The sequence below is a fragment of the Granulicatella sp. zg-ZJ genome, assembly GCF_010892355.1.
In the GTDB taxonomy this organism is placed as follows: Bacteria; Bacillota; Bacilli; order Lactobacillales; family Aerococcaceae; genus WM01.
In genome coordinates this window covers 1-48,925 of record NZ_WNJY01000013.1, presented here as the reverse complement: position 1 = coordinate 48,925, position 48,925 = coordinate 1, and the positions used below count along the sequence as shown (strand labels likewise).

Sequence of the window (48,925 nt, the reverse complement as noted above, 5' to 3'; positions counted from 1 at the left end):
AGCATTGTTTTATCACAAACCGTTTAAAACAAAAGATAATGGATACTTTAACAGAAACCATTTCAGAAACCTACATCGCTAAACAACACAATGTATCTGTACATACGGTCAGACGTATTGTTGATAAGGTCGCCTCTACTTTAAAAGTAAATCACAACACACAATTACCTCATCATCTATGTTTTGATGAATTCAAGTCAGTAAAATCTTCTGATAGTACCATGAGTTTTATCTATTGTGATGCACTGACTCATCAACTGATTGACGTTGTACACGACCGTAAATCCAGCACGCTATTAGACTACTTTGCTAGATACGATATCCAGACAAGAAAAGCTGTTAAAACAATTATCATTAAACGCACTCATTCGATTGATGCTATATAAACAACTCAAACTGAGTTTAGAAAGGAATAACGTATGAAACATTATTTGACAATTTATGTAGAAAATGGCGTTAAATATGCAGAAGCATGGATTAAGCCCTAAAATCATTCGGACGCATACTGGGAATTGTTGCGATTGGTGTCGCAATCTAGCTGGTGTATACGATTATCCGAAAGTTCCTAAAGATGTTTACCGTCGACATGGAAATTGTCGGTGTACGGTTGATTACAAACCTGGTGATGGTAAAAAGCAAAATGTTTGGTCTAAAAAGATTGTTGATATATCGAAAATTGAAGAAAGAAAAGAACTAGGTTTATCAGATACTGATAAGCCTTATTTAAGTATAAAAAGGAGTGGTTGAAAAATGTAGGTAAAGGCAAAGTATCAGAAATGAATTATTGGGAACATGAAGGGGTTAAGTACTTTGTTGATGGTAAGCATGTGGTTTTAGATTATTCACAAAAAGAAAAGGAAGTAGCAGAGTGGTTTTCTAAGTTGTTTGGTACTTCGGTATATTTGGTACCAAGAATAAATTATCCGGATTCTGTACATACACCCGATTATTTGATTAAAGATATGAAATTCGACCTAAAAGTAATCACAGGCGCAGGAAAAGGAACGATTGATCAAAATACTAGAAAAGCAAGAATTCAAGCGGAAAACATTATATATGATATTACAGATTCCTCTTTAAGCATTAGAGAAGTAATCGATCAGCTTAATAATATTTATAAAAGTGGACGTAGAGGACTCGATATTGCCGTTATAAAACGATGTAATAAGTTAATTGATATACTACAAAAAAAGAACTGACTTAGGTTCCGACCACAATGTGGACAAGGGGAACCAAACCAGTTCTTATTTATCCTCATTATATATCATTTCGCACAAAAAATCAAAAGTTTATAGTAATATAGGCATTTTTTTCTTATATACAAAAGGAGGTTTAATCATGAACAAACGGATGAAAAAGAAACATTTATTAGAAAAAGAAATTGTAGAATTGAAACAAAAAATGGAGGAAGTCTTCACCAAAGTGACGGTTCTTGAAGAAGCATATGAACAGTTAAAAATCGAAAATGCAAAAATAAGTAAATGTATCCATAAATTTCAAAAGCCGTTTTGGAGACGAAGCTAATCACTTTTCCAAATAAGTTTAGGTGTTTTTATATTTAAGGAGGTATATATGGCAAAAGATGACTATGATGTTATAGTTTTTAAGATATTAACCTATCTTTATAGAAAGTTAAAAAATCGCTATGAAGATGATACTTATTTATATCCTTTAACTAATGATTTTCCAATTAATGAAGATTATTTTATTTCTATATTGGAAGATTTGGAAGAAAAGAAATTCATTAAGAACTTAAAAATAATTAAGTCTTGGGGTGGTGATGTTGTAGGGTATGATTTATCGCAAGTAAAAATAACTGGTGATGGTATCGAATATCTTAGAGATAATTCTAGAATGAAAAAGTTAATTAATTTAGTAAAAGAAGCAAGAACGATAATGAGTTTATGGAATTAGGTATTCACGACTTGTCGGAAGTGCTTTTTTTATTTGCCCAAAACTGTTGAAGGCATTAAAAGCTACAGGGTGAGCGGTTGAAAGGAGTTTTTATGGCTAAAAGAAAGAAAATTGGCAATCAGAATCCTACTCAATCGGTAATCTTACAAAAAACGAAATCAAAATATCAAGAAGCTGTTGATTTATACGAAAAAACAGGTTTAACATGTTACGAGTGGCAAAAGAACTTATTAAAGCCAATTATGGCAATTGATAAGGAACAGTTATGGGTTCATCAAAAATTTGGGTATTCTATTCCACGGCGAAATGGTAAGTCTGAAATTCTCTACATGTTGGAGATATGGGGACTTCACGAAGGTATCAATATATTGCATACAGCTCATAGAATAAGTACATCTCATTCCTCTTTTGAAAAGGTTAAGAAATATCTTGAAAAAATGGGTTATGTGGATGGAAAACATTTTAATTCTATTCGTGCAAAAGGACAAGAAAGAATTGAATTATATGAAACGGGTGGTATTATTCAATTCCGAACAAGAACATCAAATGGTGGACTTGGTGAAGGTTTTGACTTAATGATTATTGATGAGGCACAAGAATACACAACTGAACAAGAATCAGCACTTAAATATACTGTAACAGATAGTGATAATCCCATGACAGTTATGTGTGGTACACCACCAACACCTGTTTCAACAGGGACGGTTTTTACAACTTATCGACAAAATGTGTTATTTGGTAAAACAAAATATTCTGGTTGGGCAGAGTGGTCTGTTGATGAAGAAAAAGAGATTGACGATGTAGAGGCGTGGTATCATTCTAATCCGTCAATGGGATACCATTTAAACGAGCGGAAAATTGAGGCAGAGCTTGGAGAAGATAAGTTAGACCATAATATTCAACGTTTGGGTTACTGGCCACGATATAATCAAAAATCAGCTATTTCTGAAAAAGATTGGGATTGTTTAAAAGTTGAAAATATTTCTCATTTTACAGGTAAATTATTTGTTGGTATAAAATTTGGCAGCAACGGAGAAAATGTTGCGATGAGTGTTGCTGTTAGAATGAATGAAACTATTTTTGTTGAATGTATTGATTGTCAGTCTGTAAGAAATGGCACGCAATGGATTATTCAGTTTCTAAAATCAGCAGATGTGGACAGTATTGTGATTGACGGTGCAGGAAGTCAACAAATACTTGAAAACGAGTTAAAAGACTATAAAATAAAAAGAACTGTCTTACCAACTGTCAAAGAAATTATTACTGCTAATTCTTTATGGGAACAGGGTATTTACCAACAAAGCATTTGCCATAATGGACAACCGTCCTTAAAAAGTGTCGTAACGAATTGTGAAAAGCGAAATATTGGCACAAATGGAGGATTTGGTTATAAATCACAGTTTGAAGATATGGATATTAGTTTAATGGACAGTGCATTACTTGCACACTGGGCTCGTCATTGAAGATAGTGACGGCTACACGATTAAAACCATTGAACAAAATGTGGACGGCAACGCAGATAGTTTAACAGTTGGTGGTGTAGCACGTTACCGGGAACGTTCATTTGACGGGATTGTCGGTTGGATACGTCCACCATACAATAAAAATGAGTCGGTTAAAACAACAGATATAAACGAAGTAGCCCAACAAGTCTTAAATGGTTTGTGGGGGAATGGTGCAGAACGTACTGAATTATTAAAAAAAGCAGGATACAACGTTGAAGACGTACAAGCAAAAGTAAATAGCTTGCTTGGATACAATACGAACGAGAATGAGCGTTCTATTGACGAATTAGCACAAGATGTGATAGACGGTAAGTTAGGTAATGGCGAACAACGAAAACAAGCACTAGGTGACAAGTACGATGCCGTACAAGCGAAAGTGAATGAGTTGTTGACGAAAAGAGAAGATGTGCCAGCTAGCGAACCGGAAAATAAATCAGATGGTGTTTTAAACTACAAAGGTTCTAGTCTTTCACAAGAAGTTTTAGACAAAATAATCGCACTATGCAAACATTACGACATCTTGCCAAGTTATGCCATTACCGTTCTACATTTTGAGGGGTTGTGGGGTACGTCAAATGTTGGTATCATAGATAACAATTGGGCAGGCATGACAATGCCAGATGGCAAAGAAACGGTTGTACGTGATAGTGGTGTGACTGTCACAAAAGGTAGTGCAAGACGACAAATCGAAGGTGGTTATTATATGCACTATGAAACAGTAGACGACTTTTTAAAAGATTGGTTCCATTTAATGAGAAATGGGTATATGTATTGTGTATCCGGTGTTAAGTCCTTTTCTGAATGTGTTAAAGGTATGTTTAAAGTAGGTGGATCATACTATGATTATGCAGCAACTGGTTATGAAAATTACTTGATTGGTATGACAAGTCGATTAGCAGAGATTGAAAAAGTGAATGGTTCGTTATCTAAATATGACGACATGATTTATAAGAAAGAAGAGGTCAAACACGATAAGATAGAAATTGTGTTTGAAAATATTGAAGTGAATATCAACGGAGTACCGTATATATTGAAGAAAAAATAAATGAACCCCTAAGCTAGAATGTTCTAGTTTAGGGGTGTTTTTTGTTTAGACAAAATCAGACATTCCCCAGCGAATTTGCTACGTATTTTACTACGTTGTTACTAAAGTAGATGTGATTGATTAAATAGTGTATAATTGTAAAATATTGATTTATCAAGCGATTAAAAATGTTATTATTTGAATGTATATTGTCGTTTCTTTATGTTACAATAAGAAAAGTAGTGAAATCTTGAGAAAATAGGTGAGGATATGTTTTTTTTCAAAAAGAAACAAAATAATGAAGAAAAAATATCGTTTGATGAAAAGCAAGGTGTTCCTAATCATGTGGCCATTATTATGGATGGAAATGGTCGTTGGGCACAACAACGTATGTTACCTCGTGTAGCTGGGCATAAAGAAGGTATGCAAACAGTTAAAACGATTGCATTGCATGCGAAAAAATTAGGTGTTAAAGTATTGTCTTTATATGCTTTTTCAACAGAAAATTGGAAAAGACCTCACGATGAGGTATCTTTTTTAATGAAATTACCGATTGATTTTTTTAGTACATTTATTCCACAATTAAATGAAAATAATATTCGAGTAATGACAACGGGATTTATTGAGCAATTACCCGAAAAGACGCAAAAAGCTGTTTTGGATGCTGTGGAGCAGACAAAGCAGAATGACGGTATGATTTTAAATTTTGCATTAAATTATGGGTCCCGTGCGGAAATAATTGCTGCGATAAAAAAAATAAGTATTGAATATCATGATAAAGTAGAAGAAATTAACGAAGAGATTGTGTCAGATTATTTATGGTCCAAACAATTAGGCGAGTATGCAGAGCCGGATTTGTTAATTCGTACCAGTGGCGAAGAGCGCATTAGTAATTTTATGTTATGGCAAATCGCTTATAGTGAATTTTATTTTACAGATGTATTTTGGCCTGATTTTAAAGAACAAGAATTAGAAAAAGCGTTCGCAATATATCAAAAACGGCATCGACGTTTTGGAGGATTGTAGGAGGAAATGTCTTGAAGTTAAGAATTATAACAGCGCTTGTCATTTTGGCGATAGGTCTGCCATTATTATATTTTGGAGGATTAACGTTCCAGCTTTCTATTGTAGGACTAGCTGCTATTTGTTTTATGGAAATTATGCATATGGCAAAAATAAAAATACCTTCTCCGGAAGTGATTATTGGATTGTTGGCAACGATTGGCTTAACCATTCCAATTACTTACTACAATTATTTCCGTATGACACCTTTACTTTGGCTATGTCTATGCTCCTTTGCGTTACTCGTTTTAACCGTTTTTTCTAAAAATGAATTTTCATTTGAAAAAGTAGGTATAGTTTCGCTTGCAGCTTTATATATTGGATTAGGTGCACACCATGTACTTATTCTTAGAGAGTATGGATTTGTTGCGATTTTGTTCATTTTTTCTATTGGCTGGATAACTGATTCAGGTGCGTACTTTGTAGGAAGACGTTTTGGGAAACATCGTTTAGCTCCACATATTAGTCCTAATAAATCGATTGAAGGCTCTGTTGGTGGAACGGCACTTGCTGTTTTATATGCACTCATTTTTGTTGCGATACATCAACCATTTGCGACACTTTCACTAGATTTTCTAGGGACGATTTTATTGGCATTTGGTGTTTCGTTAGCAGGACAAATGGGAGATTTAGTTGAGTCTGCTTTAAAACGATTTTACCATGTTAAAGATTCAGGAAATATACTACCCGGTCATGGTGGTGTGTTAGATAGATTTGATAGCACACTTTTTGGGGTGGTAGCGTGTCACATTATTTTAATTTGCTTAATATAAGATAATAGGAGGTTTTTCATGCAAATTATTGTATTTTTACTTGTTTTTGGGGTGATAGTCACCATTCATGAATTTGGTCATTTTTATTTTGCGAAACGTTCAGGTGTTCTTGTTCGAGAATTTGCGATTGGTATGGGGCCTAAAATTTTTGCCACAAAGAAAAATGGGACAACATATACTATTCGAGCATTGCCTGTTGGGGGATATGTTCGTTTAGCAGGATATGGTGATGATGTTGAACCTTTAAAAGCAGGACAGTTGATTAGTATTGTACTCAATCAAGACAATATAGTGACATGCATTAATACATGCGCTAAAACAAGATTGGATAAAGCAGTACCTTTTGAAGTGCGTCAAGCCGATTTAGAAAAAGAAATGCTTTTAATAGGTCGTCTAGCAGGGCAAGATACAGATAGTACTTTTTCTGTTTCAAAAGAGGCAACGTATATCGAAGAAAACGGAACTGAAATACAAGTAGCACCACTAGAAAAACAGTTTGAACAAGCAAGTATTTTTCGCCGTATTCTTGTTAATTTTGGTGGACCATTAAACAATTTTATATTAGGTATTTTACTATTTATTTTAGTTGGATTTATGAATGGTGGTATTCCTCATTTATTGAATAAAGTAAATGTTATGGAAAACACACCTGCGTATCAAGCCGGTATTCGTACAGGGGACAGTATCACACAGGTAGATCATCAAGAAACGAAAAATGGGGCAGAATTATACCAAAGACTATCTGAAGCGAAAAAAACACAAACACAAGTTGAATTGATAGTGGAAAAAGAAAATCATGAGATGGTGACATACACTGTACCGTTTCAAAATAATGTCATTGGTGTCACATTCCAGCAAGAAAAAGATGCTTCTGTAACGTCAATTTTGGCGTATGGTTTCACAAGAACATGGGAAATTGCTACAGGTATTTGGTCAACTCTAGCTGGATTTTTCAAAACAGGATTTGATATTCAACAATTTGGAGGACCAGTAGCAATTGCTCAAGCAAGTGGGCAAGCCACTCAAGGTGGTATAATGTCTGTTTTAATGTTTATGGCTGCGATTAGTGTGAATTTAGGTGTGATGAACTTACTGCCAATTCCAGCATTAGACGGTGGGAAAATCGTATTGAATATACTAGAATTATTGCGTGGGAAACCAATTAGTAAAGAAAAAGAAACCATGATTACATTGGTATTTGCAGGATTATTGGTATTGCTTATGGTTGCCGTAACGTTCAATGATATACAGCGTTGGTTTTTTAAATAATTGTGAGTGTTATTCTAAGTAGTAGATTTATTGAATCATAAGAGTTCTATCATAAGTTGTGTTAAATAGTTGTTAAACTTTTTAAAATATTTTATGAGATAGTATATTATAAATATTTGGCAACTATACACTAACTTAATTATATAATTTACTTATGATCAAATGTGATGTTTTTATCCTTTAATTGTAGTAAGATTTCTGTTATATTAGACATAGGCAATTTCTCCTTATTATTTGGTGGTACTTTTAATTTAAGAGAAAATTGCCTTTTTGTCTACATGAAATTAGGGTTGTTGGCTTATGCCATTAACCCTAAAAATTATACAACCATAATTACTTTTGGTTAAATTTTTAAGCTGAATATGATATAATGATTTTCGTCTAAATAGAAAAAATCTATTATTTGAATAGTACTATCAATATTGTTATTAAAAAATTTTGGTCGTTTTTTGTTTTCTAGTATTGGAAGATAATAAAAATAAAGGAGAAAATAGTAGTGGAAAATCCAATATTATATATTGTTATTCCTTGTTATAACGAAGAAGCTGTCTTACCTCATACATTTCCGCTTTTTAGTCAGCAATTACACTATTTAATGGATAATGGATATGTTAGTCCTTTAAGTCGTATTTTGTTTGTTGATGATGGAAGTAAAGATAAAACATGGGACTTAATAAGACGGTACTCACAGGAAGAATGGGTAGAAGGGATTTCTCAAAATAGAAATAGGGGACATCAGTCTACCGTTTTGGCAGGTATGATTGAGGCTGCTGACTTTGCCGATATTGTAATTACGATTGACTGTGACGGACAAGATGATATTTGTTGTATGACAGATATGGTTCAAGCATATAAAAATGGAGCCGAAATTGTTTATGGTGTTCGTAAGGATCGATCAACAGATACGTTCTTCAAACGATTTACAGCGGAAAAATTTTATAAACTTTTATCCAAAATGGGTGGTGAAGTTATATATAATCATGCGGATTATCGTTTAATGTCAAAAAAAGCGATACTTGCTCTTTCTGAATTTAAGGAAGTGAATATTTATTTACGAGGATTAGTTCCTTTAATTGGTTTTAATCATGCGGTTGTTGAATACAGCCGTAAAGAAAGAATGGCTGGAGAAAGTCATTATCCTTTAAGCAAGATGCTAGGATTAGCTTTTGACGGTATTACAAGTTTAAGTGTTCGTCCAATTCGTGTTATTACAGTTTTAGGTGTGTTAACGTCTATAATAAGTTTCATCTTTTTGATTTGGAGTATTGTGAGTTATTTTTTTGGTTATACTCTAGTAGGATGGACAAGTATGATATCCATTATGAGTTTTTTAGGCGGTATCCAATTGATTTCCATTGGTATTATTGGAGAATATATTGGGAAAATTTATTTAGAAACGAAGGCAAGACCTCGATATATGATTGATAGAAAAACAAAAGGCATGAGAAAAGAGTCATGTGAAAAATAACAAGAATGTTTTAAAAATCGATGGTATAGTATTTTTGTGACTAAATGGATGATTGACGCCGTTTGTTTTATAGGATAAAGGTTCTGTTTAAATAGAACTAAATAATGCAATTTAACGAAGAACTATTAATTCATGATGAGATTAATTTATCTTATTTGCAAATTTTGTTATATCCATATAAATCAAGTGATATCCGGATATTTTAATGAGGTTTTATAATTTAAGTATAAGAATACTAATTGTAAATCGTTTATTTAAAAACAAGGAAACTGATAGAAAAGAAACATCTGCACTATTAGCTGATCAGGTTGCTTTATTTTGATTACTAACACTATTTGACATAGAACAGTATCATTTTGGTTGCTGTCACAGCTTTTTTTGTTTCTTTGTTTATTAGTATTTGAATATTATTTTCATTGTTTTATAACCTTACTTTGACATCATTACGATCAATGTTATAATATTTTATAATATAAATAAAGGAAAAGTGACGATATGAGAGCCGTTTGTGTGAGTAATTTTAATTATTATGGATTACGGATTCAATACATTCAAACATATTTAGAACAAAAGGGATATGATGTCACGTATGTGACAGGAGATTATGATACGATGAATCGCCAAAAATATACGTTGGCAATTCCTAATATAGTGCAGATTCCTTTGATACAATATAAAAAAAATATTTCGTTTGAACGTATCCATTCGCACTATGCTTTTGCTAAAAAAGTATATCAACAATTAGAAATGATTCGACCAGATGTTATATATGCTATGGTACCTCCGAATTTTGTGGCACATTTTATTGCGAAATACAAGAAAAAATATCCGAGTGTTCGTGTTATTTTTGATGTGTTTGATATGTGGCCGGAAACGTTTCCGTCAGGCTCTTCAAAAACGCTACTTTCTCTTCCTTTTTATTGTTGGCAAACATTACGGACAAAAGCTTTAAGCAAAGCAGATTATGTTTTTAGTGAGTGTGATTTATTTAAAGAGAGATTAAAAGAAATACAGCCAACATTAAATGTTCAAACATTATATCCTTGTAAAGAAAATTGTGATGAGGATATTGCGTATACACCAGAGGAAGATGTACTGCCTTTATGTTATCTAGGTTCTATCAATAATATTATTGATATTGATAAAATCGAAGAGATGATAAAAGTATTGAGTGAGTATAAACCTATTACACTTCATGTGATTGGTAATGGGGAGAAAAAAGAACAATTTATTGAAAGGTTATCGGTATTTTGTCAACATATTTATGACTATGGGAATGTGTATGATGCAAAGAAAAAACAGGATATTTTTAATCAATGTGCCTTTGGTATCAATATATTAAAACCCACTGTTTTTATCGGATTGACATTAAAAACATTGGATTATTTAAATGGGGGATTGCCATTGTTGAATACTGTATCTGGAGATACCGAGCGTTTTGTGTTTGAGTACAGTATTGGAAAAAACATAAAAAAAGAGAACATTGATAATATTCAATCTTTAACATCAGATGATATATTACAAATGAAATACCGAGCTAAAGATGTGTTTATGCATTATTTTAATCAGCGTGAATATAATCAGCGATTAGATGAGTTGTTGGGCGGTGTGTTCACAAAGGAGAACGATAGATGAAATCAGTAGGTATTGTCGTAGCGACATATAAGCCAAATATGACTTATTTAGAGGAACAGTTCAAAAGTCTTGAAGAACAGACGTATCCTAATTGTCATATTTATATTAGAGATGATAGTGCAGATGATGATTATTTTAAACAAATCGCCACATTAGCGACAACTATTTTCACAAGACCATTTACGATTGTGCAAAATGACGTCAATATGGGAAGTACAAAGACTTTTGAGTTATTGACAAGTGACTGTCAACAAGAGTATATTGCTTACTGTGATCAAGATGATAGATGGCATCATCAAAAAATAGAAAAATTAGTATACAAACTTGAACAAGAAAAAGCATTGCTTGTTTACTCTGATTTAGCGATTATTGATGAAAATGAACAATTTGTGTCGTCGAGTTTTGCTACTGTGAATAAACGTATTCACCATGTATATGGAGATAACACGTTCTCATTTTTTATTCGAAGAAATTGTATGCCTGGCTGTTCCATGCTAATGTTAACAGAGATTGCTAAAAAAGCGATGCCGTTTTATGAAGAGTATGTGCATGATCATTGGTTAGCTTTAGTCGCTGCAAGCATGGGGCGTATAGCTTTTATAAAAGAACCTTTAATTGATTATCGTTTACATCAGCATAATCAAATTGGTAAAGCTATTCTAAAAGGGATTGATGCTGTTGATGATTATATTCCTTTAAAGTTAGTCCCCGAACAAGATAAGTTTCGCGCTTTAGCATTGCGATTTGGTAAGACGTATCAAAAAGAGATTGATAAAGAATTATCGTTTGTCGGTCAACGAATACAAGCATTTCAAACGAGAAAATTCAAAGATATTTGGTCTTTAACAAAGTATTTAAAAGAAGATAAAACGTTAGTATTATTTGAAATAGCGTTAACGATATTACCGAAATATCTTGGTAATAAAATGATACGACGTATAAAATCAGGAGGTTAATAAATGAAAGGAATTATTTTAGCAGGAGGTAGTGGCACACGTTTGTATCCAATTACAAGAGCTGTTTCTAAACAGTTAATGCCTATTTATGACAAACCAATGATTTATTACCCACTATCTGTTTTAATGTTGGCGGGTATTCGTGAAATTTTAATTATTTCCACACCAACAGATACACCACGTTTTGAACAACTTTTTGGAAATGGACACGAACTTGGGTTAGATATTTCATATAAAGTACAAGAAAGTCCAGATGGTTTAGCACAAGCGTTTATTTTGGGAGAGGACTTTATTGGTGATGACTCTGTTTGTTTAATTTTAGGAGATAATATTTATTATGGCGGTGGGCTATCTAAAATGGTTCAACGTGCAGCTTCTAAAAAAGAGGGTGCAACTGTTTTTGGCTACCATGTAAATGATCCGGAACGTTTTGGTGTTGTGGAATTTGATGAAAATATGACAGCTGTGTCTATTGAAGAAAAACCAGAAAAACCAAAAAGTAATTATGCAGTAACAGGCTTATATTTCTATGACAATCAAGTTGTTGATATTGCTAAAAACATCAAACCATCTTCTCGTGGCGAATTAGAAATTACAGATGTTAATAAAGCTTATTTAGAAAAAGGGCAATTATCTGTTGAAATTATGGGGCGTGGGTTTGCGTGGTTAGATACAGGAACGCATGAATCATTACTTGAAGCATCTACGTTTATTGAAACGATTGAAAAACGTCAAAATTTAAAAGTGGCATGTTTAGAAGAAATTGCTTACCGTATGGGTTATATTACGAAAGAACAAGTTTTAGCATTGGCTGAACCATTGAAAAAAAATGAGTATGGAAAGTATTTACTACGTTTAGTAGAGCATGAATAAGAGGACAAATCATGAAAGTAACGACAACAAAATTACAAGATGTCAAAATTATTGAGCCAGCTGTTTTTGGAGATCATCGTGGATTTTTTACAGAAAGTTTTTCAGAAAAAGATTTTAAAGCAGCGGGTATCAATACGGATTTTGTGCAAGACAATCATTCTTTATCCGCACAAGCAGGTGTTTTAAGAGGATTGCATTTTCAAAAAGGAGAGGCAGCTCAAGCAAAATTAGTTCGTGTGGTAACAGGAGCTGTATTAGATGTTATTGTTGATATTCGGAAAGGAAGTCCTACTTATGGGCAGTGGGAAGGATATATTTTGTCCGAGCATAATCATCGTCAATTATACGTGCCAAGAGGATTTGCACATGGTTTTGTCACATTAACACCAAATGTAAATTTCTTGTATAAATGCGATAATTATTATGATGCACAAGCTGATGCAGGTATTGCATTTGATGATCCTGATTTAGCGATTGATTGGCCAGTAAATATTGAAAAAGCTATTTTATCTGAAAAAGATAAAAAGCACCCAACTTTAAAAGAATTTGAAACAGAAAATCCATTTGTATATGGACAAATATAAGGAGAATAAGATGAAGCATATTATTGTGACAGGTGGTGCCGGATTTATAGGATCAAATTTCGTGCATTATGTTGTAAACAATCATCCAGATATTCATGTAACTGTATTGGATAAATTGACTTATGCCGGAAATCGTGAAAACTTAAAAGGATTACCTGAAGATAGAGTAACACTTATCGTAGGAGATATTGCAGATGCAACGCTTGTGGATGCATTAGTACAAAAAGCAGATGCTGTCGTACATTATGCAGCAGAATCGCATAATGACAATTCTTTGAAAGACCCATTCCCATTTGTACAAACAAATATTATTGGAACATACACATTGATTGAAGCGTGTCGCAAATATGATGTACGTTATCATCATGTTTCCACCGATGAAGTTTATGGAGATTTGCCTTTACGTGAAGATTTACCTGGACATGGGGACGGCGTTGGAGAAAAATTTACATCTGAAACACCTTATAATCCGTCTAGTCCGTATTCATCAACAAAAGCAGGTTCCGACTTATTAGTTAGAGCATGGGTACGCTCATTTGGGCTAAAAGCAACTATTTCAAATTGTTCAAATAACTATGGGCCGTATCAACATATTGAAAAATTTATCCCACGTCAAATTACCAATGTATTAAGTGGTATTAAACCTAAATTATATGGAGAAGGAAAAAATGTACGTGATTGGATACATACCAATGACCACTCTAGTGCCGTGTGGACTATTTTAACAAAAGGTCGTCTTGGAGAAACCTATTTAATCGGTGCAGACGGTGAGCAAGATAATAAAACAGTCGTTGAATTGATTTTGGAGTTAATGGGACAACCTAAAGATGCTTATGAACATGTAAATGATCGTGCGGGCCATGATTTACGCTATGCGATTGATGCTACAAAATTACGTGAAGAATTAGGCTGGGTACCTCAATATACAGATTTTCGCTCTGGATTAGCAGATACGATTCAATGGTATCAAGAAAATCAAGATTGGTGGAAAGCTGATAAAGAAAGTGTCGAAACAAATTACGCGAAAAATGGGCAATAAGTAAAATTGTGTTGGAAGATTTTTCAACACAATTTTTATCGAATAAAAGACTATATACGGTTGTTTTGTTACTGTAATGAGAGAAAAGGAGTGAGTGTATGACGACTTGGCATGATGTTTTAGCGCAAGAAAAAGAAAAAGAGTATTTTAAACAAGTGATGACATACGTTTCAGAAAGACGGCGAGTAGCAACGGTTTTTCCGACCAAAGAAAATATGTTTCATGCGTTAAAATTAACTGAATATGATAATGTGAAAGTTGTTATTTTAGGACAAGATCCATATCATGGAGAACATCAAGCACACGGATTAAGTTTTTCCGTTCAAGAAAATATCGACTTTCCTCCGTCGCTACAAAATATTTTTAAAGAATTAGTAGACGATATTGGTTGTTTAATGCCTACTCAAGGAAATTTAACAAAATGGGCACAGCAAGGTGTTTTGTTGTTAAATACCGTATTGACTGTCGAAAAAGGGCAAGCGCACAGTCATAAAGACAAAGGATGGGAAATATTTACGGATAAAGTAATTTCTGTATTAAATGATCGCCAAAAACCAGTCGTTTTTGTGTTGTGGGGACGCCTTGCTCAATCTAAACAAACGCTCATTACAAATCCGCAACATATCATACTAACAGCACCACATCCTAGTCCGTTATCAGCCTATAGAGGCTTTTTTGGGAGCCGACCATTTAGCCGAATCAATGAATATTTACGTGCTTTACATATAGAGCCGATTGACTGGACATTGTCGTAAAAACATAGTATGATAATATTTCCTAAAGAAGAATAAATAAACACGCATAAAAAGATACATGTGTATCTTTTTATGCGTCTATGTGTATGTATAGAGGTTGAAGATGACAAAAATGATTATTGGATTGGGAAATCCTGGAAGAGAATATGAAGGTACGAAGCATAATATCGGTTTTATGGTCTTAGATAAATGGGCAGAAATAGAACGAGTGACATTTCATAAAACAAAACATAAAGCGCTGTTTACAGAGTTGTTTATCAATGGTGAAAAAGTAATTCTGGTTAAACCACAGACATATATGAATTTGTCTGGTCAAGCTGTGAAACCTTTAATGGATTATTTTCAGCTTGATGTGGAAGATATTGTGGTCATTTATGATGATATGGATTTACCTATCGGAAAAATTCGATTAAGACAAAAAGGTAGTGCTGGTGGACACAATGGCATTAAAAGTTTAATAAGCAGTTTACAAACACAAGAATTTAACCGTGTTAAAGTAGGTATAGGAAGACCTTTATCTTTTGAAACGGTTACGCAACATGTATTGTCTAAGTTTTTAGGCATTTATCAAGCAGAGGTTGAAACCTCAATCGACAAGACCATTCAAGCTATGCAACATTGGATAGAGAAAAAATCTTTTGTGTTGACGATGAATGATTTTAATTAGTGGAGTAAAAGATGGAGTTATTAGAGAAATTAGTCAATCAAACAGAATTATTGGATAATCAATTAGTATTGGGATTATCTGGTGCTGCTAAAAGTTATGTGATTTCTAAAATTAAGGAACGACACAATGCGCCTATTTTATATGTTACATATAATTTATTACAAGCAACGTATGTATATCAAGATTTATTAACATTATTGCCTAATGAATCAGTGTATTTATTTCCAGTTGAGGAAACCATTGCCGCTGAATATGCAACTGCTTCAAAAGATTTAGTGTCACAAAGAGTAGAAGTTTTAGACTTTTTAACAAAACAAAAAAGTGGTGTTGTCGTATTACCATTATCTGCATTAAGACATCGTTTATCGCCTAAAACTTTATTTAAAGAAAGTGTGCTATCTATTTCTGTTGGAGAAGAGTGGCATCTTGATGCGATTATTAAAACATTGCATACAATGGGATATATACGTGAAAAATTAGTAGAATCTCCGGGTCAATTTAGTGTACGTGGAGGTATACTAGATATTTTCCCTTTAACACATGACCAACCATTACGACTTGAGTTTTTTGATACGGAAATTGATTCTATTCGACAATTTGATGCGGAAACACAAAAATCTATCGAGGTGTTGGACAATGTCACCATTTTACCTGCGTCAGATATTTTATTTGATGAAGAAGTGTTAGAAAATGCAGTTTCAACGATTGGAAAAAGTAAACAAAAAGCAATTAAAAAAATAACAGATGAAACACTTGCTGATAGTATACATGTGTTTTTTGACGGGTTGGTTCAAAGAATAGAGCATCATGAACTACCGGAGCATCCTGCACTGTACATGGACTTAATCTATCCAAATATTAGTATTTTAGATTATTTAGATGAAAAAGGCTTGGTTGTTTTAGATGAGTACGCTCGACTAATCGAGCAAGAAAAAACGAGTTTATCAGAAGAACAAGATTGGTTGTTGCACAAAGTAGAACAAGCCGTTTTACTGCCTACACAAGAGTTGAAATTAGATTTTAAAGAAATTATCAAAAAAGATACGCATAAAAAGTTATATTTTTCTAATTTGCAAAAAGGATTAGGTCGTATTGCATTTTCTGAAATTTATTCATTCCAATATCGGAGTATGCCACAATTTTTTAGTCAAATGCCGTTGATTAAAAATGAAATGGAGCGATTTACTAAACAACAGATGACTGTTGTCGTGTGTGTATCGGATATGAAACGTGCTGAAAAAGTGAGTCAAACATTTTCTGATTTTGATATTCAAAATGTTGTGACAACATTATCCGCTATTCAACTAAGTGCAATCAATATCATTGTGGGATCTATTCATAGTGGTTTTGAATTACCCATTGAGAAAATCGTCTTTTTAAATGAACGTGAATTATTCAATAAAGTAACAAAGACGATTGCTAAACGTCAAAACTTAACGAATGCCGAAAGATTAAAAAGTTATTCAGAATTAACAGCGGGTGATTTTGTTGTGCATGTCAGTCACGGTGTCGGAAAGTATCAAGGAATGGAAACCTTGGACATTGGCGGCGTTAAACAAGACTACATGTCAATTATTTATCAAGATGATGCCAAATTGTTCATTCCTGTTACTCAAATTCATCTTGTGCAAAAATATGTTGCCTCTGACGGTAAAGATCCTAAAGTGAATAAATTAGGTGGAACAGAATGGGCGAAAACAAAGAAAAAAGTAGCTCGAAAAATAGAAGATATTGCAGATGAATTGATTGAGTTATATGCAAAACGTGAAAGTGAAGTCGGTTTTGCATTTAGTAAAGATTCTAAAGAACAGCACGACTTTGAAGAGGCCTTTCCTTATGCGGAAACACCCGATCAGTTGCGTAGTGTTAAAGAAATTAAACACGATATGGAAAAGGCGAAACCGATGGATCGTTTATTGGTTGGAGATGTTGGTTATGGGAAAACAGAAGTTGCGATGCGTGCTATTTTTAAAGCTGTTCAAGACGGCAAGCAAGTTGCTTTTTTGGTACCAACTACCGTTTTAGCACAGCAACATTATATGACGCTTATACAACGTTTTGAAGATTATCCTATTACCATTGGTTTGTTAAGTCGCTTTAGAACGAAAATGCAACAGGAAGAAACTGTTTCGGGTATAAAAAAAGGGACGGTTGATATTGTTGTTGGAACGCATCGACTTGTTTCTAAAGATGTTGATTTTTCTGACTTGGGCTTATTGGTGATTGATGAAGAACAACGTTTTGGTGTTCGACATAAAGAAAGATTAAAACAATTAAAATCACAAGTAGATGTACTGACCTTAACAGCTACACCAATTCCTAGAACATTACACATGTCTATGTTAGGTGTGCGTGATTTGTCGGTTATTGAAACACCACCGGCAAATCGTTATCCCGTTCAAACGTATGTCATGGAACAAGATGATGCTCTTGTTAGAGATGCTATAGAACGTGAATTAGCACGTAATGGGCAAGTGTTTTATTTGTATAATCGAGTAGAGTCTATTCAAGAAAAAGCAGAGCACATTCGTATGCTCGTACCAGATGCACGTATTGCGATTGCACACGGTCAATTAAGTGAAGTGGATTTAGAAAACACATTATTATCGTTTATGCAAGGAGAATATGATGTATTAGTCACAACAACAATTATTGAAACGGGTGTTGATTTACCTAATGTAAATACGCTCTTTATAGAGGATGCTGATAGAATGGGATTGTCACAACTCTATCAATTACGTGGGCGTGTAGGACGTACCAATCGCATTGCTTATGCATACTTTATGTATCAGCCACACAAAATGTTAACAGAAACAAGTGAAAAACGTTTAGAAGCTATTAAAGAATTTACGCAACTAGGTGCAGGATTTAAAATTGCCATGCGAGATTTGTCCATTCGTGGAGCAGGGAATTTATTAGGGCAACAACAAAGTGGCTTTATTGATTCTGTAGGGTTTGACTTATTTACAGAAATGTTAAAAGAAGCTGTTGAAGTCAAACGTACTGGAAAAGCAAAAGTTGTGAAGAATGTTGAGATTGATTTAGGAATAACAGCATATATTCCAACCAATTATGTTGAAGACGAACGACAAAAAATTGATTTATATAAACGTATTCGTACAATTGACAGTCTAGAGGATTATCGTCAAATCCAAGATGATTTGATTGATCGTTTTGGTGATTATCCTCAAGAAGTTTCTGATTTGGTAAATATTGGATTATTGAAATATTATGCTGAAAAACAAGATGTGGATAAAATCAAACGTGTTGGGAATAAAGTGTTTGTGACATATTCTAAGGAAAAATCAAGAATGTTAAGTGCACCAACATTATTTGAACAACTAGGAAAAGTGACCCTAAAAGCCCAAATCAATCAAGATAATCAACAATTATCCGTTGTTTTTGATATTACAGGCTTAGAAATATATTTATGGTTAGAAATATTACAAAAATATTTAGAAATCTAAAGTTCTACATCTTATTGTGCTGATAAAGAGAAATCAATATTATTTTGGTAGTGAATGGCATTAGTCATTCACTGTCTTTTTATGGTGTAAAATATGCTATAATAGTGAAGATAATGTGATAAGGAGTGTTTTATGTTGAAAATAGATATTATAGGTCTAGGTGGAGGCGATTTGGAACAAATGACCGTAGGTGTTTATAAGGTCATTCAAAAAGCGATTGATGACAAACAGATCGTTTATTTGCGAACAAAAGAGCATCCAGTGATTAACACTTTAGAACAACAAGGGCTTTTATATGAAAGTTTTGATGATATATATGAACATACAGATACTTTTGAAGAAACATACGAAAAAATTGTGATGACTTTAAAACAACTGACAAAAGAGAACGAACATATTTTATATGCTGTTCCGGGGCATCCTATGGTGGCAGAGAAAGTTGTACAGACATTGTTACAAGATAAAGAGATTGATGTCACAATATTAGGTGGCAAAAGTTTTATTGATGACTTACTTCAAGCTGTTCAAGTAGATATGATTGATGGTTTTCAATTAGTCGATGCACTTGGATTTAAAGTGGATGATTTAGTATTGACACAATCCATTATGATTATGCAAGTATTTAATGAATATGTCGCAAGTGATGTGAAACTAGCCTTAATGGAAAGATACCCTGATGATTACCAAGTGGCATTGGTTCATGGAGCAGGAACGTCAACGGAAAAAGTAGAGTGGCTTCCTTTGTACGAAATAGATAGATTAAAAGGTGTCTACAATTTAACGACATTATTTGTTCCTGCATTAGAAAGAGATGCAGCAACCAAATCATTCCAAACATTACAAGCATATATGGATGATATTGCTAAACATGATATTTGGTTAAAAGAACAAACGCATGAAACATTATTACCGTATTTGCAAGAAGAAGTGAATGAAGTTATAATGGCAGTCGAACAAGATGATATTGATAATCTTATTGAAGAATTAGGTGATGTGTTATGGCAAGTATTGTTTCAAACAAGTGTTGCTGAATACGATGGTTTCTTTAATTTAGAAGATGTATTGGATACATTAAATCGTAAAATTAGACGACGTCATCCTCATGTTTTTGACGGTGTAAAGGTAGAGAGTGTAGAAGAATTAGATGCTTTATGGCAAAAAATAAAACAAAAAGAAAAGGATGAAATTAAATGAGATTAGACAAATTTTTAAAAGTATCCCGTATTATTAAAAGACGAACTGTTGCTAAAGAAGTAGCGGATAAGGGACGTATTTTTTTAAATGGTAATGTTGCAAAATCTAGTAGTACAGTAAAAGTAGGCGATGAATTAGTATTGGAATTTGGAACAAAAACATTGACGGTACGTATTGATAAAATCGTTGAAACAACAAAAAAAGACGAAGCGACAGATATGTATACAGTTATTCAAGAAGTCTATAAAGAAAAAGAAGCCTTATTTTAAAAGATTTCTTTGAAAAATGCGGATACGATTCTATAACTAGAAATAGATTCAAAGAGAGCTGTTTGAGGTTGACAGCTTTCTTTTTTTATGTTAATTTAAATGCATGAGCATACATTTAGATAATTGTTTGTATAATGAGGTGGTATTTATGGAAAAAGATGACTGTTTACTCCAATGGTTTGCATTTACAAAAAAACAAAAAGAAGTGGAAGCAATTCTTGAGAAAGAATTAGCAGAAAAACAAAAACTGTCTTTGAAAGAATTTTATGTACTATACTTTTTAAATGAACAAGAAGAGCATAAAATGATCTTACAACAGCTGCAACAACTCGTAGGCTTAAGTCAAAGTGCCATGTCAAGAATGATTGGACGAATGGAAAGTAGTGCATGTTGTGCGTACATTAAGCGTTGTGAGTGTGAAAAAGATAAACGTTCTGTTTATATTTGTTTAACAGAAAAAGGACAACATAAACTAATAAAGACAATAGAAACGGTGACATCAATTTTAGAGGAACAATTTTCTGATACAAAATAGGCGATTGCCTATATTTATGTATATGTATGAGCATACATTTAAAAAGGAGTATGGATATGGAAAACATTGCATTTTTTACTAATTTTTTAAAAATTAGCCAGGGTATCACATTAGTAAGTATTTTTGTATTATTAGGGAGCTTATATTTTTTAAAAGTGTTACAAAAGAAAAAAGTTTCTTTTTCAACACGTATGTTAATTGCTTTAGTTTTAGGTCTTGTTTTAGGATTGGGTATTGATTTATTCGGAAGTACGCAAGGTGTTCATTATACACAGTTTGCACAAAAAGAAATTACTGTATGGTTTTCATTGCTAGGTAGTGGTGTGTTAAAACTTATTCAATTACTTGCTGTACCGATTGTATTTTTATCTATTGTAGACATTGTGACACAAGTAAACGGAGAAAATATTAAATCATTATCTATCAAAGCATTCACGATGCTACTTGGAACAACGGCTATTTCAGCACTTGTTGCAGTAGGTGTAGTAGAGTTATTACAATTAAGTGCATCTGGTTTTGCAGGAGAATTGACAAAATCAACAGCAGATAGAATGCAAACTATTGCATCGCAAAGTTTCCCTCAATTTTTCTTAGATTTAATTCCAAATAATATTTTTAGTGTGATGACAACGAATAGTCAAATTGTATCCGTTGTTATCGTAGGAACATTAGTTGCGGGTGCCATTCGTTTCTTAAACCAAAAAAATCCAGAAGTTATTCAACCAGCAGTGTCAGTATTAATGGCATTGAAAGAAATTGTAAACAGTATGTTAAAAACAGTGTTGAAATGGATGCCGTATGGTATTGTTGCATTAGTATCTAGTACGATTATTCGTAATGGGGTATCCGTTATTTCAAGTACATTTAGTTTTATTGTAGGTTTATATATCGCTGTATTTATCATGTTAGGCGTTTACGCTATTATACTAGCTGTAAATGGATTAAATCCTATCACATTTTATAAAAAAGCATTTAGTACTATGGTATTTGCATTTTCTTCTCGTTCAAGTGTTGGTACATTACCGTATACACTAAATACATTAGAAGAGCAAATGGGTGTTTCTAAACAAAATGCTCGTTTTATTGCAACACTAGGAACAACGATTGGAATGAATGGCTGTGCAGGTGTATTTCCAGCGATGCTAGGTGTGTTACTTGCAAAGGCAACAGGGCAAACTCTTGACGTATCATTTATTGTTACACTTATTTTAGTTGTGACAATCGGATCTGTTGGAATTGCGGGTGTTCCAGGAACGGCAACAGTTGCTGCAACAGTAACGTTGAATGGATTAGGTTTGGGTAGTTATATGAACCAAATCGGAGCAGTTTTTGGCATTGACCCAATTGTAGACATGGGAAGAACGATGCTTAATGTAACAGGTGCATTATTGAGTAGTGTTATTGTTGATAAATGGGAAAATAAAATAGATTTAGAAACATATCATAAATAATATTTTAGGTAGCGAATGATAGTATTATTCGCTACCTTTTTAGTATATAAATACCGTGATATAAAAGGAAAAATCGGTATTTTTCTCTATTTTTGTTAAAATATTCACAATAAAAAACGGAAGCGTATACAATTATAATAGCTTTTATTATAGACTTTTTTTGAAATTTAGTATTGATTTTTCATGAAAAACATTGTATCATGTGAATGTATTAACAAATAAAAAATATAAGGAGTTTTGTTTATGGAAAAACACGAAACAACGATTTATTCAGAAATTGATACACTTGTGAAAAAGGGGTTAGAAGCACTAGAACAATTTAAAAAGCTAAACCAAGAAGAAGTTGATTACATTGTTGCAAAAGCATCTGTTGCGGCATTGGATCAACATGGTATTCTTGCGATGCATGCTGTTGAAGAAACCGGTAGAGGTGTTTTTGAAGACAAAGCAACTAAAAATTTATTTGCATGTGAGCATGTTGTGAATAATATGCGTCATTTAAAAACAGTTGGTATTATTGATGAAGATGAAGTGACAGGAATTACAGCGATTGCTGATCCAGTTGGTGTTATTTGTGGGATTACACCTACAACAAATCCGACATCAACAACTATTTTTAAAGCATTGATAGCATTAAAAACAAGAAATCCAATTATTTTTGCTTTTCATCCTTCTGCACAACAAAGTTCAGCTCATGCAGCGCGTATTGTGAAAGAAGCAGCCGTTTTAGCTGGGGCACCAAAAGAATGTGTGCAATGGATTGAATCGCCGTCAGTCGAAGCAACAAACACACTGATGAATCATGAAGGTATTTCAACGATTTTAGCAACAGGCGGAAATGCCATGGTAAAAGCAGCGTACTCTTGTGGTAAACCAGCATTAGGTGTGGGAGCTGGGAATGTACCAGCCTATGTCGAAAAAACAGCAGATGTTAAACAAGCAGCACATGATATTGTAATGAGTAAATCATTCGATAATGGAATGGTGTGTGCTTCTGAACAAGCTGTGATAATTGATAAAGAAATTTATCAAGACATGGTAAACGAATTGAAATCGTATCATACATATTTTGTCAATAAGAAAGAAAAAGCATTATTAGAAGAATTTTGTTTTGGTGTAAAAGCAAATAGTAAAAATTGTGCTGGGGCTAAATTGAATGCAAATATCGTTGGTAAACCAGCAATTTGGATAGCAGAACAAGCAGGATTTACAGTGCCAGAAAACACAAATATTCTTGCGGCAGAATGTTTAGAAGTTGGCGAAAAAGAACCATTAACTCGTGAAAAATTATCCCCAATTTTAGCTGTTTTAAAATCAGAAAATCAAGAAGATGGTCTGACAAAAGCAGAACAAATGGTAGAATTTCATGGGTTAGGACATTCGGCAGCTATTCATACAAAAGATGAAGCGTTAGCGAAAAATTTTGGAAAACGTGTCAAAGCAATTCGTGTCATTTGGAATGCTCCATCGACTTTTGGAGGTATTGGAGATGTTTACAATGCATTTTTACCATCATTAACATTAGGATGTGGATCTTATGGACATAACTCTGTGGGGGACAATGTTAGTGCTGTGAACTTGCTTAATATTAAAAAAGTAGGGAGACGTCGTAATAATATGCAATGGTTTAAAGTACCTTCTAAAATTTATTTTGAAAGAGATTCAATTCAATATTTACAAAAAATGAAAGATGTTGAACGTGTGATGATTGTAACCGATCATGCTATGGTAGAATTAGGGTTCTTAGATAGAGTGATTGAACAATTAAACTTGCGTCGTAATAAAGTAACGTATCAAATTTTTGCTGATGTTGAACCAGATCCAGACATTACAACAGTTGAAAAAGGTGCTGAATTGATGAAACAATTCCAACCAGATACGATTATTGCCTTGGGTGGTGGTTCACCAATGGATGCAGCAAAAATTATGTGGATGTTCTATGAACAACCAGACATTGATTTTAGAGATTTAGTTCAAAAATTCATGGATATTAGAAAACGTGCATTCCGTTTCCCTGAATTAGGTAAAAAAGCAAAATACGTAGGTATTCCAACCACATCGGGTACAGGTTCTGAAGTGACACCATTTGCTGTTATTTCTGACAAACAAAATAATCGTAAATACCCAATTGCAGACTATTCATTAACACCAACCATTGCAATTGTCGACCCAGCGTTAGTGATGACAGTGCCAGCACATGTTACAGCAGATACAGGTATGGACGTTTTAACACATGCAACAGAAGCTTATGTATCAACAGTTGCGAATGACTATACAGACGGATTGGCGCTACAAGCGATTAAACTTGTTTTTGAAAGTTTAGAAAGCTCTGTGAAAAATGCTGATTTTGAATCACGTGAAAAAATGCATAACGCTTCAACGATTGCTGGTATGGCGTTTGCAAATGCATTCCTAGGTATTTCACATTCTATGGCACATAAAATTGGTGGACGATTCCATACTGTTCATGGACGTACAAATGCTATCTTATTACCGTATGTTATTCGTTACAATGGTACACGTCCTGCTAAAACATCAACATGGCCAAAATACAATTACTACAAAGCTGATGTGAAGTATCAAGACATTGCTCGTATGTTAGGATTGCCATGTAGTACACCAGAAGAAGGTGTTGCATCTTATGCAAAAGCCGTTTATGAATTAGGCGAAAAAATTGGTATTAACATGAGCTTTAAAGGACAAGGCGTTGACCATAAAGAATGGCAAGCTCATACCAAAGAAATTGCGCTATTAGCTTATGAAGATCAATGTACACCTGCAAACCCACGTTTAGCTATGGTATCTGATATGCAAGAAATTTTAGAAGATGCTTACTTTGGTTATGACGAAAGACCAGGAAGAATAAAATAGTGTTAAACTAGAAAAAGATAGTGACCCGTTTAAAAGGTCACTATCTTTTTTAGTTATTGCTGTTATGACATTATTTTAAACAGAACAAATATATCGTGATTGTAGGGAAAACGATTAACACGATGTAGGCTTATATCTTATGATAGATTGTTATATAAACGTTTTACAACACTTAACATATAATGTTAATATATACATATAATATATTGAACAACATTGAAATACTTTTGCTATGATAACAAGTCGGTTTAAAAGGAGGAATAAAAATGAAGAAGATACTAACTAGCTTATTGTTTGTTATGTCTATCTTTTTATGTGTAATGTTTATGCTCCACCAACAAATAATGGACCATAGAAAAATGGATGAACAATTTAATGGAGTAGATGCAAATGCTTTTCACGTCTATCACTCATCAGTCGATGTTGAAGAAATGATAAAGAAACTAGAAGAATTGTCACAGACATATAAAGTGAGTTTTTTAAGAACAGATATAGTATTTGAAAATAATGTGGATATGATGTATAAATCAGGGGTTTTTCGTGAAGACTATTTCAATGCATTAGATATTGATATGTTGTCCGGTGAAAAAGTAATCAAAAACAATCAAATTATTGCTACTTATGATACAAATATGTCAAATCAAATTGGAATCATTCGGGACTTGTTTAATGATGATAAATTACAACTATTAACACTAGATAATCTTTATCAACAACATAAATTGATTTCTAGTGATGGTGAGTATCAATTTATAGGCAAAGTAGCGGATAAAGAAATGATTTATCAGGAATTAGCCAACGTATTCGGTGTATCAAAAGATAGCTTGTTGAAACCTTTGTATGAAAAAGGATATGATGAGGGGACATTATTTATTATTGGAGCCTTTTTATTAGTCATTGCTTTTGCGATATTTAGTTTAGTTAGTGTTTTCTATCCGATTTCTCGTTTACGTGAAATTGGAATGATGAAACTTCTTGGTGTGAAATCAATTCATATTTGGTTAGAGCTAAATAAAAGAGTAGTGTTATTTTCTATTGTGAATATTTTTACGGTATCAACCATAGCAATTATACTTATTCCAAATAGCAGTTTCAAACATTTTATAGCATTATTATGCTGGCAATTTTGTTTATTGTTTAGTTGTATGTGTCTTTCGGGAGTATCATTTATCTTAATCAGAAAAATAAGTATTTCACGTTTATTGAAAAATTTCTTGCATTTTAAATTATCTATCCGATTTAGTTATCTTTTGAAGTTTTTTGTTTTTATAGGTTTAATAGCATTATTGCCATCAATGGTTTCTCATATAAAACAACTTTATCATGATATTCAAATTAGACAGATGTATGAACAACAACAGCAATACATGACATTATCAAACTATACTTTTGTTTCATCAGAATTTCAAGATAGATTACAAGGGAATGACACATTAGGAGAGAAACTAGGTCAGCTATTTGTTGAATTAGAGAAAACAGCTAATGCGGAATATATCAGAATGGGTCGTATAAAATTAGACAATCAAACAGGGGAATACGTAAATATAGGAACAATCAATGAACATTATATGAAGCGGCTACCTTTTTCGATAGAAAATGAGGAAAATATTTTTACTACTCAACGTATTAGTGTTTTAGTACCAGAAATACTAAAACAAAAAGAAGAAAAAGTATTATCTCTTCTTCATTTACAATTAAAAGATTTACCAGTTCAAATAATATACTATCCAGAAAATAAAAAGCCAATTTTTTCAGAAAATATTGAAATGGAAAGGTATAACAATGGTTTTGTGATGAATCCTATCTTGATTTGCTTACAAGATAAATATGTGAATAAAGAGAGTATATTTTTAGGGAACAGTGCTATTAGTAATCCTATTAGAGTTTTAGACAATGAAAAAAATAAACAAGCTATTCAAGAGGCAATTAAACATCATCATCTTGAATTAAATCAAATCGAGTTCGCCAATGTTTTAACAACAGGTTTTTCTGATAGATTGGCTATCTCTAGTTCTTCTGTTTTTGTTTGGGTAATAGGGTCGTTTTTAGCAATAGTTGCCAGTAGTTTAGCATCTTATTTTATTCTTCTTATTATTTTAATGTCTAAGAAAAAAGAGATTTTAGTATCTAGGCTTTTAGGATATACACTCATAGATAGATATAAATTAGAATTTATGTATTTTGGCTTGATATATATATTTGCTTTTGTTGAATTGATATTACTATCGTTTAACGTTGTTACTTTACTCGTTTATAGTGTATTGGTTTTATTAGATATATTGATGATTTTATCATTGATTAAAAAAGGTGAGGGAAAAGCATTAACTTTAGCGTTGAAAGGAGAGGAATAACATGACAACATTGATAAAATTAAATCATTTAACAAAGACATTTAAACATAAAACAATTTTTGATTCATTTTCTTTAGAGATACAAAAAGGAGAAATGGTTGCTATTATTGGGAAAAGTGGTTCTGGAAAGACAACATTACTAAATATGATAGGATTGATTGAGGAGATAGATTCAGGTACCTATTTTTTGAATGGGAACAAAGCACCAAAACCAAATACGAAACAGGCTACTCAAATTATACGTGAACAAATTTCTTATTTGTTCCAAAATTTTGCTTTAGTAGATTACTTAACAGTAGAACATAATTTGATGATGGCATTAAAATATGTGAAACTATCTTTAAACGAAAAGAAAAAAATCATTCATGAAGCTTTAGAAAAAGTTGGATTACTAGATTATGAATCTTTGAAAATTTTTGAAATTTCTGGTGGAGAACAGCAAAGGGTTGCGATTGCTAGGGCAATGATTAAACCAAGTACGATTATTTTAGCTGATGAACCTACTGGTTCGTTGGATGATGAAAATAGAGATGATGTGTTAACTATTTTAAGAGAACTAAATCATTTAGGTAAAACAGTGATTATTGTCACGCACGATTCGGTGGTTGCTAAAGCTTGTGATAGAGTGATTACATTAGATTCTTTGCCGTATTAACTAAATACTACACAAGAGGTAGTATTGATATATTTATTTTGTCGTGTAAAAGGAGGATAAAAATGGTGTTTTGACACCTTAAAATGTCAAAACACCATTTTTTCATTTTTCAATGATTCTGTGATTATCTCACAACGGATTGTGCCATTTTGAAGTAAGTATGACGCTTACCGCGTACAGCGATGCTTAAAGCCATAATGTTCTCTGGCAATGGCATACGACCATATCCTCCATCGCCAATATGATGAATATCTGCTCCAATACGTTTGTTGCTTAAACCGAATGAACGTATCGTTTGTTCGTCGGCACTTTCCTGACTAGTTCCAATGGTGGACATAACCAAGCCACCTAGTTTTTTGATTTCTTGACTTGCGGCAAATGCCAATGATTCTGTGACAAATGGAACTGTTGAAACACTTGGAATTAAAATACCGTCTGCTCCAGCATGAATAAATGCTGTTAGCATATCTACATCAATAATGTTTTCCGATAATCCTGCACCATGCATTTTTCCTGCGAAAATCAAACCGTTAAAATGGTCTTTGGCAAGTACAATAGCTTTTTTAATAGCTTCCATTGAAACAGCAGTTGAAGGATTTCCTGTTAACATAATAAAATCAACACCTAATTCATTTGCTTTTTTGAACGTATCAATGCTTGCTTTACGCCCTTTCGCAATAACGATTTTCTCGTCCAAAACATCTAATGTTTCATCCACGGGTTCTAAGTTAATTCCGATAGGTCGACCTGTTAATTTCTTGATTTCTGCAATAGGATTTTCACAAGGATAAAATCCATTTATAAATTGTGTGTAGACATCGAATTCGTTTAAAACAATTAAATCTGCACCGAAAGTTGCCATTACTTCGGCATTGCTGACGCCTTCTAATAAAGGTGCAGCGGTTACAACCGTTTCAGCTAAAATGGTTCTTCCTTCGCTTGAAGATATGGCTATTTTTAAGTCTTCTTTAGAAATATTTTTTAAATCACTTGCATAACAACTAATTAAACGCTTCATGTATCCGCCTCCTCATAATATGTGTATATTTTACCATAAAAAAAGCGAGATGTATGACTTTTTTTGTCTTTTTTGGTATGCTTAATAGCATAAGAAGAGGTGCTGTGATGAATGTTATATTGACAAATATGTGTATGATTCAAGATACATATACGAAACAAGTATTGGTGCAAAATCGAGTAAAAACGTGGACTGGATTAGCGTTTCCAGGAGGCCATGTAGAACCGTTTGAAAGTATGCACGATTCTGTCGTCAGAGAAGTCAAAGAAGAAACGGGATTAGATATTTCTGATGTCGTATTATGTGGTGTCAAAGACTATGTTGATAAAAAAGGAAATTTACAAGTTGTTTTATGCTATAAAACAAGTTCTTTTTCAGGTGAATTAGTTCAAAATGAACAAGAAGGACAAGTATCTTGGATGAATTTAGAGCATTTAACACTAGAAAACACGCCGAGAGGTTTTTTAGATATGCTACCTTTGTTTTTATCGAAAAAAACAGAGTGCCACTATACATTGAATGGAGAGCATATACTATATTAGAAAGTAGGTGAGATAATGGGCAAAATTCAAGAATTATCTGTTTTACTCACAAATCAGATTGCAGCGGGAGAAGTTGTCGAACGTCCCTCATCAGTTGTTAAGGAATTGATTGAAAATGCCATTGATGCCAATAGTACAAAAATTGACGTGCATATTTCTGAAGGTGGTTTGTCTAAGATACAAGTGATTGATAATGGTGATGGTATCGAACAAGAAGATGCTTTACTAGCGTTTAAACGGCACGCAACAAGTAAACTTTATACAAAAGAGGACTTATTTCGTATTAAAACATTAGGCTTCAGAGGAGAAGCTTTACCAAGTATTGCTTCTGTGTCGTATATTACGTTGGATACGTCAACAGGTGAACATTCAGGGACACATTTGGTGTTAAAAGCAGGAGAAGTCATTGAACATACGTACTCATCTTCCAGAAAAGGAACAAGTATTACTGTTGAACAATTATTTTTTAATACACCAGCACGATTAAAATTTGTAGCAACACTACAACGGGAAACAGCGCATATTGCTGATTTAATCAATCGCTTAGCACTTAGTCACCCACATATTGCGTTTACATTGATAAGTGACGGGAATCAAATGTTAAAAACGATTGGGAATGGACAGTTACAACAAACGATTGCAGGTGTATATAGTCCAACAATAGCTAGACAAATGAAATATTTTGAAGCAGAAGATTTGGACTTTAAAGTCAAAGGGTATACGACTTTACCAGAAGTCACTCGATCTAATCGGAATTATATGTCTATTTTTGTCAATGGAAGATATATTAAAAATTATGCTATTTCCAATGCCATTATTGAAGGATATGAGTCCAAATTAATGATAGGCAGATTCCCTATTTCTGTTATAGATATTACAATGGATTATGCTTTGGTTGATGTTAATGTTCACCCAACGAAACAACAAGTGAGAATTAGTAAAGAAAAAGAGCTAGGGCTATTAATTAAGCAAGCTATTAGTCAAGTGATGAATGATACAGTACGTATTCCGTCAAGTATACCAAAACGATTTGAACAAGATAGTGAGCAAACGGATATTGATATTGCACCACTCATGCTAGAAACGCAAAAACCGGTAGATAATATTCAAGAAATACCTTATGTATCATACGACAACGTACAAGATGATAATATTTCTATTTCAAAAAATGAAAAAGACGAATTACCCGTTTTTGTCGATAATTCTCAATCCACTCATATAGAAATGGTTAAGGAAACACAGGTGTCTTATGAAGAGTCGGAGAGTAAGGATCGTTTTCCAGAATTACATTATTTTGGGCAGATGCATGGGACGTATTTGTTTGCTGAAAATCAAGATGGTCTGTATATGATTGATCAACATGCAGCACAAGAGCGTATTAAATATGAGTATTACCGTGAAAAAATTGGTGAATTGGGACAAGAAAAGCAAGGTATGTTAATGCCGTTAGTGTTAAATTACCCAATGAATGATTATTTAATGATTAAAGAAAAACAGTTGGTATTAGAAGAAGTTGGTATTACGCTCCAACCTTTTGGACAAACAAGTTTTATTGTAGAAGAGCATCCAATGTGGATAAAAGAAGAGCAACTTGAAGATACCATTCGGGATTTGATTGCGATGTTATTGGAAAAAGGAAACGTATCTATTGCTAAGTTTAGAGAAGATACAGCGATTATGATGAGTTGTAAAAAATCAATAAAAGCAAATCATTATTTAAATGAGGAACAAGCGAGAGCATTGTTAGTCGATTTAGCTAAATGTGACAATCCGTACAATTGTCCGCACGGTAGACCAGTATTAATTCATTTAAGTCATACCGATTTAGAAAAAATGTTTAAACGTATTCAAGATAGATAAGAGATAGAGAAGAAAAGAGGAGAAAAAATGGAAGTTTACACACATTTAACATGTTCAACGGCAAAACGTGCATTGAAATGGTTGGACAGCCAAGGGTATACGTATCATACACACAATATTAAAGAAGAAACTCCGGATAGAGCGTTTTTTGAGTATGTGTTAAAAGAAAAAGGAATGCCTGTTAAAAAAGTATTAAATACATCAGGTGAAAAATATAAAGCGCTTGGATTAAAAGATAAATTAGATACTTTATCAATTGATGAAGTAATTGATTTATTAGTCAGTGACGGTATGTTGATTAAACGCCCAGTTATTATTGAGGGAGCTTTGTTCTCGTTTGGTGCAAAAGAAGTAACGTTAGAAGAAGCATGGGGAAAGTAGGACTTTAAGATGAAATATAGTGAAAATGGTTTTTGGGTAGAAAAAATAGACACATACTATTGGTTTGGGTTATCTGAAAAAGGACAAGATGATTTGGGTGACATCGCATTTTTAGAATTTTTAAGTGAAGATACCATTAGTACGGAAGAATCTTTTATGGGTGTTGAAGCATCTAAGGCTGTGACAGAATTGACAGGGCCATTAAATGCACATGTTTTAAAATGGCATGAAGCATTAGAAAAACATCCAGAATTATTAAATAGTCAATCAAAAGATGATAATTGGATTGCGTATATTGATCAGGTTGATGATAAAGCATATCAATCTTTAAAAGACACCAGTGGTTTATCTTAAAAAGACGAAATAAAGATACCGTTTAATTTATGCGAGAAGGTATACTAATGTTCTTCATTGATAAACATAAAGACAAAAGTAGATTTATTATTAAAAATAAATGAATTTAAAAAAAGGTATTGCCAAGTATAAAAAAATAGTATAGAATATTCGAGTATTGTGTTTGAGAGCAACGGGGAGATAGCGAAGTGGCTAAACGCGGCGGACTGTAAATCCGCTCCTTAGGGTTCGGCAGTTCGAATCTGCCTCTCCCCATTTTTAAATACAATAACGATTGGGGTATAGCCAAGCGGTAAGGCAACGGACTTTGACTCCGTCATTCGTTGGTTCGAATCCAGCTACCCCAGTTTTGACTTGTGCAATCGTGCAGGTCTTTTTTTGTGTTTATTTTGGCTTATAGTATTTGGTGTTGGTGGCTTCCAAAAGGAAGCCACCAACACCTTTTCGTTTGTAGGTTTTATGCCGAATCATTTTGGTATAGAGAAATAGTGAGCATATGGTAGTGAATGGTACTCGTTGTTTTTTATGATGTACTAAGAAAATTTGGTTCTTTATTAAATGATGTGTTTTACAGTAAATAGCGTTGGTAAATAGAAATTATCCGTACGATTTTGTTTTTCGTTAAAAATAAAAGCAGAGTGTATCGTGAATATGGTGCAACACCTGCTGCACCATAGTGTTTTTTTGTAGGTTTATTTGTATAAAAATAGCTTGGTCATAAGTGTTTAAAAGCTGGAATATGAATATTTCTACAACGATTGGGTTAAAATGTGGTATACTGTATATGATATTTTTCAAGGAGTGGCGAGTGTGGATATAAATAATTTATTATCTTTAAGTAATTTATCTTATGTCATTGATGTTGTTATTGTGACGTATTTGATTTATTTGTTAATTACTTTTTCTAAAAACACACGAACAATCAATGTTTTAAAAGGTGTGTTAGTCATTGTTTTAATTAAGTTTGTAAGTAATTTATTACATCTATTGATGATGAGTTGGATTATTGATCAAGTCATTACATGGGGTGTGATTACAGTTGTGATTATTTTCCAACCGGAAATCAGACGAGCATTAGAACAACTGGGGCAAAACAATTTTTTCAAAAAGAAAAAACAAGATGCACAGTCAGAAACGCTGTATGTGATTGATGCACTAGAAGAAGCAACACAATATTTAGCTAAGCGGAGCATTGGTGCGTTAATTAGTATTGAGAAACAAAGTTCATTACATCCGTATATTCAATCAGGTGTCAGCGTAGATGCACATATTTCTAGTCAACTGTTAATCAATCTATTTATTCCAAATACACCACTACACGACGGAGCAGTTATTATTAAAGAAAATCGAATTGTTGCGGCAAGTTGTGTGCTACCACTATCTGAAAATCCAAATATTCCACAAGAATTAGGGACAAGGCATCGTGCAGCTATTGGCTTAAGTGAAGTGAGTGATGCTCTAACACTTATTGTTTCTGAAGAAACGGGACATATTAGTGTTACACATCATCAAGATATTCATCGGAACTTGACAAAAGAAGAATTACGACGTATTTTAGAAAGTCATTTGAATCATGAACAAATTGGCATAGCTAGTGCAAAAGGGCACTTCCTTAAAAAAATAATGGAATTTTTAAAAGGGGGAGAACACTAGTATGGAAAAATGGTTGAAAAATAAATATATTGTGGTATTCGTTTCTTTTTTACTATCTGTTCTTTTAGCTAGCTTTATTTATTCAAGACATGATGCTTTAACGACAAATATTGATAGTTCAGCGAGTGTCACAACACAAAAAATTATTACAAATGTACCAATTCGTATTAAAGATTCTTCAAATAGTAAATATATCTCTGGATTACCGGAACATGTTGTCGTTTCTTTAGAAGGTCCACGAAATATTCTTTCTCAATTAAGTAATCAAACGATTAATGTTGAAACGGAAGATTTAGCCACTGTGGAAAACGGGAGTACAACTATTCGGTATAAATTAACAGATTTGCCGAATGGTGTTATTGGGACTATTCAACCCTATGAATCAAATATTATTGTGAGTAAACGTATGACAAAAACATTTCCGGTAACGCCTTTGGTCGATAAAAGTATTGTGTCGGATGGCTATGTAATGGGAGCTGTTGAAGTATCGCCGTCTACTGTATCCATTACAGGAAGTGAAGATACGATTTTGAAAATAGATACGGTGACAGCAACGATTACAGTATCATCTACAAAAACGGAGACATTTACACAAGACAATGTGTCTGTTGTCGTTAAAGATAAAAATGGCAATATTTTAGATGTAAAAGTTGATAAAAATGTGTCAATTACTGTACCAATTTATAAAAAAGGACAAACAGTACCAGTTGATATCACACTGGCAGGACAAAGAGAAGGCTATACGTATACCGTTGAAAGTCAAAATGTGTCTGAGTTGACGTTATTAGGAACAGCCGATAAATTAAAAGACATTACGAGAATTTCTGCGACTATAAATGTTAGTGACTTAACAGAAACAAAAACATTAGAAGCAACAGTATTAGTGCCTATTGGTGTAACAATTAGTAATCCTCAGCCGATTACAGCAACGATAAAAGTAGAAAAACAATAGTCTATACAAAATGAAACATAAGGAGAAGAAAATGGGTAAATATTTTGGGACAGATGGTGTTAGAGGTTTAGCAAACAGTGAGTTGACACCTGAATTAGCCTTTAAATTAGGAAGATGTGGAGGATATGTTTTATTACAGCACGCTTCACAAGAAACACACCCACGTGTATTAGTAGGAAGAGATCCTCGTATTTCAGGGCAAATGTTAGAACAAGCACTGATTTCTGGTTTATTATCAGTAGGTATTGAAGTATTGCAATTAGGTGTCATTTCAACACCTGCTGTAGCATATTTAACACGTGTGCAAAACGTTGCTGCAGGTGTGATGATTTCTGCTTCTCATAATCCAGCAGAAGATAATGGTATTAAGTTTTTTGGTTCAGACGGTTTTAAATTGTCAGACGAACAAGAACTTGAAATTGAAGCGTTACTAGATAAGCAAGAAGACACATTGCCTAGACCAAGTGCAGACGGATTAGGTACCGTAGAGCAATATCTAGAAGGTAGTATGAAGTATACACAATTTGTTGCGTCAACTATTGAAGGAGATTTATCTGGTTTACGTGTTTGTTTGGATGCTGCAAATGGAGCAACAACACCTTTAGTAGCTAATTTATTTGCTGATTTAGAAACAGAATTCTTTGTCATGGGAAATAAACCAAACGGTATTAATATAAATGATCATGTTGGTTCTACACATCCACAAGCTTTACAACAATTCGTCTTGGATAATCAAGCAGATGTTGGGTTAGCATTTGACGGAGACGGTGACCGTTTGATTGCCGTAGATGAGTTTGGACAAATTGTTGATGGCGATAAAATTATGTTTATTTGTGGTAAGTTTTTATATGAAAGAGGCTTATTAAAACAAAATACCGTTGTATCAACAGTCATGAGTAATTTAGGTTTCCATAAAGCTATTGAAGAAGCTGGTATGAACACAGTAAAAACAGCCGTTGGCGATAGATATGTCGTTGAAGCAATGCGTGCCAACGACTATAATTTAGGTGGCGAACAATCTGGGCATATTGTCTTCTTAGATTTAAATACAACTGGAGATGGTATTTTAACGGGTGTCCAATTATTAAATGTCATGAAACAAACTGGTAAAACTTTATCTGAATTAGCATCGGAAGTTGCAACATATCCACAATTATTAGTCAATATTCGTGTATCAAATAAACATGAAGCGATGTCTGTACCAGCCATTAAAGAAATTGTAGAACAAGTTGAGTCAGAAATGAATGGAGAGGGACGCATTTTAGTACGTCCGTCGGGGACTGAACCTTTATTACGTATTATGGCAGAGGCACCAACGCAGGAGCTTTGTGATGATTATGTGCACCGTATTGCAGAAGTGGTAGAAAGAGAGATTGGATTGTCAAATGAGTAGACGACATGCAAGAAAAAGTAAATTACCAATAATGATGTCTATCAGCGTTTTAGTAATCTTAAGTGGCGTTATAGCAATATGGTTTTTATGGCAAAAACCAAGTGTTAAAATGGAGCAATCAAGCCAAAGTATGTCTGAAACGACAAAAGTATCTAGCACAAACGTATCGAATACGACAACGACAGTTGCCCAAGAACAAGGTGTAACAATTGTGAATGGCATTTTAGTCGTGAATAAAAAGCACCCATTACCTAGCACGTATAATAAAGGTGAAGATCCACAAGCAAAAGCAGCATTAGAACGTTTAAAAGCGGATATGAAAGCTCAAGGATTTTCTATTTCTGACCAATATAGTGGTTTTAGAAGTTATGAATATCAACAAGAAGTATATGGTAATTATGTAAAACGTGATGGGGTAGAAATGGCAGACACCTATTCTGCACGTCCAGGGCATAGTGAACACCAATCAGGGTTGGCATTCGATATTTTAAATGGTAGCGGACAATTACTAGGTGACTCTCCAGATGATACACAAGCGGTTGAGTGGTTAGCAACACATGCACATGAATATGGTTTCATTATTCGATTTCAAAAAGGAAAAGAAGCATTCACAGGATACCAAGCTGAACCTTGGCATATTCGTTACGTGGGAGAGCAAGCTGGTGAAATTTACGAATCAGGTAAGTCTTTAGAAGAATACTTGAATGTGTCAGGTGGGAATTACGAATAATCAATAAAAAGTCTTGTTCTATATAGACGATGTCGCCTATAATAGAAACAAGGCTTTTTGTAAATAAAGATATAATATCAAGTGAATGATGTAAGGAATGAAGCATGATGAAAAAAATAGGTATTCTCCCAAAATTGATTGTACTCATGGTTTCTGTTGTGGCAGTTTCTTTATTTATGACCTCCTTGTTTATGCGTGAATACATTTATACACGCGAAAATGATGTCATTGCCGAAGAAATCAAATCAACAGCAAAATTAGTTTCAAAAAATGATAAAATAAAAAATATTATTAAATCAAGAAAACAAGATATCTTTGTTCAAGAATATGCTTTAGATGTGATGAAATTAACTCAAGTTGATTTTATTGTTGTCATGGATATTGATTTCATTCGTTATTCGCATCCGACCTCTGATTTAGTTGGAGGTGTTTTTTCAAATGTTGAAGATGCTAGTGCAACATTAACACTTGGTGATCATTATAGCGAACAAAAAGGAACGCTTGGAGAAGGTATTCGATTTTTTACGTCTATTTATGATGACGACGGTACAATTATTGGTGTTGTTTGTGTAGGCTACACTAAGAAAACTGTGTCCGCTCAAATTTGGAAAGCACAACTCCAATTATTAACAGCACTTTGTATAGGATTATTTGTTGCGGTGATTTTGGCAGTACTCTTTGCTAAATGGTTAAAAAAAGTGTTGTTAAATTTAGAACCCGAAGAAATTGCTCAATCGGTTATTGAAAAAGAACTTATTTCAGAGCATGTTACCGAAGGGATTATAGGAATAGGGCTGGATAAACGTATTATTTTTGCCAATAGTAGTGCCAATGCATTATTAAAAAAAGCCAATATCAAAGTGTCTTTAGAAGTAGGAAAAACATTACCAGAAGATTTATACGACTTGTTTTTTAAAAATGCTTTAGAAAAAGAGCTAGTTAAACACGATATGCAAATGATTGTGAATGATACAGAATTTTTAATGAATAGCAATCCTATTTATTTACATAGAAAATTATATGGAGCTGTTGTCACATTAAGGGACCAATCTGATATGCAACAACTCATTACAGAATTAAGTGGAACAGAAAAATATAATGATAGCCTAAGAGCTCAAAATCATCATTTTATGAATCAAATGCATGTTTTGCAAGGCTTGATTGATTTAGGATTATTTGATGAAGTTGAAAGCTACATTAGCTATTTAAAACAAGATTATCATGCACAAATAGGGCATATATCAGACACAATAAAAGTACCTGCTATTACTGGTTTATTGCTTGGTAAATCAAGAGAAGCAAGTCAACAACATATTACGTTTACGATTGACTCTGATTCAGCGATTGAGCAAAAAGCAGGAAGAGATACTTTATATCATGATTTAACAATTATTTTAGGTGTTCTTATTGATAATGCTATGGAAGCTGTACAATCAACCCCAACAAAAACGATTGAAGTTTATTTGATGGCTAATGATGACGAGCGTGTTGTATTATGTACCGTCACAGATACTGGAGTAGGTATTCCGGAGACATTAAAACAGATTATTTTTGAAAGAGGTTATTCAACAAAAGGGGCAAATAGAGGATATGGGTTAGAAGCTGTCGCAACAATTGTTCAAAAATATGGTGGAACGATTGATGTGATTAGTCAAGTAGATAAAGGAACACGAATAAATATTGAGTTACCAATAACGGAGGAATAAGCATGCGTATATTGATTATTGAAGATGACCCAATGGTAGCGATGATTCATCAAGAATATGTGAAACGATTAGATGAAAAATATGATGTCAAACATGTAAAAACATTAAAAGAAGCGAAACAAGAATTAGAAAACTATCTATTTGATATTGTTTTATTAGATAATTATTTACCAGATGGACAAGGGGTGTCTTTTTTAGAACATTGTAAAGGGTTAGCAGTCATCATGATTACAGCAGCTAATGATAGTATGACTGTGAAAACAGCACTTTCTAGTGGCATTGTCGATTATTTAGTAAAGCCCTTTGTGTTTGAACGGTTTTCACAAGCGATTGAAAAGGCAAAAGTGTACTGTGGTTTGTTATCTAAGGAAAAAATTAGTCAAGACAATATTGATAAATACTTTAATTTTGAAAAAGAAACAATGACATTAGATTCTCTTCCAAAAGGATTAGCAAAAATTACATTAGCAAAAGTCATTGCTCAAATTCTGACACATCAAAGTGGATTTACGACACAAGAAATTGCAGATGAATTGGATATTTCTAGAATTACCATAAAAAAATATTTGAATTATTTAGTAGACGTAGAGGCTTTATTAGAAGATGTTAATTATTTAACCTTAGGCAGACCGGTATCTATTTACACAATAAAAAACATGGATATATTAGAAAATCTATAAATTGTGTTAGGTGTCCCGCTGTTAGCAAAAACATTGATATAATGTTGTTTATAAGCTGTTGTAAATGGTTGTTTTTTAATAAATCACATTTTCATTTACATAACTTACATAAGTTTAAATACTTTTTTATAATTGAATATTCTTTCACAAATGGGTATAGTAGTTCTTGTCAGTATTATGTGAAAAAACGTACATACTAGATATATTATGATAAAGGAGTTTATTATGGAAAACGGAAATATTATTGATATATTCGTCAAAACATTAGCGACAGAAAAAATCAATACAGCTATCATTTCAAGTATTGCAATTATTTTATTAGGTTACTACTGTCGTAAAAGAAATCTTTTCTCTGAAAATACAGGTAAAGTGCTAACAAATGTTGTACTAACAGTATCATTACCAGCATTAGCTTTTAACTCATTTTTAGCAGATATTGATCAAAAGAAATTAACACAAGGTATCAACATTTTGATTTGGGGTATTTTAGTTTATATTCTATTGATTGTTGTATCAAAACCATTATTTGCGAAATTTAAAGGTGATCAACAAGATACAATGCGTGTGTTATCAATTTTTGGTTCAACAACATTCTTTGGTATCCCTATTGTTACAGCGATTTATGGTCCAACTGGAACATTATATGCATCAATTTTTAACATTGGTTATCGTATTTTCTTGTATTCTTATGGATACATTAAAATGAGTGGCTTGAAAATGACAAGCAAAAACATTAAAACAATGTTCTTAAATCCAATCGTTATTGCGACATTCTTAGGTTTATTTATTTGGTTATTCCAAGCGTATTTACCACAAGTAGCAGTGGCTGTGAAAGATGCAAAAACAGGCGAAATGGTTATGAAAAACTACGCATTCTTACGTTTTGACCACACATTGCCACAATTTAAACAAATTTTAACATATTTAGCAGGTTTATGTTCTCCACTAGCATGGTTGGCTATCGGTTCAACTTTAGGTTCAGTAGACTTCAAAGAAGCTTTAGCAGACAAACCAACATGGTACTACACTCTTGTTAAATTGATGATTATTCCTGCACTTAACGTTGCTATTTTAGCTGTATTAACAATGACAGGTATTCTACCAGTTGACTTGACAGCTTTAGGTACAGTTGTTGTCATGATGGCAACACCACCAGCAACAGTAGCAGCAGCTTATGCAATTAGCTTTGATAAAGATGCGGTATTAGCTTCAAACGCTTCTTTATTAGCAACATTAGGAGCTGTTGTATTAACACCAATCTGGATTGTTATTGTACAACTTATTGGTTCAACAGGTTTATTTAAATAAAGTATGTGAAAAAAGTATTTTGAAGCTCTTGCTTTTGAAATACTTTTTTTTCAATCACAAAATGATATAATAGACAATGCGAGGGATTAAAAAATTCGCATTATTAACGATTTGAAATTAAAGGAGAATAATTATGGCATTTAAAGTAGTATGTTATGGCGTACGTCCAAATGAAGTACCTTATTTTGAAAAATTAAATAAATACAACTATGATTTAGTATTAGTTGAAGACTTATTAACAGCAAACAATGCAGAAGAGGCAAAAGGTATGGATGCTGTGATTTTACGTGGGAACTGTTTAGGTAACCGTGCAAACTTAGAAAAATTTGCAAGTTATGGTATTAAATACGTATTTACACGTACTGTTGGATTTAACCATATTGATTTACAAGCAGCTGCAGATTTAGGATTAAAAGTTGCACGTGTACCAGGTTATTCACCAAATGCTATTGCAGAATTAGCTTTAACATTAGCTATGTCATTATTGCGTCATGTGTCACATACTGTTAATAAAACATCAAACTATGATTTCCGTGTGGATAGTACAATGTTCAGTAAAGAAATCCGTAACTGTAAAGTGGGTATTATCGGAACAGGTAAAATTGGTTTAACAGAAGCATCATTATTTAAAGGCTTGGGTGCAGACGTTTATGGATATGATGTATTCCAAAGTGATGCTGCAAAACAAGTGGTTAAATTTGTTGAATTAGATGAATTATTAAACCAATGTGATATTGTAAGTATTCATGTGCCATATTTCCCAGGACAAAACGACAATATGGTAAATGCAGAATTTATTTCAAAAATGAAAGACGGTGCTATTTTAATCAATACAGCCCGTGGCGAATTACAAGACAACAAAGCGATTTTAGAAGCTTTGAAATCTGGTAAATTAGACGGATTTGGAACGGACGTATTCGCTGATGAAGCACGATTCTTCTTCAAATCATTTGAAAACGGAAGCGATATTCCAGATGAAACAGTTCGTGAGTTAGTTGATATGTATCCACGTGTGTTAGTAACACCACACGTTGGTTCAAACACAGACGAAGCATTATCAAATATGATTGAAATCAGTTTTGATAACTTAAATGATGTGTTAACAAAAGGTGAAACAGTAAACGCTGTTCAATTACCTGAAGCAAAATAATCAAAAAAGCAAAAACAGAAAAACCATTCTTACAAATGCAAGAATGGTTTTTCTGTTTTTATCTATTTTTAGGAGCTCTTTTTAATGAGCGCTGATTGTTTTATCCAAAGAAATTTCAATAAAATAAGAGCAAGTTAACACTTCAAGACGCTTGTCATCTTTTGTCGTTTTGAATAATTTATTTAAAACAAAATCAATTTCAGATTCTTTAATTTTTCGTTGTTTATTGATAATCACAAGATTATTGTGTTTTTTTGCTTCTGTATAAATAACAGTTGTTTGACCAAGTGAATAAATTTCAACCAATTGTGCATCGGTATGTGCTAATTGTTCATTGACAAGTTGAGGATGACTATTGGTAATGTTAACAAGCCTCATAAAAAACACCTCTTTTATTTTATATAATTCTATTATATACTAAAATGTGAAAATATAAAGGTTTTTTGTGAAATCGGGTGGAAAAATGTATGATTTTTTTGAAAATTTAAGGCATCAAACAATTTTATCCTCTGTTCCTTTTCAACAAGAACATCTTTTATATGCTGTTACAGCTAAAGAACAAGAAAAAGTGATTGGGACAGGGGTTATAGGACGTAATCCCTATCATCCTTATTGTGATGAGATATTTATCTTTGTTGAAAATGCACATAGAAGAAAAGGTGTTGGTACATCATTATTGAAGCGTTTGGAAAAGTATTCTTCACAAACATTAAAATGTTCGGTGTATTCTGATGAAGATGTCGCTGTTTCGTTTTTACAAAAAAATGGGTTTAAACGCAGACGGCAATGTTTTGAATATGACACATCGCTAGCCTTGTTATGTTTAAGTCCAAAGGTTGATATTGTATCATGTGGTTCTGCCATTCCTGCTATTTTATTAGAACAACTTTACATAGATTATAGTAAAAATCATGAGCAAGTAAGTCCTATGAGCAATCTAATAACGAAACAAGACTGGTACGATGTATTTCTTAAAGATGTAACGACCCACTACTGTTATTATACTCTTGACACATCAGCCTATGTGATTGCTGAACAGGTAGATGAAAAAACCATTGCCATTTGTTATATAGGCGGAACATTAAGCAAACCAGATATGCTTGATTTTATTGAAACTGTCTTATACACATACCAACAAACATTCGATGTACTATTTGTTGAAATAGATAGTACTGATATGCGTGCTTTATTATTGCAACAATTTGTCGGATATTCCACGCAACCGAGCTATGATGCATATTTAAAAAATACTAAAAATAAAGTATAATAGAAAAGATTTGAGTGAATAGAAGAAATAGGAGAAGAAAATGAGTTTAACGAGTGAAATACAAAAACGTCGCACATTTGCCATTATATCGCATCCAGATGCAGGGAAAACGACGATTACTGAACAATTACTACTATACGGTGGAGCGATTCGTCAAGCCGGAACAGTTAAAGGAAAGAAAACAGGAAAATTTGCTAAGTCTGACTGGATGGAGATTGAAAAGCAACGTGGTATTTCTGTGACAAGTTCTGTCATGCAAGTGGATTATGACGGAAAACGCGTTAATATTGTCGATACACCAGGGCACGAAGATTTTTCGGAAGATACGTACCGTACGTTAATGGCTGTGGACAGCGCCGTTATGGTTATTGATTCGGCTAAAGGGATTGAACCACAAACAAAAAAACTATTTAAAGTTTGCCGTATGAGAGGTATTCCGATTTTTACATTTATCAATAAATTAGACCGTGACGGGCATGAACCATTAGAATTAGTTGCTGAATTAGAAGATGTCTTAGGCATACACGCCTATCCAATGAACTGGCCAATGGGAATGGGGAAAAACTTTTTAGGATTGTATGACCGCTACAATAAACGTGTCGAGCTTACTCATCCAGAAGAAAATGGAGGCAATGATTATTTACCACTGAATGATAGTGGTGAAGTTGACGGTGACTATACATTCAAAACATCATCTATTTATGATCAAGCATTAGAGGATATTTTATTATTAGATGAAGCAGGAAATGCCTTTTCTAAGGAAGCTATCGAACAAGGTGAATTAACACCTGTATTTTTTGGATCAGCCTTAACAGGTTTTGGCGTTCAAACATTCTTAGATGCATATGTTGACTTTGCACCAGAACCTCAACCAACAAAAACGGAGATAGGAGATGCTGTTAAGCCAAATACACCTGAATTTACAGGATTTATTTTTAAAATCCAAGCGAATATGAATCCTGCTCACCGCGATAGAATAGCATTCGTACGTATTTGTTCAGGGGAATTTACACCAGGAATGGATGTTGTGGTGAATCGTACCAATAAAAAAATGAAACTATCGCATACAACACAATTTATGGCAGACTCTAGAGAAACAGTCCAAACAGCTGTTGCAGGTGATATTATTGGTCTATACGATACAGGAAATTTCCAAATTGGAGATACCATTTATACAGGTAAAAAGGCAGTGCAATTTGAAGCCTTACCACAATTTACACCAGAAATTTTTATGAAAGTAACAGCTAAAAATGTCATGAAACAAAAATCATTCCATAAAGGTGTTGAACAGCTCGTTCAAGAAGGAGCTATTCAATTATACAAAACTTATCATACAGAAGATTATATTTTAGGAGCAGTTGGGCAATTACAATTTGAAGTGTTCCAATATCGCTTATTAAATGAATATAATTCCGAAGTAGTCATGACACCAATGGGAAATAAAATTGCAAGATGGATTAAAGAGGAAGACTTAGATCCAAATATGTCATCGAGTCGGAATTTACTAGCAAGGGATAGATTTGGAAATCCAGTATTTTTATTTGAAAATAGTTTTGCAGAACGTTGGTTTATAGATAAATATCCAGATATTGAATTGATGACATTATTATAATAACAAGAAAGTACACATTGATTTGTGTACTTTTTTGTTATTTTTAGCAATAAAAAGAGAAATTCCGTATTATTTTTTTTTGAAAAGTGCTTTTTTTATTGAAAAACCATTTTCATTCGGGGGGGGGTATGGTATAATTCGGTTAATGTTTATTTTACGAATAAAAGGTAAGTGAAAATAAAGATTCTATATAGTAAGAAAGGATACGACAAGTCGTTTATGAAAAAAAAGAAAATTTATGATGGAGAATTTGTTGAAACAGACCGTGTCACGCGTTTTGCATTGCATAAATCAGGCAAAAACTGGATTCGAATTGCTCTATCAAAAATAGGGTTGTTTAGGCTGTTTCGTGGTGCCAAAGCAGAAGTACTAGTGGATACTACGTCCTTAGAAATTGATGAATTAGACACACAAAAAACAAATGCCAATTTATTAAAAGGGCTAACTACAGCTGGTGCTTTACTTGGTGGAACTGCCATTGTGACATCAACACAAGCATACGCCCAAGATGATACAACTTATATCGAAAAAGTAGCTGAAACAGAAAATGTTATTGCGAATAAAGAGAAAGTTGTATTAACAACAGAAAAGAATACGGAAGATAGTGCATCTTCTGAAAAAGATGCATCATTGTCTGATTCTGAAAGTGTATCATTATCTCAAAGTACCTCAGAATCACTAAGTACATCTGATTCTGAAGTGATAGCTCACTCAGAAGTACTCTTAAATGAGAAAGATACAACATTAACGGAAACTGCCAATAATGAATTAGTAGACATTCGTCCTGCCATGTTTCGTTCTGCACTTCAAGGGCAACCAATCCCTGCTGGAACATCATTTAGAACAGGTGAAACTGTCGATAGTAAAAGCTTATCATTAAGCACAAGCGAAAGCTTGTCAACAAGTCAGTCATTAAGCACAAGTGAAAGCTTGTCAACAAGTCAATCACTAAGCACAAGCGAAAGCTTGTCAACAAGTGAGTCATTAAGTACAAGTGAAAGCTTATCGACAAGTCAATCCTTAAGTACAAGTGAAAGCTTGTCAACAAGCCAATCATTGAGCACAAGCGAAAGCTTGTCAACAAGTGAGTCATTAAGTACAAGTGAAAGCTTGTCAACAAGTGAATCCTTAAGTACAAGTGAAAGCTTATCAACAAGTCAGTCATTAAGCACAAGTGAAAGCTTGTCAACAAGTGAGTCACTAAGTACAAGTGAAAGCTTATCAACGAGTGAGTCATTGAGTACAAGTGAAAGCCTATCAACAAGTCAATCCTTAAGTACAAGTGAAAGCTTGTCAACAAGTCAGTCACTAAGTACAAGTGAAAGCTTATCAACAAGTCAGTCATTGAGCACAAGTGAAAGCTTATCGACAAGTCAATCACTAAGCACAAGTGAAAGCTTGTCAACAAGCCAATCCTTAAGTACAAGTGAAAGCTTATCGACAAGTCAATCCTTAAGTACAAGTGAAAGCTTATCAACAAGCCAATCCTTAAGTACAAGTGAAAGCTTGTCAACAAGCCAATCCTTAAGTACAAGTGAAAGCTTGTCAACAAGTCAATCCTTAAGTACAAGTGAAAGCTTATCGACAAGTCAATCACTAAGCACAAGTGAAAGCTTGTCAACAAGCCAATCCTTAAGTACAAGTGAAAGCTTATCGACAAGTCAATCCTTAAGTACAAGTGAAAGCTTGTCAACAAGTCAGTCATTAAGCACAAGTGAAAGCTTATCGACAAGTCAATCCTTAAGTACAAGTGAAAGCTTATCGACAAGTCAATCACTAAGCACAAGTGAAAGCTTGTCAACAAGCCAATCCTTAAGTACAAGTGAAAGCTTGTCAACAAGTCAGTCATTAAGCACAAGTGAAAGCTTATCAACAAGTGAGTCATTGAGTACAAGTGAAAGCTTGTCAACAAGCCAATCCTTAAGTACAAGTGAAAGCTTATCGACAAGTCAATCCTTAAGTACAAGTGAAAGCTTATCGACAAGTCAATCCTTAAGTACAAGTGAAAGCTTATCGACAAGTCAATCACTAAGCACAAGTGAAAGCTTGTCAACAAGCCAATCCTTAAGTACAAGTGAAAGCTTGTCAACAAGTCAATCCTTAAGTACAAGCGAAAGCCTATCAACAAGTCAATCCTTAAGTACAAGTGAAAGCCTATCAACAAGTGAGTCACTAAGTACAAGCGAAAGCTTATCAACAAGTGAGTCATTGAGTACAAGTGAAAGCCTATCAACAAGTCAATCCTTAAGTACAAGTGAAAGCTTGTCAACAAGTGAGTCACTAAGTACAAGCGAAAGCCTATCAACAAGTGAGTCATTAAGCACAAGTGAAAGCTTATCGACAAGTGAATCCTTAAGTACAAGCGAAAGCCTATCAACAAGTGAGTCATTGAGTACAAGTGAAAGCTTATCAACAAGTGAGTCATTGAGTACAAGTGAAAGCTTATCAACAAGTGAGTCACTAAGCACAAGTGAAAGCTTATCAACAAGTGAATCCTTAAGTACAAGTGAAAGCTTATCGACAAGTCAATCCTTAAGTACAAGTGAAAGCTTGTCAACGAGTGAGTCATTGAGCACAAGTGAAAGCTTGTCAACAAGCCAATCCTTAAGTACAAGTGAAAGCTTATCAACGAGTGAGTCATTGAGTACAAGTGAAAGCCTATCAACAAGTGAGTCACTAAGTACAAGTGAAAGCCTATCAACAAGTGAGTCATTAAGCACAAGCGAAAGCTTATCGACGAGTGAGTCATTGAGTACAAGTGAAAGCCTATCAACAAGTGAGTCATTGAGTACAAGTGAAAGCCTATCAACAAGTCAATCACTAAGCACAAGCGAAAGCTTGTCAACAAGTGAGTCATTGAGTACAAGTGAAAGCCTATCAACAAGTGAGTCACTAAGTACAAGCGAAAGCTTATCGACAAGTGAGTCATTGAGTACAAGTGAAAGCCTATCAACAAGTCAATCCTTAAGTACAAGTGAAAGCTTGTCAACAAGTGAGTCACTAAGTACAAGCGAAAGCCTATCAACAAGTGAGTCATTAAGTACAAGCGAAAGCTTATCAACAAGTCAATCCTTAAGTACAAGTGAAAGCCTATCAACAAGTGAGTCACTAAGTACAAGCGAAAGCTTATCAACAAGTGAGTCATTGAGTACAAGTGAAAGCCTATCAACAAGTCAATCCTTAAGTACAAGTGAAAGCTTGTCAACAAGTGAGTCACTAAGTACAAGCGAAAGCCTATCAACAAGTGAGTCATTAAGCACAAGTGAAAGCTTATCGACAAGTGAATCCTTAAGTACAAGCGAAAGCCTATCAACAAGTGAGTCATTGAGTACAAGTGAAAGCTTATCAACAAGTGAGTCATTGAGTACAAGTGAAAGCTTATCAACAAGTGAGTCACTAAGCACAAGTGAAAGCTTATCAACAAGTGAATCCTTAAGTACAAGTGAAAGCTTATCGACAAGTCAATCCTTAAGTACAAGTGAAAGCTTGTCAACGAGTGAGTCATTGAGCACAAGTGAAAGCTTGTCAACAAGCCAATCCTTAAGTACAAGTGAAAGCTTATCAACGAGTGAGTCATTGAGTACAAGTGAAAGCCTATCAACAAGTGAGTCACTAAGTACAAGTGAAAGCCTATCAACAAGTGAGTCATTAAGCACAAGCGAAAGCTTATCGACGAGTGAGTCATTGAGTACAAGTGAAAGCCTATCAACAAGTGAGTCATTGAGTACAAGTGAAAGCCTATCAACAAGTCAATCACTAAGCACAAGCGAAAGCTTGTCAACAAGTGAGTCATTGAGTACAAGTGAAAGCCTATCAACAAGTGAGTCACTAAGTACAAGCGAAAGCTTATCGACAAGTGAGTCATTGAGTACAAGTGAAAGCCTATCAACAAGTCAATCCTTAAGTACAAGTGAAAGCTTGTCAACAAGTGAGTCACTAAGTACAAGCGAAAGCCTATCAACAAGTGAGTCATTAAGTACAAGCGAAAGCTTATCAACAAGT

The 48,925-nt window shown here is 33.6% G+C and carries 42 protein-coding genes, 2 tRNA genes and 1 pseudogene; 43 read left to right on the top strand and 2 right to left on the bottom strand.

From position 1 onward, the window contains the following. From GMA11_RS05120 to GMA11_RS04995, 26 genes and pseudogenes are all read left to right on the top strand, one after another. Positions 1-356 (top strand): annotated as a pseudogene (locus GMA11_RS05120) (helix-turn-helix domain-containing protein); the annotation flags it as partial. 94 nt (positions 357-450) lie between these two features. Further along, positions 451-747 (top strand): hypothetical protein, encoded by a 297-nt coding sequence (locus GMA11_RS05115; protein WP_205422898.1) that lies wholly within the window; start codon positions 451-453, stop codon positions 745-747. 29 nt (positions 748-776) lie between these two features. Continuing rightward, entirely contained in the window at positions 777-1,199 is a 423-nt protein-coding gene (locus GMA11_RS05110; protein ID WP_163546143.1) for a hypothetical protein, read from the top strand. A gap of 139 nt (positions 1,200-1,338) precedes the next feature. Continuing rightward, positions 1,339-1,524, top strand: a complete 186-nt coding sequence (locus GMA11_RS05105) for a hypothetical protein (protein WP_163546142.1) — start codon at positions 1,339-1,341, stop codon at positions 1,522-1,524. Between the two features lie 48 nt (positions 1,525-1,572). Continuing rightward, positions 1,573-1,914 carry a YjcQ family protein gene (locus GMA11_RS05100; protein WP_163546141.1) on the top strand — a complete coding sequence of 114 codons (342 nt, stop codon included), beginning with the start codon at positions 1,573-1,575 and terminating at the stop codon, positions 1,912-1,914. Between the two features lie 92 nt (positions 1,915-2,006). After that, a complete protein-coding gene (locus GMA11_RS05095; protein ID WP_163546140.1) occupies positions 2,007-3,377 on the top strand; it encodes a terminase large subunit in 1,371 nt (456 codons plus the stop codon). Beyond that, positions 3,355-4,464 (top strand): holin, encoded by a 1,110-nt coding sequence (locus tag GMA11_RS05090; RefSeq protein ID WP_240332476.1) that lies wholly within the window; start codon positions 3,355-3,357, stop codon positions 4,462-4,464. Before GMA11_RS05095 ends, GMA11_RS05090 begins: the two co-directional genes overlap by 23 nt. Positions 4,465-4,713: 249 nt before the next feature. Further along, positions 4,714-5,469 (top strand): isoprenyl transferase, encoded by a 756-nt coding sequence (locus GMA11_RS05085; protein WP_163546139.1) that lies wholly within the window; start codon positions 4,714-4,716, stop codon positions 5,467-5,469. Between the two features lie 11 nt (positions 5,470-5,480). Continuing rightward, a complete protein-coding gene (locus GMA11_RS05080) occupies positions 5,481-6,278 on the top strand; it encodes a phosphatidate cytidylyltransferase (protein WP_163546138.1) in 798 nt (265 codons plus the stop codon). Between the two features lie 18 nt (positions 6,279-6,296). Further along, entirely contained in the window at positions 6,297-7,547 is a 1,251-nt protein-coding gene (gene rseP, locus GMA11_RS05075) for an RIP metalloprotease RseP (RefSeq protein WP_163546137.1), read from the top strand. A gap of 490 nt (positions 7,548-8,037) precedes the next feature. Beyond that, a complete protein-coding gene (locus GMA11_RS05070; RefSeq protein WP_163546147.1) occupies positions 8,038-9,015 on the top strand; it encodes a glycosyltransferase family 2 protein in 978 nt (325 codons plus the stop codon). Between the two features lie 510 nt (positions 9,016-9,525). Further along, positions 9,526-10,650, top strand: coding sequence for a glycosyltransferase family 4 protein (locus GMA11_RS05065; protein WP_163546136.1), 1,125 nt, complete (start codon positions 9,526-9,528; stop codon positions 10,648-10,650). Next, the gene (locus GMA11_RS05060) at positions 10,647-11,606 is read left to right on the top strand and encodes a glycosyltransferase (RefSeq protein WP_163546135.1); all 960 of its coding nucleotides are present in this window, start codon (positions 10,647-10,649) and stop codon (positions 11,604-11,606) included. Before GMA11_RS05065 ends, GMA11_RS05060 begins: the two co-directional genes overlap by 4 nt. A gap of 3 nt (positions 11,607-11,609) precedes the next feature. Further along, a complete protein-coding gene (gene rfbA, locus GMA11_RS05055) occupies positions 11,610-12,479 on the top strand; it encodes a glucose-1-phosphate thymidylyltransferase RfbA (RefSeq protein ID WP_163546134.1) in 870 nt (289 codons plus the stop codon). Between the two features lie 11 nt (positions 12,480-12,490). After that, positions 12,491-13,063 carry a dTDP-4-dehydrorhamnose 3,5-epimerase gene (gene rfbC, locus GMA11_RS05050; protein WP_163546133.1) on the top strand — a complete coding sequence of 191 codons (573 nt, stop codon included), beginning with the start codon at positions 12,491-12,493 and terminating at the stop codon, positions 13,061-13,063. A 10-nt stretch (positions 13,064-13,073) separates the two neighbouring features. Continuing rightward, positions 13,074-14,102, top strand: a complete 1,029-nt coding sequence (gene rfbB / locus GMA11_RS05045; RefSeq protein WP_163546132.1) for a dTDP-glucose 4,6-dehydratase — start codon at positions 13,074-13,076, stop codon at positions 14,100-14,102. A 98-nt stretch (positions 14,103-14,200) separates the two neighbouring features. Beyond that, positions 14,201-14,857, top strand: coding sequence for a uracil-DNA glycosylase (gene ung / locus GMA11_RS05040; RefSeq protein ID WP_163546131.1), 657 nt, complete (start codon positions 14,201-14,203; stop codon positions 14,855-14,857). Between the two features lie 103 nt (positions 14,858-14,960). Beyond that, positions 14,961-15,524, top strand: coding sequence for an aminoacyl-tRNA hydrolase (gene pth, locus GMA11_RS05035; protein WP_163546130.1), 564 nt, complete (start codon positions 14,961-14,963; stop codon positions 15,522-15,524). A gap of 11 nt (positions 15,525-15,535) precedes the next feature. Then, positions 15,536-18,991 (top strand): transcription-repair coupling factor, encoded by a 3,456-nt coding sequence (gene mfd, locus GMA11_RS05030; RefSeq protein WP_163546129.1) that lies wholly within the window; start codon positions 15,536-15,538, stop codon positions 18,989-18,991. A 132-nt stretch (positions 18,992-19,123) separates the two neighbouring features. Further along, positions 19,124-20,185: a MazG nucleotide pyrophosphohydrolase domain-containing protein gene (locus GMA11_RS05025; RefSeq protein WP_163546128.1), complete on the top strand. Its 1,062-nt coding sequence runs from the start codon at positions 19,124-19,126 to the stop codon at positions 20,183-20,185. Then, the gene (locus tag GMA11_RS05020) at positions 20,182-20,454 is read left to right on the top strand and encodes an RNA-binding S4 domain-containing protein (RefSeq protein ID WP_163546127.1); all 273 of its coding nucleotides are present in this window, start codon (positions 20,182-20,184) and stop codon (positions 20,452-20,454) included. Before GMA11_RS05025 ends, GMA11_RS05020 begins: the two co-directional genes overlap by 4 nt. A gap of 148 nt (positions 20,455-20,602) precedes the next feature. Next, positions 20,603-20,989 carry a MarR family winged helix-turn-helix transcriptional regulator gene (locus GMA11_RS05015; RefSeq protein ID WP_163546126.1) on the top strand — a complete coding sequence of 129 codons (387 nt, stop codon included), beginning with the start codon at positions 20,603-20,605 and terminating at the stop codon, positions 20,987-20,989. A gap of 56 nt (positions 20,990-21,045) precedes the next feature. After that, a complete protein-coding gene (locus GMA11_RS05010; RefSeq protein WP_163546125.1) occupies positions 21,046-22,440 on the top strand; it encodes a cation:dicarboxylate symporter family transporter in 1,395 nt (464 codons plus the stop codon). 243 nt (positions 22,441-22,683) lie between these two features. Further along, positions 22,684-25,311, top strand: a complete 2,628-nt coding sequence (adhE, locus tag GMA11_RS05005) for a bifunctional acetaldehyde-CoA/alcohol dehydrogenase (protein WP_163546124.1) — start codon at positions 22,684-22,686, stop codon at positions 25,309-25,311. A 266-nt stretch (positions 25,312-25,577) separates the two neighbouring features. After that, positions 25,578-27,662 carry a hypothetical protein gene (locus GMA11_RS05000; RefSeq protein WP_163546123.1) on the top strand — a complete coding sequence of 695 codons (2,085 nt, stop codon included), beginning with the start codon at positions 25,578-25,580 and terminating at the stop codon, positions 27,660-27,662. 10 nt (positions 27,663-27,672) lie between these two features. Beyond that, on the top strand, positions 27,673-28,317 hold the full coding sequence (locus tag GMA11_RS04995; protein WP_163546146.1) for an ABC transporter ATP-binding protein: 645 nt from the start codon (positions 27,673-27,675) through the stop codon (positions 28,315-28,317). A 124-nt stretch (positions 28,318-28,441) separates the two neighbouring features. Here the strand turns inward: GMA11_RS04995 and GMA11_RS04990 are convergent, their stop codons facing one another. Further along, complete coding sequence (locus GMA11_RS04990) at positions 28,442-29,335, bottom strand: haloacid dehalogenase-like hydrolase (RefSeq protein ID WP_163546122.1); 894 nt, start codon at positions 29,333-29,335, stop codon at positions 28,442-28,444. Positions 29,336-29,442: 107 nt separating this feature from the next. Here GMA11_RS04990 and GMA11_RS04985 point away from each other — a divergent pair, with 107 nt between their 5' ends. From GMA11_RS04985 to GMA11_RS04920, 14 genes are all read left to right on the top strand, one after another. Further along, positions 29,443-29,877, top strand: a complete 435-nt coding sequence (locus GMA11_RS04985; protein WP_163546121.1) for an 8-oxo-dGTP diphosphatase — start codon at positions 29,443-29,445, stop codon at positions 29,875-29,877. A 15-nt stretch (positions 29,878-29,892) separates the two neighbouring features. Beyond that, on the top strand, positions 29,893-31,737 hold the full coding sequence (gene mutL / locus GMA11_RS04980) for a DNA mismatch repair endonuclease MutL (protein WP_163546120.1): 1,845 nt from the start codon (positions 29,893-29,895) through the stop codon (positions 31,735-31,737). 27 nt (positions 31,738-31,764) lie between these two features. After that, on the top strand, positions 31,765-32,118 hold the full coding sequence (locus GMA11_RS04975) for a Spx/MgsR family RNA polymerase-binding regulatory protein (RefSeq protein ID WP_163546119.1): 354 nt from the start codon (positions 31,765-31,767) through the stop codon (positions 32,116-32,118). Positions 32,119-32,127: 9 nt separating this feature from the next. After that, positions 32,128-32,472, top strand: coding sequence for a glycine cleavage system protein H (locus tag GMA11_RS04970; protein WP_163546118.1), 345 nt, complete (start codon positions 32,128-32,130; stop codon positions 32,470-32,472). A gap of 174 nt (positions 32,473-32,646) precedes the next feature. Further along, positions 32,647-32,727: transfer RNA gene (locus GMA11_RS04965), tRNA-Tyr, on the top strand. A gap of 20 nt (positions 32,728-32,747) precedes the next feature. After that, a tRNA-Gln gene (locus GMA11_RS04960) sits at positions 32,748-32,819 on the top strand. Positions 32,820-33,282: 463 nt separating this feature from the next. Beyond that, on the top strand, positions 33,283-34,125 hold the full coding sequence (gene cdaA, locus GMA11_RS04955) for a diadenylate cyclase CdaA (protein WP_205422897.1): 843 nt from the start codon (positions 33,283-33,285) through the stop codon (positions 34,123-34,125). 1 nt (position 34,126) lies between these two features. After that, a complete protein-coding gene (locus GMA11_RS04950; protein WP_163546116.1) occupies positions 34,127-35,077 on the top strand; it encodes a YbbR-like domain-containing protein in 951 nt (316 codons plus the stop codon). A 31-nt stretch (positions 35,078-35,108) separates the two neighbouring features. Further along, a complete protein-coding gene (gene glmM / locus GMA11_RS04945) occupies positions 35,109-36,470 on the top strand; it encodes a phosphoglucosamine mutase (protein ID WP_163546115.1) in 1,362 nt (453 codons plus the stop codon). After that, a complete protein-coding gene (locus tag GMA11_RS04940; RefSeq protein WP_240332475.1) occupies positions 36,463-37,200 on the top strand; it encodes a M15 family metallopeptidase in 738 nt (245 codons plus the stop codon). The genes glmM and GMA11_RS04940 overlap by 8 nt, the downstream gene beginning before the upstream one ends. Before the next feature lie 104 nt (positions 37,201-37,304). After that, positions 37,305-38,906, top strand: a complete 1,602-nt coding sequence (locus GMA11_RS04935; RefSeq protein ID WP_163546114.1) for an ATP-binding protein — start codon at positions 37,305-37,307, stop codon at positions 38,904-38,906. Between the two features lie 2 nt (positions 38,907-38,908). Further along, a complete protein-coding gene (locus GMA11_RS04930; protein WP_163546113.1) occupies positions 38,909-39,586 on the top strand; it encodes a response regulator in 678 nt (225 codons plus the stop codon). A gap of 225 nt (positions 39,587-39,811) precedes the next feature. Then, complete coding sequence (locus GMA11_RS04925; RefSeq protein WP_163546112.1) at positions 39,812-40,894, top strand: AEC family transporter; 1,083 nt, start codon at positions 39,812-39,814, stop codon at positions 40,892-40,894. A gap of 133 nt (positions 40,895-41,027) precedes the next feature. Beyond that, positions 41,028-42,044, top strand: a complete 1,017-nt coding sequence (locus GMA11_RS04920; protein WP_163546111.1) for a 2-hydroxyacid dehydrogenase — start codon at positions 41,028-41,030, stop codon at positions 42,042-42,044. Positions 42,045-42,125: 81 nt separating this feature from the next. Here the strand turns inward: GMA11_RS04920 and GMA11_RS04915 are convergent, their stop codons facing one another. After that, the gene (locus GMA11_RS04915; protein WP_163546110.1) at positions 42,126-42,422 is read right to left on the bottom strand and encodes a DUF1827 family protein; all 297 of its coding nucleotides are present in this window, start codon (positions 42,420-42,422) and stop codon (positions 42,126-42,128) included. Positions 42,423-42,507: 85 nt separating this feature from the next. Between GMA11_RS04915 and GMA11_RS04910 the strand changes: the two genes are divergently transcribed. The 3 genes from GMA11_RS04910 to GMA11_RS04900 all read left to right on the top strand — a co-directional run. Next, positions 42,508-43,311, top strand: a complete 804-nt coding sequence (locus tag GMA11_RS04910; protein WP_163546109.1) for a GNAT family N-acetyltransferase — start codon at positions 42,508-42,510, stop codon at positions 43,309-43,311. Positions 43,312-43,351: 40 nt separating this feature from the next. Beyond that, the gene (locus GMA11_RS04905) at positions 43,352-44,923 is read left to right on the top strand and encodes a peptide chain release factor 3 (RefSeq protein ID WP_163546108.1); all 1,572 of its coding nucleotides are present in this window, start codon (positions 43,352-43,354) and stop codon (positions 44,921-44,923) included. Positions 44,924-45,142: 219 nt separating this feature from the next. Continuing rightward, positions 45,143-48,925, top strand: a 3,783-nt coding sequence (locus GMA11_RS04900) for an accessory Sec-dependent serine-rich glycoprotein adhesin (protein ID WP_163546107.1), incomplete at its 3' end; no start/stop codon positions are given.

What these genes read in the sequence shown, in the direction of transcription:
- GMA11_RS05115 (WP_205422898.1), top strand. Translation starts at nt 451, where the DNA reads ATGGCGTTAAATATGCAGAAGCATGGATTAAGCCCTAAAATCATTCGG.
- GMA11_RS05110 (WP_163546143.1), top strand. Translation starts at nt 777, where the DNA reads ATGAATTATTGGGAACATGAAGGGGTTAAGTACTTTGTTGATGGTAAG.
- GMA11_RS05105 (WP_163546142.1), top strand. Translation starts at nt 1,339, where the DNA reads ATGAACAAACGGATGAAAAAGAAACATTTATTAGAAAAAGAAATTGTA.
- GMA11_RS05100 (WP_163546141.1), top strand. Translation starts at nt 1,573, where the DNA reads ATGGCAAAAGATGACTATGATGTTATAGTTTTTAAGATATTAACCTAT.
- GMA11_RS05095 (WP_163546140.1), top strand. Translation starts at nt 2,007, where the DNA reads ATGGCTAAAAGAAAGAAAATTGGCAATCAGAATCCTACTCAATCGGTA.
- GMA11_RS05085 (WP_163546139.1), top strand. Translation starts at nt 4,714, where the DNA reads ATGTTTTTTTTCAAAAAGAAACAAAATAATGAAGAAAAAATATCGTTT.
- rseP (WP_163546137.1), top strand. Translation starts at nt 6,297, where the DNA reads ATGCAAATTATTGTATTTTTACTTGTTTTTGGGGTGATAGTCACCATT.
- GMA11_RS05060 (WP_163546135.1), top strand. Translation starts at nt 10,647, where the DNA reads ATGAAATCAGTAGGTATTGTCGTAGCGACATATAAGCCAAATATGACT.
- rfbA (WP_163546134.1), top strand. Translation starts at nt 11,610, where the DNA reads ATGAAAGGAATTATTTTAGCAGGAGGTAGTGGCACACGTTTGTATCCA.
- rfbC (WP_163546133.1), top strand. Translation starts at nt 12,491, where the DNA reads ATGAAAGTAACGACAACAAAATTACAAGATGTCAAAATTATTGAGCCA.
- rfbB (WP_163546132.1), top strand. Translation starts at nt 13,074, where the DNA reads ATGAAGCATATTATTGTGACAGGTGGTGCCGGATTTATAGGATCAAAT.
- ung (WP_163546131.1), top strand. Translation starts at nt 14,201, where the DNA reads ATGACGACTTGGCATGATGTTTTAGCGCAAGAAAAAGAAAAAGAGTAT.
- pth (WP_163546130.1), top strand. Translation starts at nt 14,961, where the DNA reads ATGACAAAAATGATTATTGGATTGGGAAATCCTGGAAGAGAATATGAA.
- mfd (WP_163546129.1), top strand. Translation starts at nt 15,536, where the DNA reads ATGGAGTTATTAGAGAAATTAGTCAATCAAACAGAATTATTGGATAAT.
- GMA11_RS05025 (WP_163546128.1), top strand. Translation starts at nt 19,124, where the DNA reads ATGTTGAAAATAGATATTATAGGTCTAGGTGGAGGCGATTTGGAACAA.
- GMA11_RS05020 (WP_163546127.1), top strand. Translation starts at nt 20,182, where the DNA reads ATGAGATTAGACAAATTTTTAAAAGTATCCCGTATTATTAAAAGACGA.
- GMA11_RS05015 (WP_163546126.1), top strand. Translation starts at nt 20,603, where the DNA reads ATGGAAAAAGATGACTGTTTACTCCAATGGTTTGCATTTACAAAAAAA.
- GMA11_RS05010 (WP_163546125.1), top strand. Translation starts at nt 21,046, where the DNA reads ATGGAAAACATTGCATTTTTTACTAATTTTTTAAAAATTAGCCAGGGT.
- adhE (WP_163546124.1), top strand. Translation starts at nt 22,684, where the DNA reads ATGGAAAAACACGAAACAACGATTTATTCAGAAATTGATACACTTGTG.
- GMA11_RS05000 (WP_163546123.1), top strand. Translation starts at nt 25,578, where the DNA reads ATGAAGAAGATACTAACTAGCTTATTGTTTGTTATGTCTATCTTTTTA.
- GMA11_RS04990 (WP_163546122.1), bottom strand. Translation starts at nt 29,335, where the DNA reads ATGAAGCGTTTAATTAGTTGTTATGCAAGTGATTTAAAAAATATTTCT.
- GMA11_RS04985 (WP_163546121.1), top strand. Translation starts at nt 29,443, where the DNA reads ATGAATGTTATATTGACAAATATGTGTATGATTCAAGATACATATACG.
- mutL (WP_163546120.1), top strand. Translation starts at nt 29,893, where the DNA reads ATGGGCAAAATTCAAGAATTATCTGTTTTACTCACAAATCAGATTGCA.
- GMA11_RS04975 (WP_163546119.1), top strand. Translation starts at nt 31,765, where the DNA reads ATGGAAGTTTACACACATTTAACATGTTCAACGGCAAAACGTGCATTG.
- GMA11_RS04970 (WP_163546118.1), top strand. Translation starts at nt 32,128, where the DNA reads ATGAAATATAGTGAAAATGGTTTTTGGGTAGAAAAAATAGACACATAC.
- GMA11_RS04950 (WP_163546116.1), top strand. Translation starts at nt 34,127, where the DNA reads ATGGAAAAATGGTTGAAAAATAAATATATTGTGGTATTCGTTTCTTTT.
- glmM (WP_163546115.1), top strand. Translation starts at nt 35,109, where the DNA reads ATGGGTAAATATTTTGGGACAGATGGTGTTAGAGGTTTAGCAAACAGT.
- GMA11_RS04940 (WP_240332475.1), top strand. Translation starts at nt 36,463, where the DNA reads ATGAGTAGACGACATGCAAGAAAAAGTAAATTACCAATAATGATGTCT.
- GMA11_RS04935 (WP_163546114.1), top strand. Translation starts at nt 37,305, where the DNA reads ATGATGAAAAAAATAGGTATTCTCCCAAAATTGATTGTACTCATGGTT.
- GMA11_RS04930 (WP_163546113.1), top strand. Translation starts at nt 38,909, where the DNA reads ATGCGTATATTGATTATTGAAGATGACCCAATGGTAGCGATGATTCAT.
- GMA11_RS04925 (WP_163546112.1), top strand. Translation starts at nt 39,812, where the DNA reads ATGGAAAACGGAAATATTATTGATATATTCGTCAAAACATTAGCGACA.
- GMA11_RS04920 (WP_163546111.1), top strand. Translation starts at nt 41,028, where the DNA reads ATGGCATTTAAAGTAGTATGTTATGGCGTACGTCCAAATGAAGTACCT.
- GMA11_RS04915 (WP_163546110.1), bottom strand. Translation starts at nt 42,422, where the DNA reads ATGAGGCTTGTTAACATTACCAATAGTCATCCTCAACTTGTCAATGAA.
- GMA11_RS04910 (WP_163546109.1), top strand. Translation starts at nt 42,508, where the DNA reads ATGTATGATTTTTTTGAAAATTTAAGGCATCAAACAATTTTATCCTCT.
- GMA11_RS04905 (WP_163546108.1), top strand. Translation starts at nt 43,352, where the DNA reads ATGAGTTTAACGAGTGAAATACAAAAACGTCGCACATTTGCCATTATA.